This window comes from Asticcacaulis sp. W401b, assembly GCF_046503825.1.
Classification (GTDB): Bacteria; Pseudomonadota; Alphaproteobacteria; order Caulobacterales; family Caulobacteraceae; genus Asticcacaulis.
Map to the genome: position 1 here is coordinate 1 of NZ_JBKFEE010000019.1, position 50,235 is coordinate 50,235.

Sequence of the window (50,235 nt, forward strand, 5' to 3'; positions counted from 1 at the left end):
AAGGCCTGGGCCAATATCCCGGCCAAGAGCAATCGAAAGGACGGTTTTGCCTTCAGTGGCTGGGTCTATAGGCAAAGAAATCTGGTCGAACGCTTCTTCAATAAGCTCAAGCAGTTCCGGGGAATTGCCACGCGATATGACAAAAATCCCCTCAACTTCCTAGGCGCCGTCAAGATCGTAGCCTCTCGCATCTGGATCAGAGCGTTATGAGTCTACGGCCTAGTACGTTCACGCTCATCGGGTCCTCTAAATCCGCACGCTCTAACCAGGTAATGGATGACTTTTGTTTCTTCTTGGTCCGGATACTGTATATAAATAGCGCTTGGCCAGGGCCTGGGGGGGTGACGTCGCTCAGCTTTTTCGTTCGCCCTAGCACGGCTGAAAGTTTACTTCGAGCCTCACTTGCCCGTTTGCGCACAACCGGATCAATACTTGTGATGCCTACAATCATGGGGTTATCTGGAGACATTGCCGCAGCGCTTAAGAGATAACGTTCGGCATTCTCTGGACTCCGAGCAATAACTGTACTCTGGTAAATCTCCTCGTTTCTCCAAAAACGAACAATTTCGCCCCTAGGCTGTCCCGCGGATATGTCAGGCGCTAACACGGCAGCGAGGTCCTTTTGGGGTAGACGGGCCAGCTTGCCCCCCTCTTCCGGAACTAATCGTACAAGACGCCATCCTTTGGCGATCATGCAGTGCTCTACATTGATACTCTTTCGAGCCGCTTCCCAGTTGGTCACCATAGTTTGATTGATGGCTGCGCCGAGTATGCCGGTTCCAGCGGGCCCAGAGAAGGGATCTGGTTCTGGGTTAATACCGCCTGCCCAGTTGTAGATGCAATTCTTCAATTCACCATCGTGCTGAGCCATAGTCGCACCTGGCTTATTAAAGTAGAGATACCCAGATGTCGCTTTTGTTAAATTGAACGGCTTCGATGACACTGGAGCAGGTGATGCAAGAAGGAACGTAGTCGCGAACACAACGCCTATGATTTTCATCCGACACCCCCCTTAGAAACCAGCCTTCATGGCCTACTAGCGCATTGATAACCACTAAGGCTGGCTTTGGGAAGTCGAGATGTGGTGGACGCTCGAGCAATTGGCGATGGTGTTATGCAATGCACGGTTTTTAGGCCCCTTCTCTCTTTACGATAAAGATGAGGAAGGGCGTGCGTTTTGCCTTCAAGAATATTGCATAGGCGCATATTCTGGAAGATGAGATGTATGCGCCCGCTTACAAGGTAGAACATCTGACCTGATGTCATGCGTCCTCCCCCGCAGTAGATGCATAGAGTTATCCCAAACTCCTTGGCGAAGAAGGGAATGAGAGATCAGAATCTCGGTTGACTTGGCGCTACCCCCTCTGTAAAGGGACACAAGCAAGCAAAAAGACGTTTTTTCGGCTTGTCCCCCAATCTTCTAATGTCTTGTATATTAAAGGATAATTTTTTCGCATCAGCGGCAAAATAGGGGACACAAAAGGGACACAAGGGACACAGAAATTAATCCGTATTCGGAATAATTTTTTCCCACAAGTCTTTGATTTACTTGCGTATTTATCAAGTGAGCCCGTAGCTCAGCCGGCTAGAGCATCTGACTTTTAATCAGAGGGTCCTGGGTTCGAGTCCCAGCGGGCTCACCAATTCTTCCAGAATTGGTGAGCTTTTTTTATGTCAGTTTAATTCGCCATCATAAAGAAACCATCATGAATGCGGGCTGAACGCGATTTCAGCCGCGCGCGGACCCTGCCGCCTTATCCACGACGAAACGATTGCAGCACGGCAAAATTACGGCAGTCCCTTACAGGATTGGGGATGACGCCCCGCGGATCAGAGCCGCTTAATTGGCCAGACGCGATTTCAGCAGATAGCGGCCATTTTCGAAACGCTCGAAGATCAGTTCGGCCTGCGGGTGGCGCAGCGGCATACCCGTGTCGTCCGGGCAGAGATTACCCTCGGACGCATAGGCGACGTAGCAGATGTCGCCATTTTCCGCGAGCAGGTGATAAAAGGGCTGATCCTTTTCCGGGCGCACCGCTTCGGGGATGGCCAGAAGCCATTCTTCTGTATCGGAAAACTGTGGATCAATATCGAAGACCACGCCGCGAAAGTCGAACAGGACGTGGCGGACCAGTTCACCGATGCCGAAACGCGCCGCACGATCCCCCTGACCGGCGGCATAGGCACCGGTAACGGAACCAGAGACAGAATCGGTCATCATCAGCGCCTCCCCTCGGTTGCGGTATTGTCCACCCGTCTGGTGTAGCGCGACTCGGAACCTGCGCCTTCCCCCTTCCCCCTTTGGTTGTCGGAAACGCCGTCAATTCATGCGGCGCGTGGGTCGTTGCAGAATTACCCGTCCGCGCCGTGACGAAATTAACACAAAAGCGCTTTGCACGGAGGAAAATGCGTTCTAGGTTGAGGGTAACTTGACGCGGCCAAAGGCCCCTGCGTCCCACATACTGATAAAGCGGGGTATGAGCCACCATGAGTGAGGCTCCCTCAAAAAGCGGTCCGCCCCGCAGGCGGGGACCGCGCCGCGCCCGCAAAGGCAGCGGCCACCGCGCGGCCCAGACCGTTAAGTCGGTGCCGGTCGCCTCGCCCGCGCAAGCCCAGCCGCAAAAAGACAGGCCGCCTCAGCGTCCGGTGACGACGGACGCATCGCCGCTCTATGCGGCGCTTGATCTTGGCACCAATAATTGCCGTCTGATGATCGCCGCCTGGCACAATGGTCAGTTCCGCATCGTTGAGGCTTTTTCGCGCATAGTGCGGCTGGGCGAAGGCCTCAGCCAGACCGGAAACCTGTCGGATCGCGCCATGGAGCGTGCATTGGCAGCGCTTAAGCTGTGCGCCGAAAAGATCGGGCGGCGGCCGGTGGTACGCACGCGCGCCGTCGCCACGCAGGCCTGCCGTATCGCGCAAAACGGTCCCGACTTCATCCGCCGCGTTGAAAAGGAAACCGGTCTCAAACTGACCATTATCACGCCGGAAGAAGAAGCGCGCCTGTCGGTGGTCGGCTGCGCCTCCTTGCTGGAAGGCGACGCCAGGGCCGCCATTGTGATGGATGTCGGCGGCGGTTCGACCGAGATTTCATGGCTGCCGCTGGGCGAAGAGGCAGAAACGACTGGCGCAAACGCCCCGCAGGGTCTGACCGCGCGCGGAAAGCCGCCGCGGCCACAATACTGGATTTCCATTCCCAAAGGCGTGGTGAATCTGGCCGAACGCTTCCCGGAGCCGCCCGACGGCGACAAGCAGGCGTGGTTCGCGCAGATGGTCGAGGACGTGCGTCAATCCCTGATCGACTTCAAGGCGCCTGAGCCTTTGCGCCCCCATTTCGATGCGCAGCAGGCCTATATTGTCGGCACGTCGGGGGCCATTACCTCTCTGGCCGGGATGCACCTGAAGCTTGAGCGTTATGACCGCTCCAAGGTCGATGGCCTGTGGATGACGCATGATCAGTGCCGCGCGGTTATCGACCGTCTGCTGGGGCTGGGGCAAAGGGGGCGCGAGCAGGAGCCCTGTATCGGCAAGGATCGCGCCGATCTGGTGCTGGCCGGAGCCGCCATTCTGGAGGCCGTGCAAAGCCTGTGGCCGTGTGACCGTCTGCGCGTCGCCGATCGCGGTCTGCGCGAAGGCCTGCTGCTGTCGATGGTCAAAAAGCGGCCGCGCCGCCGCCGGGCGCGCCGCGGTAAATCTACCTGATCCCCACGACCTTGTGCGTCTGCACGCTCATGCGCCATTGCGGGTGGGCCAGACAATAGTCGATCACGGCCTGCGTATGGGCAGCGCGCGTCGCCGGGTCCTGATCCAGCGGGTCCTTCGGTTGCAAATAGAAGCGCTCAAAGTCCATGGCGGCAAATTCCGCCGGATCGACGCGGTCCTGCGGCCAGACCAGTTTCAACTCCTGCCCGGAGGTCTGATGCAGGCGGTTTTCGCCCTTGGGCGAGATGCATAGCCAGTCGATCCCTTCGGGGGCGCGCAGCGTGCCGTTTGATTCCACGGCGATGAAATAGCCCGCGGCCTTGACCGCAGCAATGAGCGGCGCATCCAGTTGCAGCAACGGTTCGCCGCCGGTGAAAACGACCGATTTGTGCGCCGGGTCAATCTGACCCCAATGGGCATCCAGCGCTGCCGCCACGGCTTCGGGAGTGTCGAACTTGCCACCGCCCTCGCCGTCCGTGCCGACAAAATCGGTGTCGCAGAAGGTGCAGGCGGCCGTCGCGCGGTCCTGTTCGCGCCCGCTCCACAGGTTGCAGCCAGCAAAGCGCGCAAACACCGCCACGCGGCCCGCCTGCCCGCCCTCGCCCTGAAGAGTCAGGAATATCTCTCTGAAACTATAGACCATCAACCGTTACGCCACTGCTCGAAACCGCGTGCCCTCAGTTCGCACGCCGGGCAGGTGCCGCAGCCATATCCCCATTCATGGCGCTCACCGCGCTCACCCATGTAGCAGGTGTGGGTGTCTTCGAGCACCAGATCGACCAGCGCCTCGCCACCCAGTTGATGCGTCAGCGCCCAGGTTTCGGCCTTGGTCAGGAACATCAGCGGCGTGTCGATGATATAGGGCCGCTCGATGCCAAGATTGAGCACGGTTTGCATAGCTTCCAGCGTATCCTTGCGGCAGTCGGGATAGCCGGAGAAATCGGTTTCGCACATGCCGCCGACCAGATGATCTATCCCCCGACGGTCCGCCACGGCGGCCGCATAGACGAAAAAGACCAGATTGCGTCCCGGCACGAAGGAGTTGGGCAGGCCGCGTTCACCCATGCGGATTTCCTGTTCGCGCGTCAGCGACGATTCCGCCACGCGCCCGAAGCCTTTGAGATCAACGACATGATCGTCGCCCAGTCGCGTGCGCGCCGGTTCAAACACCTCGGGAAAGCGTTGCAGAACGCGGGCGCGCGTCGTCATTTCAATGGCGTGGCGCTGGCCATAGTCGAAGCCGATGGTTTCCACGCGTTCGAAATGGGTCAGGGCCCAGGCGAGGCAGGCGGTCGAATCCTGCCCGCCGGAAAACAGCACCAGAGCCGAACGGTCGGCGGGCACGGTTTCAAGATCGGACGGGGTCATGGGTACTCTCTGGGCAACGGAAACAAAGGTTTCTCCTGTAAAGAAACCGTTTCAACGAATTTGCAAGTGCAAACTATCGCCTGTGAGGCGCGCAATCGTTTTGACGTGAAGGTCAAAATGCGTCACAATGTAACCAAAAAGGCCTTTGCCTCAGATAATAAGACTATTTTGTGGCGTATTTATAGGTGGCAAGTCGCATCAGAACTTTCCAGCAACCCATTGAATAATAAAACATAGAGAGGCGAAGTAATGCCAATTGCGCCTTTTCGTGAAGGTTTCGACCTTCTGGTGGACAATATCCCCTATATGAAGGCGCTGGGCGCCCGCTATGCCGGACGCAGCGAAGACGGCATCCGGCTGCGCCTGCCCTACGCTCAGCCCCTGGTCGGTGATCCGGAAACGGGGGTCATCGCGGGCGGTGCCGTAACGGCACTGCTTGACCACGCCTGCGGCATGGCGGTTTGGGATGAACTGAATGAATACAAACCCATAGCCACCATGGATTTGCGAATCGACTATATGCGCCCGGCCCAGCCCAACCGCGATCTGTTTATCCTCGCCAAATGCTATAAGCTGACCCGCAGCGTCGGCTTCGTGCGCGGCTTCGCCTATGACGACACCCTGAGCGACCCGGTCGCCGCGGCGCAGGCGGCCTTTATCATCTCGCACCCCTGCCTCAAAAACCGCGAGGCCCACGCATGATTGCCGACATGATGATCAGCGGCCCGGAAGAGTTATTCAGTCGCATCCCTTTCGCGCAGTTTCTCAACCTGCGTATGGAGATGGCGGGCAATGAACTGACGACCATCCTGCCGTTCGCGCCGCACCTGATCGGTAACCCGCTGCTGCCGGCCCTGCACGGCGGCACGATCGGGGCGTTTCTAGAACTGACCGCCACGGCGCAGTTGTCGGTGTTTGAAACGTTCGATCAGATCCCCAAACCGGTCAATGTCAGCGTGCAGTATCTGCGCTCCGGCAAGCCCATTGACACCTATGCCCGCGCGCGCATCAACCGCGTCGGCCGTACCATCGCCAATGTTGAGGCCTGGGCGTGGCAGGAACTGCGCGAACAGCCCATCGCCACACTTCAGGCTCACTTTTTGATTTGCTAAATCGGGCTTGCCACAATCTATAGATGTTTCTACTCTTCCCGACCTGTTCTGGTGTTTCGGGGGGGAGCCCGTTGCCGGTAGAAACAAGACGCCCACAGGGGCTACGGCGCGCAATCCGTCAGCGAATCGACGGCGTGTTCCGCGATGACGGGCGTCAGCGTGTGTGGATCGCCGGTCTCTTGAGCTGTCTGCCGCTGCTGGCGCTGTGGGGCAGTGTCCATGGCTATGTCATCAGCGCTTTGATCGCGAACGGCTTTTTTCTGGGTGTGCTGATTACCCTTAGCTGGAAATCCCCACATCCGTGGCCAGTGATCGCGGGGGCTGTCAATGGCTTTCGGTGATGCTGCCCTTGCTGGCCCTGAGTGACGGGAGGATCAGGCCGATGACACTGGTAATGGCGCTGACGGTCTCCACTGTGGGCGTGCTGGGGGTGATACTGTGGGGCGCGCTGGCCACATGGTGCAGGAAATAGGACAATATTCATAAATTAAGTTGATTTTCCTGTAGGCGGATTTATTTTCCTTCCATCTCACGGGAAAGCCGGCATGTCCCTGTCGCACGCGCAAATCTGGAACGCCATAGACCGCCTGGCGCTGAATCTCGGCACGTCGCCGTCGGGACTGGCGCGGCTGGCCGGTCTTGATCCCACGGCGTTTAACAAGTCGAAGCGGCAATCGACCGAAGACCCGCCGCGGCCGCGCTGGCCTTCGACCGAGAGTCTGGCCAAGCTGCTGGAGGCGACGGGCCAGAGCTTTTCCGATTTTGCCGCTTTGACCGAACCGCGTCCGGTGCCGAAGGGTGTGCCTTTGATCGGGTTTGCGCAGGCGGGCAATGACGGCCTGTTTGACGATGCGGGGTTTCCGGTTGGACAGGGCTGGGACGAGATCGGCCTCCCGGCGGGCGAAGGGCTCTATGCACTTGAGATTTCAGGCGATTCCATGCTGCCGCTCTACCGCGACGGCGACCGTATCATCGTCGATCCGCTGCGTCAAAACCTGCGCCGGGGCGACCGGGTGGTGGTGAAGACGGCGGAGGGTGAAGTCATGGCCAAGGAGCTGGTGCGACTGACCGAAAAGCAGGTTGAGCTGCGTTCGCTCAATCCGGACTTTTCCAACCGGGTGCTGGAGCGATCGCAGGTGACGTGGATGGCGCGGATTGTGTGGGCCAGTCAGTGATGGGATGTTTCGGGGTGTGGAGTCCGTGACCCCACATCTTCTTATTCCCATAAAAAACCGCCCCTTGTGGGCGATTTTTATGGGAAGGAAAAGGCTTGGGGCCATAGGCCCCAAACCCCGAAACCCTCCCCGTCACGACGTCCCCGCGTGATCCCCATACTCCCACTCATAGGGCACGCCTGTCTCTCCCAAAACGAACCTTACCAGCGCCGCAAAGCCGGCTTCCGCGCGTACATCGTTCGACAGGATAACCACACAGCGCTTTGATTTTTCAATGCAAACCCACGTATTGGCCGTGATGTCATTATGCCCGCCCTTGTAAAAGCCGGGCCCCTGCGGTCCGTCAAACACCACCACGCCCAGCCCCGCATAGAGGTCGGCCCGCTGCTGATCCGCCGGTAATTCGGGCTGAAAGGGTGGAAACTGCGTGAGCGTCGTGATCTTCAACTGCCGTTTGGTGATGTCCGCCCGCGACGCCGCGCTCAGCCCCTCACCGCGTACAAAGGCCGCCGCAAAACGCGCAAAATCGGCAATCGTCGTATCCATAGATCCGGACACCCGCACCTTTGACCGCTCATCGTGCGGCTCACCCTCCCCCTTGTCGTTCCAGCCATCGGCCAGATTGCCCGCAAAGTCCGGCCGCCAGATCAGGCTGGTACGCACCATCCCCAAGCCTTTGAAGATACGGTCGGTTTCATCCCCCAGACTGAGGCCCAGTCCCGTTTCCATGGCAAATTGCAGCGTCAGCAGACCATCCCCCGAATAGGCGTAACGCGCCCCCGGATCGAAATGGAATGTCAGCTTTTCATCCGGTTCCAGAAAATGGAAGTTGGCAAAGCCGCTCGAATGGGTCAGCACATTACGCGGCGTCAGCTTGCGCCAGCGCTCATCCAGCGCCGACCAGTCGCTATAGCGATTGATGATGTCGGGCGACGCATAGCTCGGCAAAGGCTGAGGCAGCATATCCGCTAGAGGCGTATCCAGCGTCAAACGCCCCTGATCGACCTGCTGCATGACCGAATAGGCGAACACCGCCTTGGTCAGCGAGGCGCCGTACATAACGGTTTGCGTCGTCAGGGGCTCACCCTTGGCGTTGCGCACGCCATAGGCCTGCACATAGCCGACCTTGCCGTCGTCGATGACCGCGATGGCCAGCCCTTTGGCCCCGGTGTCTTTCAGGACCCGGTGCACCTCGGCATCAATAGCTGAGGGACCGGGCAGGCTGTGCGCCCCCGCAAGAGAGGGAAAAACCGCCAACGCCGCACCGATAAGCCACGCACGCATGAACACCTCCCTTTGGTTACAGCAGGGAGATTGACACGCATAAGACAAAAGGAAAGCCTCTTCGTTGCCAAAGAGGCTGCCTTTTATACCAGTTCGCCCTTAATGCCCTGATCAAGCAGGTCCAGCGTGCGTTCGATGCCGAATATGGCCACGAAAGAACCGAAGCGCGGGCCCTGGGATTGCCCCAGCAGCACCTCATAAAGCGCCTGAAACCACGCGCGCAAAGGCTCAAATTCATGTGCCTTTCCGACTTCGAAGACGATATTCTGGATGGCCTCGGCATCGCGCGTTTCGGGGTCGAGCGCCGCCAGACGGTCACGCAGGTCGATCAACGCCGCCTTTTCCTTGGCGTCGGGCAGGCGGAAGGTCTTGGACGGTTTGACGAAGTCCTCGAAATAGTTGAGCGCGTAGCCGGCCAGACGGTCGAGCACCGGCTCACTTTCCGGCGTCGCTCCCGGAATGTAGGCACGCAGGAAGCCCCACAGCGTCTCCTTGTCCGAGGCATTGGCCGCCGAAACGAGGTTGAGCATCAGGCCGAAGGTCACCGGCGGCGACTTCGCACCCGTTTCGCCGCGCAGGACGAACCAGACCGGATTTTCGATCTGCTTGGCCTCTTCCTGCTTGGGGAAGGCGTCGAGCTGCTGGAAGAATTCGTCCGTGGCGCGCGGAATGACGTCGAAATAGAGCTTCTTGGCCGATTTCGGCGACTGGAACATGTAATAGGCCAGCGATTCCGGCGCGCCATAGCGCAGCCAGTCTTCCATGGTCAGGCCGTTGCCCTTCGACTTCGATATCTTCTGGCCCTGCTCATCGAGGAAGAGTTCGTAGTTGAAGCCTTCCGGCGGCGTACCGCCCAGCACCTTGCACACCTGCGACGACACCTTGACCGAGTCGATCAGGTCCTTGCCGGCCATTTCGTAATCGACGCCCAAAGCCGCCCAGCGCATGGCCCAGTCGGGCTTCCACTGCATCTTGACGTGGCCGCCCGTGACCGGCACCTCGAACTTTTCGCCGTTTTCCTCAAAGACGATCGTGCCCTTTGAGACATTGCGCTCCAACGTTGGCACCTGAAGCACGTGGCCGGTGACTGGGGAAATGGGCAGAAACGGCGAATAGGTGGCGCGACGATCCGGCCCCAGGGTCGGCAGCATGATCTTCTGGATGTCGTCGAAACGCTCCAACGCCCTCAGAAGCGTGGCGTCAAACTCACCCGACGTGTAGGCATCCGTGGCCGACTTGAACTCATAATCGAAGCCAAACGAGTCGAGGAAGGCCCGCAGACGCGCATTATTGTGCGCGCCGAACGAATCGTGCGTCCCGAACGGGTCACGCACCACGGTCAGGGGCTTATACAGGTCTTCGCGCAGGATATCCGGGTTGGGGATGCCGTCCGGCACCTTGCGCAGGCCATCCATATCGTCGGAAAACGAGATGAGGCGCGACGCCCAGTAACCACCGGTCAGGGCCGTAAAGGCCTGACGCACCATGGTGGTGCGCGCCACTTCGCCGAAGGTACCGATGTGCGGCAGGCCCGAAGGCCCGTAGCCCGTTTCAAAGATCACCGGACGGTTCAACGCCTCAAAGGTCTTCAGCGCCTCATCGGCCTTGCCCGCCGTAATCAGCTCCTGGGCCCGTATCGAGTCCGCCTGATCCTTCAGACGCACTTTCAGCACGCGCGCAATCAGGGCGCGGGCTTGCTCGAAGGGCCAGGCACGGCCCTGTTGCGCGAGGAGGGTCAGTTCGGAAGACACGTGGAAAAACACCTTTCGGGGCAAATAAAAACAGAGCTGTGGCTTTAAAGCGCGGGATGGCGGGCGTCAAATGAAACCCGTGGAATACGGGATACCCCGCTAATACTTACTATTGCAAAGTTGACATATTTCACGTTTAAGATGCGTATCAGTCCATCGGGGGAAGTTATCATGCCACCTGTTCAACCCTTCGCCGCACGTCATCCCGGATTTCGTCTGGGCGCCGTTCTGACGCCGTTTCTCATCGCTGCTCTTGCCGCCTGTGGCGGTGGTGGCGGAGGAGGCGGTAGTGGTGCCTCTTCCGTGGGCGGGACCGGATCTTCGTCGTCCTCTTCGGCGGCGCCGACGGCCTATGTCGGCGGCAGTGAGATACTGGTCAATACGGCAACCGACAATGATCAAAACGCGATCACTCTGACCACGCTTGATAATGGCAATGTGGTCGCCGGATGGGTGAGCAGTCAGGGCACGATTGGTGGCATCGCACTGGCTGAAATCCGGGCGCAAATCCTCACATCCGACGGCGCGAAATCGGGCAGTGAGATTATTGCCTCGACCGGCACACGACAAAGCTCATCGTCTTACCGTCATGTGCAACCGTCTCTGTCCGCGCTAAATGGCGGCGGATTCGGCTTGCTCTATGTGTCCAACGGACATCTAAACACCACTAACCAGACGGCCATTACGTCAGGACCCATTTTTGCCCGCGAATTCTCCGCCTCCGGCGCCGCGCTTGGGGATGCGGTCGCGCCCCCGCTGACCTACAGCATTCAGAATGGCATTTCCTACGGCAACAATGGCACGCAGGGGCAGCCAAAATTAGTACGTTTGAGCGATGGACGGTTGCTGGCGACGTGGACGGAATTTAATGCCTCAACAGCGGTCGGCGGCGACGGCGATTCCCTGTCGGTCAGGGCGCAACTTTATTCGGCCGATGCCGATGAACTCACACCCGCCTTTATCGTCAACACCTCGACCGCAGGTCAACAAAGCCAGTCATACGCCGCGCCTCTTAGCAATGGCGGGTTCGTCATCACCTGGCTGGACTACAATGGCTCGGCGGGCACAAACGTCGTCAACAAGCTCAGAGCCCAGATTTTTAACGCTGCGGGCCAGAAGGTCGGTGGCGAATTTGTAGTCAAGGAGTCTCCTGGCTTTCTGCAATCACCGGGAAGCGTCAGCGCTCTGGCAAACGGGGCCTTCGTCATCGTGTGGTCGGAAGGCAATTCAGGTAGCACAACGGACGAAGCCTATGGGCAAATTTTTGATGCCTCGGGTAACCGCGTCGGCACAGCGTTTACGCTGGCAACCAACACCACCGGGCGTCAGGTGGCCCCCTATGTGATCACCCTTCCGAACGGACAGTTCATAGCCGCCTGGGGTGATAACAGCGGAACGCTTGGCGACACAGACGGCTGGGCGATCAAGGCACAGGCTTTCGACGCCAGCGGCACGAAGTTCGGCAGCGAACTGCTGGTCAATGTCTATGTGACCGGCAATCAGACGAGTATGGTACTGTCCCCGCTAAAGACCAACGGCTTCATCGCCAGTTGGGTCGATAATTCTGGTGCGTTAGGCGACACCAGCGGCACGGCCATTAAGGCCCGTGTGTTCAAGCTAAATTAAAGCTTATTATCGTCAGCACAAAGGCCCCGGTTCCACCGCGAACCGGGGCCTTTTCGTATGGCACGAAGATGTGAAAAGCGCCCCCTTGACGTTTGGGGCAAGTTAGATGTACGTTTACGTAAACGTCAATTATAACGACCTTATACAGGGGGTCACCATGGACATGCGTACCTACACTATTCGCCAGCTTTCCAAGGAGTTCGGCGTCACCGCCCGCGCCTTGCGCTTCTATGAGGACAAGGGCCTCATCAGCCCGGAACGCAAGGGTCAGACGCGCATCTATTCGGCGCGCGACCGGGCGCGTCTGAAGATCATCCTGCGCGGCAAGCGCATGGGCTTTTCGCTGATCGAAATCCACGAAGTGCTCGATCTGTATAACCGCGAAGACCGCGGCGTGAAGCAGATGCGCGCCACCGTCGCCAAGTATCACGACCAGATTGAGAACCTGAAGCGCCAGCGCGAAGACATTGATCAGGCCATCAAGGACATGGTCGAAGGCTGCGCGTGGATGGAAGGCGAGATCGCCAAGCACGAAGCGGCGCAGGCTGCCCACGCTGAAGATGACCGCAAAAGCGCCTGATAATCATGGCACTGACGCCGATATTTAAGACACCGAAATAAAGCTCACCATAACGCCAAGGAGCACCTCCATGCCGTATAAGGCCCCCGTGCGCGACTATCAGTTCCTGCTCAACGACGTGCTGAACATCGCCCAGTATTCCAACCTGAAAGGGTTTCAGGACGCTTCACCCGATGTCGTTCAGGCCATTCTGGAAGAAGGCGCGAAGTTCACCGAAGAGGTGGTCGCGCCGCTGAACGCGCCAGGCGACAAGGAGGGCTGCGTCCTGCACGCCGACCACAGCGTCACCGCGCCCAAGGGCTATAAGGAAGCCTATCTCCAGATGGTTGAGGCCGGGTGGCCCGCTCTGGGCGGTGATCCCGAATACGGCGGTCAGGGCCTGCCGCACGTCGTGGCTACGGCCTATTCGGAAATGCTTACCGGCGCGTCCTCTGCGTTTGCCATGTATCCCGGCCTGACCGACGGCGCGGTGGCGGCACTCAGTGTCGGCGGCACGGACGAGTTGAAGGCGCTGTATCTTCCCAAGCTGATTGCCGGCGAATGGTCGGGGACGATGAACCTGACCGAGCCACATTGCGGCACGGACCTTGGCCTGCTGCGCAGCAAGGCGGTGCCGGACAGCGACGGCACCTACAAGATTACGGGTCAGAAGATCTGGATTTCGGCGGGTGAGCACGACTTTACGAGCAATATCTGCCACCTCGTTCTGGCGCGCATCGAAGGCGCCCCGGCAGGCGTCAAGGGTATTTCGCTGTTCCTCGTGCCCAAATTCATCCCGGATGCGAACGGAAATCCGGGTGAGCGCAACAGCCTTCACTGCGCCGGTCTTGAGCACAAGATGGGCATTCACGGCAATTCCACCTGCGTCATGATCTATGAAGACGCCAAAGGCTGGCTGCTCGGCAACGCTCACGAAGGGCTGAAGATCATGTTCTACATGATGAACAATGCCCGCCTCGGCGTCGGCCTTCAGGGCCTCGCCATCGGTCACGCCAGCCACGTCGCCGCCGTCGAATTCGCCAAGGATCGCTTGCAAGGGCGGGCCCTCACCGGCCCCAAATCGCCGGGCAAGCCCGCCGACTCTATCCTCGTCCACCCCGATGTGCGCCGTATGCTGCTCGAAAGCCGCGCCCTGCTCGAAGGCGGCCGCGGTTTCCTCACCTGGGTCGCGCTTCAGGCCGATCTGGCCAAACATGCCGAAGACGAGGCGACGCGGGAAAAGGCCAATGATTTCCTCAGCCTGTTGACACCGGTTGTAAAGGCCTATCTCACCGAAAAGGGTCTAAAGGTTACGCAGGACTCGATGCAGGTGCACGGCGGTTCGGGCTTCACCGAACACTTCCCGGCCTCGCAATATATGCGCGATATCCGCATCACGCTCATCTACGAAGGCACCAATGGCGTGCAGGCGCTCGACCTCGTTGGTCGCAAGCTGCCGTCCAAGGGCGGGCGCGCCGTGATGGCCTATTTCGCCGAAATCGACGCCTATGTCGCCGACCACGAAGCGGGCAGCGCCGCGACCTTCGTCAAGGGCCTGAAGGACACCAAGGCGCGTCTGATGGACGGCACCCTGTGGCTGATGCAAAACGGCATGGGCAATCCGGACGCCGCCGCCGCGGGTTCGCTCGACTATCTGTGCCTGTTTGGTCTAACCGCGTTGGCCTATAGCTGGGCTCAACAGGCGGCCGCCGCGCAAGCCGCCATCGACGCGGGCTCGACCGATCCCTTCTATGCCGATAAGCTGAAGGTCGGGCGCGTTTTCCTGGAACGCATCCTGCCCGAAGCCGAAGCGCATCTGCAAAAGATGAAGGCCGGATCGGAGGCCCTGTTCGCATTGGAAGATGATCGTTTTTAAGACGCGGGGTCGCAGACCCCGCACCCCATCACTTAGCGCAAAAGGAAAGGCCGGAGTTCGTACACTCCGGCCTTTCAGTTTATTCCCAGCTAGGGGGTTTGGGGCCTGCGGCCCCAAGGCCTTAAAACCAATGGGTTTTAGAGCTGTTCCAGCACATAGTCCGCCGACGAGACCTTGAACTCGCCCGGCGCTTCGACGAACAGCTTTTCGACCACGCCGTCATTGACGATCATGGCGTAGCGTTGCGAGCGCTTGCCCATGCCGAAGCCTTCGGCGTCGAGGACCAGACCAACCTTTTCGGCAAATTCGCCATTGCCGTCGCCCAGCATCAGCACTTCGTCAGCAATGCCCTGATCCTTGGCCCAGGCCTTCATCACGAATCCATCATTGACGCTGGTACAGGCCACCACGTCGATATTCTTGAATTTGAAGGCTTTCGCCTGATCGCGGAAGCCCGGCAGGTGGCGTGCCGAGCAGGTCGGGGTGAAGGCGCCCGGCACGGCAAACAGCACGGCACGTTTACCGGCAAACACTTCGGAGGTGGTCAGCGGCTTCAGGCCATCTTCGGCCGGGGAAGAGAATTTCACTTCGGGCAGCGTGTCACCGGGTTGAATCGTCATGGGTAAATCTCCGTTGAATGGCCCGCTGCTTATAGGCCTGTGTCAGCCTACAGACCAGAGCGCACGCGCCGTCTTTATACGCTTTTTTCTTGCCAGAGACTGCTTCCATGCCCATCTTTGCGGCATGCGCAAAACCGGCCCTGTCTCCTCAGACCCAACAGCTTCCGTTGAGACCACCTCCCTCCAAGGGCGACTGCTGGTGGCTATGCCGAGCCTGGACGATCCCAATTTCGACCACAGCGTCATCTATATGTGTCAGCACGACGCGGAATCGGCGATGGGGATTGTGCTGACGCAGCCCATAGGTGGCCTGACCTTCCCACGCATGATGGAGGAACTGGGCATCGACATCACCGATAACCGCCACGTCGCCACCCCCATCTATAATGGCGGCCCGGTGCAGAATGAGCGTGGCTTTGTGCTGCACAGCCTCGACTACTTTATTGATGAGGTGACCCTGCCGCTCGATATCGACCCGGAAGCGCTGGAACTTCGCGACGGCATCGGTTTGACCGTGTCGCGCGATATTCTGGTCGATCTGGCGCGCGGGGCCGGTCCGTCGCGGGCCCTGATTGCGCTGGGCTATGCCGGTTGGGGACCGGGCCAGTTAGAAGCCGAAATTCGCGACAATGCGTGGCTGATCGCGCCATCCAACGCGGATATTCTGTTTTCACACGATGCTGCAGGTTTATGGAACAGGGCACTCAAAAGTCTGGGTATTTTGCCGGAGCACCTCAGCCTCAATGCCGGGCGGGCCTGACGACGCTCGATAGGTTCACAGGCCAGACTTTCACAGCCCTGTCATCGACACGCTCTATGGACATTATCACCCTTTCCGGATGAGTGTGCCATGCCCCTGCCCGTCGATACCGCCCGCCGCCGTTTCACCTTCGGAGCCATCGCCGGCACCGGGGCCATTCTGGGCGGTGCCATCGGGCTCAGGCCGTCTCTGGCCGCCACCAAGCCGACGGAGCACAAGATGCCCCTGATCATCGCCCACCGCGGCGCCAGCGGCTATCGCCCCGAACACACGCTCGAAGCCTATAATCTCGCCATCCATATGGGCGCCGACTATATCGAGCCCGACGTGGTGGCGACCAAGGACGGTGTGCTGATCTGCCGTCACGAACCCATGCTGTCCGGTACGACCGACGTGGCGCAACGCCCGGAATTTGCGGCCCGCAAGCGGACCCTTACCGTGGACGGGGTGAGCATCAGCGACTTCTTCGCCAGCGACTTTACTCTGGCCGAAATCAAGACCCTGCGCGCGCGTCAGGCCTTTGCCAACCGCGACCAGAGCTATAATGGCCGCTTCGAGGTGCCGACGCTGGAAGAGGTGATCGGTCTGGTGCGAAATCACTTCAAGACGACGGGCAAGAGCGTGGGTTTGTATATCGAAACCAAGCATCCGACACTGCATCGCGCCGCCGGTCTGGCGCTGGAAGAACGCCTGATTGAGGCCTTGACCAGAGGCGATATGAACAAGGCCGACTCGGCCGTCTTCCTGCAATCCTTCGAGGCAGACAGTCTGAAGCGCCTGAAGGCCCTGTCGCCTCTGCCGCGTGTGCAACTGGTCGATGGCGGGGACGTCAATTTCGCCACGGGTGACGTTGGGCCGTCGGTGCCCTTCGACTGGGCCGCCGCCGGACGCAAAGGCGTCTATACCGACATGCTGACCCCCGAAGGTCTGGCCGAGGTGCGTACCTATGCCGATGTTATTGCGCCGTGGAAGCGTTACCTGCTCAAGGCCGTGGCCACGGGGCCGGTGACAGAAAAGACCAGCGAGGCCGACTGCTTCATCGTCGAAAATCGCGCCCTGATCGACGCCGCGCACAACGCGGGGCTGAAGGTTCACACCTGGACGCTGCGCAATGACCGCCTGCCCGCCGCCTATAAGGGCGATGCGCAGGCCGAGTTCAAGCAACTGTTCGCCTTGGGCATAGACGGCCTGTTTACCGACTTCGCCGATACGGGCGTCGCCGCCCGCAAGGCGTTTTTGGATCATTAATCATAATGATCCAGATTTTTTTGTTTGGCCCCTCGCCGGGCGGTGGCTTTGCCACCTTGGCCGCCGCCTCAATGGCGGCTTGAGCGGAATGATTAGAGCGATGTGCGGAAAAGTGTAAGCGGTTTTCCGCAAAAACATCGCGACAAAACAAAAATTTAGAGCGACATGGCGCTTCCACCTAAAGTCATTTCGCTCTAGAAATCATTCCGCTGGGGTTAAGCCAGAACAGCCTCCAAGCGTGTCTGCGGATCACTTTTCAACGCTGGCCCCAGAATAGCGGTCGCCACACCGGCTTGCAGTGTGCGCTCCCCGACGCGGCGCAGATCGTTCAGCGTCACCGCCTCAAGCCGCGCCACCTGTTCCTTGAGCGTAAAGGCGCGGTCATAGGTCAGGACCTGCCCGCCCAATGTATTGGCGCGTTGCGCGGCGTTTTCGTCGTTCAGATAGAGCGAGGTGGTGTATTGCGCTTTGGCGCGCTCCAACTCGGACTCCAGCGGTTTGTTGATCAGGCCGCGCATGACACTGACGATCAGTTCGCTGAGGTCCGCCGCATCCTTCGGCGCGCAGCCGGCATAGATGCCCAGCATTCCCGTATCGCGGAACTGCGTCGTCCAGGCGTCGATGGAATAGGCCAGACCGCGGTCCTCGCGCGCTTCCTGAAACAGGCGCGAGGCCATGCCACCGCCCAGAATTTCGCCGAACAGCTTGAGCGCAAACAGGTCGTCGTCAAAGCGGTTGACGCCTTCAAAAGCCAGCGTCAGGTGCGTCTGTTCGACCTTGCGCACATGGCGGATGTGGCGCGGCACAAAGCGCGCCGCTGTGTCGGCCTCGCGCGCGGGACGGGCCGGCACGTTCATATGGGCCTCGACCGCGTCCAGTACGCCTACGGCTTCGACGCCGCCCGACACACACAGCACGATATCCGCTGGATTATACAGGCCTTCGATATAGGCACGCAGCGTCTCCGGCCGCGCCGGAGCCAAACTTTGCGGTGTCCCCAAAATGGGGCGCGCCAGACTATGATCGCCGAAGCAGGCCTCTTGCAGCAGGTCGAAGACGTGGTCGTCGGGCGTGTCAAACGCTTCGGAAATTTCCTGCTCGATGACCTTCTTTTCGCGCTCCAGCTCCTCGGCCTCTAGCGCCGGGCGGAACATCAGGTCGCCGACCACCTCGACCGCCAGCGGCAGCAGTTCGGCCATGCCGCGCACCTCAAAGCGGGTGTGCTCATAGCCGGTTGAGGCATTGATGGTGCCCCCGCGATGTTCGATCACCTCGGCCAGTTCGCGCGCGCTGCGCCCGCCTGCCCCCTTGAACACCATATGCTCGCTGAGGTGGGCCCAGCCCGACTGATGCGGCGCTTCGTAGCGCGCCCCGCCGTGGATGATGGCCGTCAGGGCGAAGGTGTGCAGGCCGGGGATGGGGTCGTGAACCACCCGCAGGCCGTTGCTCAGGGTGGCGACTGAGGCGTTACCCACGCCAAGAGGGGTGAAACTCATGATCTGCCTTTACGCATTTCGGCCCTTCGGCGCGAATACAGGAGCGCTATATAGACACCGATCAGCGCCGCCGCCAGCCCATACCAGGTGAGCGCGTATTCCAGATGGCGATTGGACAGGTTGGCCGCCGCATCGACCGGCGTCAGGCCGGGTGCCACGGGCTGGGTCGCGGCTACAAAATAGTCCGATCGTAACGTGACGTTCCAGCGCTTCGACAGGTCGGGCACCGAGCGCGTGTACCAGTCGTCGGCCTTGGGATCGTTCGGAGGCACAAAAGCATTGGGCGTTTCAAAGCGCCGCAGCCGCCCGGTCAGGGTGGTCGTAGCGACCGCACCGGCCAACGGTTTTTGCGCCGTAAAGCCCAGATCGGCGAGGATCACCCCCTGCCCCCCCTCCTGCCCCGTTGTGCAAGTAGTCAGGACGTGGAACCCGGCCACGCCGTCCGACACGCCGTGCATATAGACGAAATCCCGCGAGTCGCTGCGACACTCGAGCGTCACCTGCCGCCAGACGTGATCACCGGGCTGAGACAGGAGGCTGTCGAGCGCCACCGGCGCGATGGCCCGCGTGCGCGCCAGATCGGCCAGCAACTGCTCTTTCCAGTGCAGGCGCTGCATCTGCCAGGTGCCGAGCCCCAGCAGGATCAGCAGGGCCACGACCACGGCCAGGGTCAAACCGACAGGCAGACGCTTCATTTAAAGCGATCCTTGTCACTGACGCGGTTTTTGAGTTGCGATGCCACCATCAGCCCCTTGAGCGGCGGCATAAGCCCCAGACTGAGGAAAAGCGCCATAGGCAGCCAGATGATCATATGCAGCCACAGGGGCCAGTCATGGCTTAAGGCCGTGATCATAAAGCCGAAACAGACGATAAAGCCGGCGATCAGAATGACAAAGACGACGGGACCGTCTCCGGTATCCGCCGCCTGAAAATCCGTGTGACACTGGCTGCATTCCGGCGCGACCTTGAGGAAGCCCTTAAAGAGCTTGCCCTGACCGCAGACGGGGCAGCGGCCCCGCGCCGCCGCGAGGAAATTGACCTCGCGGCTATCGGGACCGGCCATGCTTACGCTCCGAAGATGACGTAGATGAAGGCGAACAGGAACAGCCACACCACGTCAACGAAGTGCCAGTACCAGGCAGCCGCTTCGAAACCGAAGTGCTTTTGCGGCGTGAAGCCACCGCGCATGAGGCGGATCAGACAGATCAGCAGGAAGATGGTGCCGATCAGCACGTGGAAGCCATGGAAGCCCGTGGCCATGAAGAAGGCCGAACCGTAAAGACCGGCATTAGCGGCTTCTTCGTTGAAGAACAGGTGATGGTGGACAATGTGATAGTATTCAAAGGCCTGCACGCTGGTGAAGATGGCACCCAGCACCACAGTCAGGAACAGGCCCCACTTGGCGCCATTGCGGTCGCCTTCCTGAAGCGCGTGGTGCGCCCAGGTGACGGTCGTGCCCGACAGGAGCAGGAGAAGCGTGTTGAGCAGCGGCAATTGCCAGGCCGAAACAGCCTCAACGCCCGCCGGCATCCAGCCATTCGGATCGGTGCTGCCCGTCGAGGCCCACGCCGTGCGGACCTCCTCGATGGCCGAGGCCACACCCGCGCGGTGTTCGTGGAACAGGGCCATTTCGAAGAAGACCCAGAACCACGCCACGAAGAACATCACTTCCGAGGCGATGAACATGATCATGCCATAACGCAGGCCGATCTGCACAACTGGCGTATGGTCACCGGCGCGCGATTCCTTGATCACATCGGCCCACCAGCCCCACATCACGTAAAGCACACCCAGCAGACCGATACCGAAGACCACCGGGGTCTTTTCGATGCCGAACAGGCCCTTCATCCAGATCACCAGACCGATGAACATGACCACGGAGAACAGCGAACCGAGCAGCGGCCACGGGCTGGGGTTGATAATGTGATAATCGTGTTTGACGGCGTCGTTAGACATAGTCGGCAACTCACCTCGATGCGCCGTGTCCCCCTGTATCGGACACTGACGGTTCCGTTATATGATTAGACCTTGAGTCTTAGGGCAAATCGGCTGTGAACACAATCCGGCCACCCTGTTTTTATGGGGCTGTGGCCCCGTAGCAAACAAATTCAACTACGCTTTACAAGAGACTGAAACGCTTTACTTTTTGACCACCTGAGACGGAAAGAAGGTATAGGACAGGGTCACGTCCTTGGTGTTCTTTGCGTCAATGTCTTCCAGCATCTTCGGATCGACATAATAGACGACGGGGAAGGTGCGTTCCTCGCCGGGCTGCAAGGTCTGATCCGTAAAGCAGAAGCACTGCAATTTCATGAAGTAGCCGCCCATCGCTTCGGGCAGCACATTGTAGCTGGCGCGACCGGTGAGCGGCACATCCGCATCGTTGCGCACCGTGAAATAGATCATGTTGGTCTTGCCGAGCAGCGTGTTCTGCACCGGGCGTTCGACCTTGAAACTCCAAGGAATATTGTTGGCATTGGTGTCGAAATAGACGCGAATCTTGCGGTCGAGTACCACTGAGGACTCGGTTTCCACGCGCTGCGTCGTGCCATCAAAGCCCGTCACCTGACAAAACAGGCGATAAAGGGGCACCGAGGCATAGGCCAGACCGAACATACCCAACAGACCGGCCAGACACCACGCGGCAACCTTCTGATTACGGGTCAGCTTTTTCATCCGCCGTGCGCCGCCTGTACGCCTTGCGTCATACGGATGATGGAAACCAGAAACACCAGTACCACAAAGGCCAGGAGGCCCAGCCCGATGGCGATGTTGCGGCGCTTCTGGGCAGCCAGATAGGCCTTCTTGTCATCTTCGGGGGTGGTCAGAACGTCCTTGTCAACCATTGACTCAGGCTCCCATGAAGGCGTGATGGATCAACAGGGCGGCGAAAAGCGCCGTCAAGTACAGGATAGAAAAGGCAAACAGGTTGCGCGCCGCCAGCGCTTCCTTCTTGACGTCGTAAAGCGAATTTTCACCCCCTTCGGGATGATCACCCGCCCGCGACAGGAACAGACGCACGGCCAGAAAGATGAAAAAGGCCCCGCCCAGAACCGACACGACGGCGTAGATCATGCCGCCCATGCTGAACGCGATGGGCAGACAGGCCACCGGGGCCATGATCAGGCTGTAGATCAGGATTTGCAGGCGGGTCGATTTGGCACCCCTGGCCACCGGCATCATCGGGATACCGGCCTTGGCGTAATCTTCGGCGGTGTAGAGGGCCAGCGCCCAGCTATGCGGCGGGGTCCACAGAAAGATGATGGCGAACAGCACCCAGGCCTCCACAGGCGCGTGGCCCGTGGCGGCGGCCCAGCCGATCACCGGTGGAAAGGCCCCGGCCGCGCCCCCGATGACGATATTTTGCGGCGTGCGGCGCTTCAGAACAATCGTATAAAAAACAACATAGTAAAGGATGGTCAGGGCCAGAAGACCGGCAGCCACCGCATTTATGGCCAGCCACATCATGGCCACCGACAAAAAGGCCAGCACGCCGCCAAAGGCCATGGCGTCGGATTTGGTGACGCGGCCCGAAGCCACCGGACGACCGCGGGTGCGGCGCATCAGGGCATCGGTTTCGCCTTCGATGGCCATGTTCAGCGCACCGGCAGCCCCGGCCCCCAAGGCAATACACAGAACCGCGATAAAGGCCAGAAACGGGTCCATCTTTTGCGGCGCGACGACCAGACCGGTCAGGCCGGTGAACACCACCAGCGACATGACGCGCGGTTTCAGCAGTTGAAAATAGTCCGCCGGCAGGCCGCGCAGGGCCTTCTCCCCGTAGGCGGGGTGGCTCGGTTCGGACTTGGGCGTTGTCATATTCACCGGCTTTGGGGTCACGGGCTCAGGGTTCACAGTGGGTACTCGTAAAATAAAGGGGATGACGACCTCCGGCCTTCATCCCCCATACTATAGCCTGCCGCCCGTTGGGGCGAAACGCTTAGTGATGGCCGTCTTCGTCCTTGATCACCGGCAATTCGGAGAACTGGTGATAGGGCGGCGGAGACGACAGGGTCCATTCGAGCGTGGTCGCCCCCTCACCCCACGGATTGGCCTCAGCCTTGCGGCGACGGATGACCGACTCGACGATCATGACCAGGAAGACCAGGACACCGATAGCGGTGATAACATAACCGATCGACGAAATCTGGTTCCAGTAGGTGTAGCCTTCCGGATAATCGACGTAACGGCGCGGCATCCCCTGAAGGCCCAGGAAGTGCTGCGGGAAGAAGACGACATTGACGCCGACGAACATCAGCCAGAAGTGAATCTGACCCAGCAGCTCGTTGTACTTGATGCCGAACATCTTCTCATACCAGTAGTAGAAGCCGCAGAAGATGGCGAACACCGCCCCCAGCGACAGCACGTAGTGGAAGTGCGCCACGACGTAGTAGGTGTCGTGCAGGCTGTAGTCGATACCGGCGTTGGAGAGAACCACGCCCGTAACGCCACCGACGGTGAACAGGAAGATGAAGCCGATGGCCCACAGCATGGGCACTTTAAAGTCCAGCGAGCCGCCCCACATGGTGGCGATCCACGAGAAGATCTTCACACCCGTCGGCACCGCGATGACCATGGTCGCCATCACGAAATAGGCCCGCAGGTTGAAGCCCATGCCAACCGTGTACATGTGGTGGGCCCACACGATGAAGCCGACGAAGCCGATGGCAACCATGGCGTAGGCCATGGCGAGATAGCCGAAGACGGGCTTTTTCGAGAAAGTCGAAACCACGTGGCTGATGATACCGAAGCCCGGCAGGATGAGGATATACACTTCCGGGTGGCCGAAGAACCAGAACAGGTGCTGGTACATGACCGGATCCCCGCCGCCCGCCGGATCGAAGAAGGCGGTGCCGAAGTTACGGTCGGTCAGCAGCATGGTGATGGCACCGGCGAAGACCGGCAGCGACAGCAGCAGCAGGAAGGCGGTGACCAGCACCGACCACGCAAACAGCGGCATACGGTGCAGCGTCATGCCCGGCGCGCGCATGTTAAAGATGGTGGTGATGAAGTTGATCGCCCCCAGGATCGACGACGCGCCCGACAGGTGGAACGAGAAAATGATCAGGTCAAAGGCCGCACCGGGGCTGCCCTTATTGGCCGACATCGGCGGATACATGGTCCAGCCGCCGCCGAAACCGTGCTCCGACGCGCCGCCCGGTCCGCCCGGCACGAAGATCGACACCATCAGCAGGATGAAGGAGGCAACCAGCAGCCAGAAGGAGATGTTGTTGAGACGCGGGAAGGCCATGTCCGGCGCACCGATCATGATCGGCACAAACCAGTTGCCAAAGCCCCCGATCATGGCCGGCATGACCATGAAGAAGATCATCAGAACGGCGTGAGCGGTGACGACCGAGTTATAGCCGTGCTTGCCTTCGAAGACATTGAGCTGATCGAGCAGCGAGCCCGGTACGAAGACCTGAAGGCCGGGTTCATAAAGCTCCCAGCGGATCAGGCCCGACAGCGCGCCGCCCAGAAGACCGGCGAAGATGGCGAAGATCAGGTAGAGCGTGCCGATGTCCTTATGGTTGGTGGACAGGAACCAGCGCGCGAAGAAGCCGGGTTTGTGGTCGTGATCGTCGTGATGATGATCGTGAACGACAGAAGCATTCGATGCCATGACGAGCGTCTCTCTTACCTGAATTATTGAACGGCGGGAGCCGCGGCCGAGGCCGCTGCGTCCGCTTCTGCCGGGGCTGCGGCCGAAGCCGTCGCCGATGCGTCTGCCGAAGCGGCAGCGTTTGCCGCCGCCTGCTGGGCTGCCGCTGCGGCCGCCGCTTCTTCGGCGGCGATCATGGCCTTGGTCTTGCCACCCGCCTTGATGATGTAGGCGTCGAATTCCTTTTCGCTGACCACGCGAATGGCGATCGGCATATAGGCGTGATCGACGCCACACAGTTCCGAGCACTGACCGTAGTAGATGCCGGGCTTTTCGGCCTTGAACCAGGTCGAGTTCAGACGACCGGGAATGGCGTCGGTCTTCAGACCAAAGGCCGGCAGGGCGAAGGAGTGGATGACGTCATAGCCGGTGACCTGCACCTGAACGACCTTGTTGACCGGCACGATCAGCTCATTATCGACGCCAAGCAGGAAGGGCACCTTGGCCGCGTGCGCGGTCTTCAGTTCGCGCGCTTCGGGCAACAGGCGCGATTCGACGCCTTCGACCCCCAGTTCCGGATAATCGTAAGCCCAGTACCACTGATAGCCCGTAGCCTTCACCACGACATCCGGGGTCGGCATGTCGTTATATTTGCGCAGCAGCGAGAAGGAAAAGAAGGCGATGAAGACAAGGATCAGGACCGGGATAACCGTCCACAGAATCTCGATGGCCGTATTGTGCGAGAAGCTGGCCGGCTTCGGATTGGCGCGCTTGTTGTAGCGCAGCACGATCCAGATCAGCAGCGCCAGCACGAACAGCACGATAACCGTGATGATCGGCAGCAAGATGATGTCGTGAAACCAGATGGCGTCGTGTTTCAGCGGGGCGGCGCCCGGCTGAAGACCGAGCGACTTGTCGGTCGGTTGCCCCAGTTTTTCCTGAGCCCAGACGGCTCCGGCCCCCAATGCTCCTGCAAGGGCAGTCATCACGGCGGCGGTCCCTGCCATCAGCCTTCGGATGCGCATTCCTTCAATCCCTAACTGTGGGTGCCCGGCGCGCCTGCCTTCTCGTGAGCAGGAGTTTCCGCGCAGTCCCGTTTAATCCTCGGTATTCGGGCGCGACAATGGGTCCCAATGGGACACATGGTCTCACCCCGTTCTTCCCCATTAATGCCATATTTGCAAAATGCAAAGGCCTAAAAGCAAGGCAACACCACTGTCTGCAAAGACAGTTGCGTTCTGGTACGGCTCAGGGACGAATATGGCTTTTACACAGGCCGCACCTGCGCGCTTTTGTCGCGCCCCCTCACCCCTTCAGGGCCACGCGCGCGAAACTCGGGTTCATAGTCTCTGTTCAAGCGCCGCACGGCGTCCTACATAGGGGGCAGTGTTTCATTTGGTATGTGCTTATGTCCGCCTCCCCCCTTGCCGTCGCCCTGCCCGACTCGCTGCGTGATCTCGACCTTTCCGCCTGTCAGACGATTCTGGAAGAGGCCCTGAACGGGGCCGACGATGGGGAAATCTATTTCGAAACGCGCGAAAGCGAATCACTGGTCTTTGACGACGGGCGGCTGAAACATTCGACCTATGGCGCCGATCAGGGCTTCGGTCTGCGCGTCGTGGCCGGGGAGACGGTCGGCTTTGCCAATGCCGCGGAGCTGTCGGTCGCGGCCGTGCGGCGCGCCGCCGCCGCCGCCGTGCTGGCCAAGCAAGGGCAAGCGGTCAGTCTGAGCCTGTCCACGGCCCCGGCGCGCTCCAACAGCCATCATTATGGTGACCACGATCCCATCGGGTCGATGCCGTTCGCCGACAAGATCGCGCTGCTGGAAGCCATTAATGACTATGCCCGCAGCCGGCACTCGGGTGTGGTGCAGGTCTCGGCCTCGGTCGCCGCCGATCAGCGCCACATCACCATCCTGCGGGCGGGTGGCGAGGTCTATCACGACTACCGCCCGCTGGTGCGCCTGTCGGTCGGGGTATCGGTTGAAAAGGACGGCCACCGCGAAAGCGCGTCGGCGGGTGGCGGCGGACGCATCGCGCTCGACCGGCTCAGCGATCCGGCATACTGGCAGGCGCAGGTCGATGAGGCCCTGCGCCAGGCCCTGATCAGCCTGGAGGCCAAACCGGCCCCGACAGGGGAGATGGATATTGTGCTGGGGCCCGGCTGGCCCGGCGTGCTGCTGCATGAGGCGGTGGGCCACGGCCTTGAGGGCGATTTCAACCGCAAGGGCACCTCGGCCTTTTCCGGCAAGATGGGCCAGCAGGTGGCCGCCAAGGGCGTCACCGTGGTCGATGACGGCACGGTTGCCGATGCGCGCGGCTCGCTCAATATGGACGACGAAGGCACGCCGACCCACGCCACGACGCTGATCGAGGAAGGTATTCTGGTCGGTTACATGCACGACCGGCTCTCGGCGCGTCAGATGGGGGTGGCCCCGACCGGCAATGGCCGGCGTCAGTCCTATGCCCATCCGCCCCTGCCCCGCATGACCAATACCTTCATGAAGGGCGGTCAGGACAGGCTGTCCGACATGATCGCTTCGACCAAACGCGGCCTCTATGCGGTCAATTTCGGCGGCGGTCAGGTCGATATCACCAATGGCAAGTTTGTCTTTCAGTGCACCGAGGCCTATCTGATCGAAGACGGTCAGGTGACGGCCCCGGTCAAGGGCGCATCGCTGATCGGTGACGGCCCGGCGGTTATGCGTCAGGTCGAAATGATCGGCGATGATTTCAAATTCGATCCCGGCGTCGGCACCTGCGGCAAGGCGGGTCAAAGCCTGCCGGTCGGCATCGGCCAGCCCAGCCTGAAGATCGGCGGCCTGACGGTAGGGGGCACGGCGGCATAACCGTGATCCGTCACGGGTATGGTAAAGCCTTGTTATACTTTGCCTATTGCTCACTTTACGCACGGGTGAACTTGTCATTTGGCGCTTAAGGCGGCATATTATCCGCTCAAGGCGCAATATCGCGCCGGTTTTTCTGCAAGCGTGATGGGGTCTTATGCGGCTGTTGTGGCTGACATCGGTGTGTGCGCTGGCTTTATTGCCGGTTCAGGCGACTGCGGCGGACACGCTGAGCACGGCGGCCAGCTATATGGCCTCAGACTTTGTCGGTAAGCCGGTGCAATCGGCCGCCGACGCGCTGAAATACATTCCCAACTTCATCGTCACCGGATCGGGCGGGTCTTCCAATCTGCTGATCGACGGTCAGCGCCCGTCGGACACCAATGACGCCCTGACGCGTCTGCCGCTGAACCAGATTGAGCGCATCGAACGCATCGCCGCCGGCAACGGCAATTATGACATGCAGGGCCATAGCGAGCTGATCAACATCGTGCGCAAGTCGATGTCGAAGCCCGTTATTACCATCCACTCCTCGGCCAACATCTATCCGGACGGCAAGATCAAACCGCAGGTCGGCTTCACGTGGCAGAAGAACCAGAACGGCCGCAATCTCGAAGCCGGTCTGAGCCTCTATCAGAACCATGACGAAGGCACTGGCCATGGCGACAAATACACCACCTATGCCGATGGCACGACGCGGCATCAGGCGCTTGATTCCAAGGGGCAGAGCGAAGGGGCTGAGGTGCGCGCCGCCTGGGGTGGCCCGGCCAGTGGCGGCCGCCTCGATGTCAATGGGGCCATGCGCTACAACCGCTCGGCCTTTGATGCCGTCTATGAAAACGGCGTCACCGAGTACGAGCAGCGCCAGAACGCCAATCTGACGCAGGAAGTGTCCGGGCGTTACGAAAAGGCGCTGAACAAAAGGTTCAAGCTGAACCTCAACCTGTGGGGCAAGCGCAATGTCAGCGACAGCCGCACCGACCATCAGAAGCCGGACGAGGTTTCGACCTACAGCGAGGACAAGGATACCCGCGAAGGGTCGCTGGCGGCGCAGGCCACGTGGCACTATTCCAAGGCCCTGATGCTTCAGGCCGGGGCCGAGAGTCGCTTCAACCGCTTCGACGCCGAAAGCCTGTCTGTCGGTTCGTGGCTGGACGAAAACACAAGTCCGGAAACCGGCCGCACGCGCGGCGAGGAACAGCGCGGATCGCTCTACGTCTCAGGCAACTGGCGGCCGAACGAGACGCTGAGCATCGACAGCGGGCTGGCCGTCGAAAGCATGACCTTCCGCCATCGCGGCACCTATGCGGCCGAGCGCAGCTATGAATACCCCAAGCCGCGCCTCAGCCTGCAATGGAAGCCGGACAAGGTGTTTCAGGTGCGCCTCAGCCGTGCCCGCGAAGTCGGCTATATGGGGTACTGGGACTTTGTGTCGATTGCCGAGTGGCAGTATGAACGCCCCGATCAATTGCTCTATCCGCTCAACCTTGTCCCCTATCGTCAGTGGTCGAACGAATTCAGCGTCGATTATCGCTTCTGGGAAAAGGGCCAGTTGGCGCTCAGCTTTGAACGCAACGACATCGACGATGCCGTCGAGCGCGTGCCCCTCTATACCCAGAAAGGGAATATTGAGGACATCATTGGCAATGTCGGCGATGGCGCCAATCAGCAGATTTCGACGCGCCTCAGCGTGCCGATAGATGACTATCTCGAAAACGGTATGATCCGGCTGAATGCCACCTGGTACGATTCCGAAATCACCGATCCGATAACGGGGCTGAAACGCCGCATCTCCGGGCAGACGCCGCGCACCTTGTCATTGAGCTTCAATCAGGACCGACCGGGTATGTCGTGGGGCTGGTCGGTGGACAGCGGCTGGAACAATACCAGCTGGCGCGCCAGAGAAATCAGTCAGTCCGAAGGCTCGCCGTGGGTCAGCCTCTATGCCGAGTTCAAGCCGTCGCCCAAGCTGTCGGTACGCACGGAATTGCAGAACCTCGGTGCCCGGACTACGCGCTATGACGTGACGCGCTATGAAGGTCTGCGGTCGGGTAGCGCGCTGTCCTATGAGGAATCGACGCAGCGTGACTCCGAACCAAAGCTCTACCTGCGCATCCGGAACGAGCTTTAAGCCCCTCACATTCAAAAGAAAAGCCCCGGAGGTAGGCACCGCCGGGGCTTTTTGTTTATCGTCAGGATCAGTGACCCGTCTTAGGCGTATCGTCCACCGTATCCGACGCCCCGTGCGCCCAGCCCTTGAGGACGAAGGACAACAGGAACAGGACACCGCCGAGGATGATACCCGCCCAGCCGATGGTGTTGAAGGTCTTGAGCGACGCCTGAAGCGCGGCGCTTGGGTCAAGCACCTGACCACCCACCGTCTCGGTCGAGGCGAAGGTCGCCACAAAGGCCGCCAGATACTGCGCGCCAGACGTGCCGAGGAACCAGATGGCCATCATGGTCGAAACCAGCACGGTCGGCGACAGCTTGGTCTGCTGCGACAGGCCGACCGGCGACACGGCCAGCTCCCCCCAGGTGTGGAACATATAGGTCAGGAACAGGCAGAACAGCGGCACGCGGAAGTCCGCGCCGGCCAGCGGGGCCGACCACACCAGCACAAAGAAGCCCATACCGGCCATGACCAGACCGAAGGCGAACTTCTTGACCGGGTCCGGGTCCTTGCCGCGCTTGGCGAGGAAGGTGAAGATACCGGCAAAGATCGGCGCGAAGACCAGAATGAAGAAGGGATTGAAGCTCTGGGTGTTCGAGGCATTGAAGCCCATGTCGATCCACAAGGCCCCTTCGGGCACGCCGCCCATGGCCGTCACCTGCCCCGGTGTGGCCAGAAGCAGCGCCCCCAGACGGATGGGTTCAGCGATCAGGTCCAGCGTGGTGTTGCGCTCAGCAAACAGGCTGAGCGAGGAACCGGCTTGCTCAAACAGGGTCCAGAAGACGACCGACGACAGGGTCAGCACCATGGCCAGCCCCAGACGGAAGTTTTCAACGCGGCTGAACTTGGTGAACATCTGGGTAAAGACATAGCCGAGGATCAGCACCGTCGCCACGCCCAGCGCATAACCGACGATAGTGTTGCGCTGAATGACGAAATAGATCAGCGGCACGGCGGCAAAACCCAGCAGATAGACCAGATTTTCCTTCGAGATGACGCCCGCGACCTTCTGTTTCAGCGCGGCGGGGTTCGGAGCTTCGCCCTTGCCCTCCAGCAGTTTCTTGCCGAAGATAAAGCACAAAAGGCCAATCAGCATACCTACGCCGGCCAGACCGAAACCGGCCCACCAGCCGACGCGCTCGCCCAGATAGCCGCACAGGATGGCGGCCCAGAACGAGCCCATATTGATGCCGAAATAATAGAGCTGGAAGCCCGAATCCCGGCGCGGGTCCTTCTCACGATAGAGCTGCCCGACCAGAGACGAGATATTCGGCTTGAGGAAGCCCACGCCCATGGCGATCAGGGCAATCGACAGGAAGAAGGCGTGTTCGGCCCACGGCGTCTCTGTGGCCTTGCTCTTGGTGAAGCTGCCCTTTTCGAGGATTTCCGGCAAGGGGGCGCCGGCGGGCAGGCCCTTGATCTGATAGCCGCCATCGGGGGTGGCGCCGACCTCATAGCTGGCATTCCCCACTTCCAGACGCGGCGCGTCGCCGGAATTGGTGGTACGCACCTCAAAGCCGTAGGTCTGACCCTGATAGTGCAGGAACTCCTGCGTCGGCTTGCCCTCAAAGGCCATGCCGAAGTGACCGAGCACCAACAGCACCCCGCCAAACACGATGGCCTTGCGCGTACCGATCAGCCGGTCCGCCACCAGACCGCCGATCAGCGGCAACAGATAGACCAGGGTGGTGTAGGAACCGTACTGCGCACTGGCCTTGTCGTCCGGAAACAGGAAGTGGCGCGTCAGATAATAGATGAGCAGCGCCCGCATCCCGTAATAGGAAAAGCGCTCCCACATTTCCGCGAAGAAACAGACGATCAGGCCACGCGGATGGTGGCGCATCTGCACAATGACCGGAATGGCCGTCAGCAGGGTAACGAGAAGCCCTGCGGCGATAACGATATTGATCATGTAAACTTGCCCCGTAAGGCCTGTGCCGGGGCACCATTCGGGCCGCAATCGGACAGCAGACAGTTAATTTGCGGCGATAGGAGCAGCAAATGCACCGGTTGGCAAGCGCACTTCCGTTTCAGGGGAAACGGTATACGGTTTTAATAGGCTTCTTCTGTGTACAATTTGCGAAGGTCGCCCGCCCACGGGCCCTGATATTTTTCGATCAGACGCTCGGCCGGGGTGACGCCGCTCTCCGCGATTTCAAACAGTTCGCTGAGATAGCCGGTTTCATCGACCAGCCCGCCGGACAGACGCTGGCGGCGCTTTAAGCCCTCCCGCGCGATAGTCAGGGTATCGAGCGCCCAGTCCTTCACCGGACGACCGGCGATCTCGCCTTTCAGGCCGGTTTTGGCCGCCATGCCGCGCAGGGTATCGTGGTCTTCGATGCGCCAGCCCTTGACCAGATCCCAGGCGGCTTCCAGCGCCGCCTGATCATAGAGGAGCCCCGCCCACAGGGCCGGCAGGGCGCAGATGCGGGACCACGGGCCACCATCGGCCCCACGCATTTCGAGGTACTTTTTGAGGCGCACTTCAGGGAACAGCGTCGTCAGGTGATCGGCCCAGTCGTCCATCGTCGGGCGCTCTCCCGGCAGGGCGGGCAGCTTACCGTCCATAAAGTCACGGAACGACTGCCCCGAGGCGTCGATATAACCGCCATTGGGCGCGCCCTTGCGTTTGACGAAATACATAGGGACATCAAGGGCGTATTGGGCATATTTTTCATAGCCGAAGCCGTCTTCGAAGACGAAACCCAGCATCCCCGTGCGGTCGGCATCGGTGTCGGTCCACACATTGGCGCGCGCCGACAAAAAGCCGTTGAGCTTGCCTTCCGTGAAAGGCGAATTGGCGAACAGCGCCGTGGCGATAGGTTGCAGGGCCAGAGAGGTGCGGAATTTCAGCACCATATCGTCTTCGGACGAAAAATCGAGATTGGCCTGAATGGTCGAGGTGCGCAGCATCATATCGAGGCCAAGCGTGCCGACCTTCGGCATATAGGCGCGCATGATATTGTAGCGGCCCTTGGGCATGACCGGCGTTTCGGCCCGCGTCCACAGGGGCGAGAAACCGACGCCCAGGAAGCCCAGCCCCAGTTCAGAGGCCACGGCCTTGACCTCCTCAAGGTGCTGACCCGTTTCGCTGCAAATCTCGTGAATGGTCGAAAGCGGCGCGCCCGACAGTTCGAACTGCCCGCCGGGTTCCAGCGACACCGACGCGCCATCACGTTCGAGCGCGATCAGGTGTTCGCCCTCATAGACGCCGCTCCAGCCAAAGCGCATCAGCCCTTTCAGCAGGGCTTCAATGCCGTCTGGACCTGCATATTCGGGACGGCGCAGATCGCTCAGGTGAAAGACGAACTTCTCGTGCTCGGCCCCGATGCGCCAGCGCTCGGACGGTTTTTCGCCCGACGTAAAATAGTCGGTAAGCTGCGAAAACGATTGAATGGGTTCCGAAATCTTGACCACGCGCCCCATCCCTAAAGTAACAGGCTCAATTGCAATTCACGGGTATATGGGCGTAAGGGCCCAGCGGCACAAGCGAATAACTCTAAACTATTTCCAATCACCCTTTACGGCCTGATACAGGGTCAGGGCCGAGATGGCCGCCGTGTCGGCGCGAAGGATGCGCGGCCCCAGATTGACGGCCACGGCGCTCGGCAGGGCACTCAGGGTCTGGCGCTCGACCGCGTCGAACCCGCCTTCCGGGCCGATCAGGATGGACACCGCCCCTTCGCCCAGCCCACTCAGAGCCTCCAGCATGGGCGGGATGGTGCGTTCACCTGCTTCGTGGGTGGAATCCTCGTCGCCATAGATCAGGGTTTCAGTCGCTGATGTCAGATAGGCGTCCAGTTTGACGGGGTTAAGAACCTGCGGCACGTCGAGGCGCTCGGTCTGCTCCGCCGCCTCCTGCGCGATCAGTTGCAGACGCGCGACATTGGTGTGGTCGGCATTGGTGCGGCGCGTGATCAACAGTTGAATCTCACCCGCCCCCAGCTCGGTCGCTTTCTCGATAATCGTCTCCAGCCGGGCGCGTTTCACCAGCGCAATCAACAGCTTCGGGGCATGTCCTGCGGCCGGTTGCGCGCGCGTCTGCACGATCAGTTCGACATGGACGTGCTTTTTGCTCACGCTCTGCAAACGGCCGCGCCATTCGCCATCGCGGCCATTAAAGACGCTGATCTCATCGCCCTCCCCCAGCCGCATCACGGCGGCGACATAGCGCGCCTGATCGGGATTGAGCGGGAAGATCAGCCCTTCGGCAAAGGGCGGCGTGGTTTCGGCAATAAACAGTCGGATCATGAGGCTGTCATACTGCCTCACGCTTCCGCCGCCAAGCGACGAATAGTCTTGTCCTTCGGCATCCCTCAGGGCAGGATGGTTAACGACCGGGGGTTTGGGCATGGATGTCATCGTCAATTTTATCGCCGCCTATATCGACGCCGCGTGGCTCGATTACGTGCTGATTATCGGCGGGCTGGGCCTGCTGTTTGTCGGGGGCGAGAGCCTGATCCGGGGCGCGGTCAGCCTCGCGCTGAACCTGCGCCTGTCGCGTCTTGTGATCGGCCTTACCGTTGTCGGCATGGGCACGTCGGCCCCGGAACTGATGGTGTCGGTGCAGTCGGCGCTCAAAGGCTCGCCTGATCTGGCCGTGGGCAATGTCGTTGGCTCCAACATCGCCAATATTCTTTTGATTATGGGCGTTGGCGCCCTGCTTTCGCCGATGGCTGCGAAGGGGCTCAGCCTGAAACGGGATGCCCTGATCATGTTTGCCGTCACGGCGGGTCTTCTGTGGCTGGGCCTTCAGGGGATCATCACACGCAATCGCGGCTGGATGATGCTGGCCCTGCTCGCCGCCTATCTGATGGGTGTCTATGTCTGGGAAAAGGTCATAGTGGGTAAGGATACGGCCCCGGCGGAGACTTCGACGGAAAGCGCAGGTTCGCCCCTTGTGGCGCTGATCTGGGTGGCCTTGGGGCTGCTGATGCTGGTCAGCGGGGCCGATGCGCTGGTGCGCGGGGCCGAAAACGTCGCCCGCGGTTTTGGTATTTCGGAGGCCGTGATCGGCCTGACTCTGGTGGCGGTCGGCACGTCCCTGCCCGAACTGACCGTGACGATTATCGCCGCCTTCCGCCGTCAGGGTGAGGTCAGCCTCGGCAATCTGATCGGCAGCAACATCTTTAATATACAGGGCATTTTAGGGGTGACGGCCTGCATCGCCCCCTTGCGCATAGCGCCTCAAATGGCACAGATAGACATGCCGGTCGCCTTAGGCGTAGCCGCTCTGGCCCTGCTGATCATCCTGTTCGCTCAAAAGGTAGGGCGGCTGAGCGGCCTTCTGTTCCTCGGCCTCTATGCCGCCTATATGGCGTGGCTATTTGTGGGCCCCCAGAGCCTGCCCTAAACGCGCCGCGATAAAGGCGTCGATGGCGTCGGTATAGGGACCGGGCACGCCGACCATCTTGTTGATTTCGCCGTGGCTCTTGTCTTCCTTCTGCACCGGGGCCGGCTTGCCCAGTTTGCGCAGAGCCCGGCTGAAGGTGTCGGCCTGATCGCAGGGCCGGTCCTTGCGCTGGGTCGAACAGACCATCATCATGGGTACGGCCTGTGGCGTCAGACGCTCCAGCGGTGAGGCTTGCGCCCAGCGCTTCGGATCGCTGCCAAAGGCGTTGGTATAGAGCGGCAGCACGCGCTTTTGCGTCATCGTGGCCCGCAGGTCGAGCGTCGCCGAGTCCAGCACCACCGTCCCGGCCCACAGTCGCCCGCCTCTGGCCGTCACCACCGAGGGATCGGCAGACGTCAGAGCCACCAGTTGCGCCCCGGCGCTGTGCCCCATCAGGATCAGACGCGAGGCATCCCCGCCCCAGGTGGCGGCATTCTTTTGAACATAGACCAGCGCCGCCGCCACGTCCTCGGCCTGCGCATAGGCATCCGCCTGCGGCAACAGGCGATAGTTGACGCTGACGACGATGTAGCCCTGGAGCAGCCAGTGCTTGACCTTGTTCTCGACCACGCCGCTATTGGCCTTGTCACCGGTCCGCCAGCCGCCGCCATGGACCATGACGATCATCGGCGCGTTGCGGGCATTGACCGGACTGTAAACATCCATCGCCTGCAAAGGGTCCGCCCCGTAACTGACGGTCTGCTTTTGGGTTCCGGGCAGGACGGCCTTATACACACGCGCCCCCTCTTCCGCTGACTCACCGTCCTGAAGCCGCTCCATATAGCGCGCTTTCAAACGCTCGCGTAGCGGCCCCTCCGCATGGGCCGGCACAGACGCCAGCATCAGAAGGCTCAGCAGGACAGGGGTCAGGCGCATGGCAAATCTCCGTTATGTCAGCGCTGATACGCCCGGTACGCGCCGGACCCTGCGGCAGTAGCGAAATTTCCGCTTCGTGTTAGGCTGGCAAAAAAAGGAAACACCATGAAGACAATGCCCGCCCTTATTGCCGCCCTCACCTTGTCCGCCTGCGCCACACCACCGCCAGCGTCTGCGCCATCGCTGGACGGGTTTTACGACGCCGTTCACCATTGGCAGAACAAGAACGGCAAGTCCTATGCCCGCTATGTTGACGACGACGTGACGGCCATCGCCGACAATCTGCTCCTGCTGCAACGGGATAATGGCGGCTGGATCGAGAACCGCGACCCGGCGCGCATCCTGTCCGAGGCGGAAAAGACGGCGGCGCTGAAGGAAAAGAGCGACCCGGCATTCAGCTTCGACAACCGCAACATCTATACGCAGGTCGAGTATCTGATGGCGGCCTATGAACGGACACGGAGATCAGACTACCGTACCGCGGCCTTGCGTGGTCTTGACCTGATCCTGTCGCAGCAGATCAAAAGCTGCGGCGGCTGGCCCCACACCGTGCCGGCCAGAAGCAGCTTTCATGACAAGATCACCATGGCCGATGAGGTGACATCGGGCAATCTGCGCCTGCTGCGTCGCATCAGCACAGGCGAATATCCCTTTGACTCTGTGAGCAAAGATTTACGCAGGAAGGCCGCATCGGCGGTGGCCGCTGGCGACGCCTGCCTGCTCAGGCTGCAAATCCGTCAGAACGGGCAGCTCACCGGCTGGGCCGGTCAGTACGATCCCGTGACCTTGCAGCCTGTCAAAGGGCGCAGCTTTGAACTGGTGTCGATTGTCTCTCAGGAAAGCGTGGAAAATACCCGCTATCTGATGTCCATTCCAAACCCCTCGCCTGAGGTGATTGCTGCGGTCGAGGGCGCGGTGGCGTGGATGAAGCGCTCGGCCATAACCGGCAAGCGGCTGGAGACCTTTGCCCTGCCCGCCCCGGTCAAGTACGACTTTCACACGGCAACCACTGATAACCGGCTGGTTGATGATCCCTCGGCGCCGCCTCTGTGGGCGCGATTCTATGATATCAGCGACAATTCGGTGATCCTGGCCAACCGCGACGGCGTGCGGGTCGCTACCTATGCCGACATCCACCCGGAACGGCGCTCAGGCTATGGCTGGTATGGTCAGTGGCCAAAAGAATTGATCACCGAATTGTATCCGATGTGGTCAAAGTGCCATTGCCGTATCGAGATTATCCCACTTATGCCGGAACAGAAGAATACGTGGGAGAAAATCGCCAAGGACATGAAGTCGAGAAACCCAAACTAACGGGTGCAGGGGCCGTGCCCCTGCCTACTTCTTTTCGGCCAGAATATCGTCCAGATAGGCCTTCTTGCCGTCGATGCGCTCAAGGCGCGGATAGCGCAGGCCGCCCTTGTAGTCGAGCGTCACCGTCTTATAGGTCTTGCCGCGTTTGATCAGCAGTTCGACCGGCTTACCGTTTGACTTGGCGGCGTCGGCAATGGCGGTTTTAATCCCATCGGCTTCATAGGCGGTGCCGTTGACGGCGACCACGCTCATACCCTGCCCCAGTCCGGCCTTGAAGGCCGGGCTGTCCCAGAAGACGCTGCCGATATCGCCCGTGGCGGTCAGTGACAGCCCCAGCGAATAGCTCAGGTCCGTTACCTTGGTCTTCTTTTCGCGCGCCTTGAACCAGTCGGTCGGCGTGTCGCTATAGGTCAGCTTGTACCCCCCGCGCTCCAGCCCGTCGAGGAAGGTGCCCTTTGAGGTCTCATTCACGCGCGTCTTGAGGAAGGTGTCCCAGTCATAGGCATAGACGCTGTTGAGCGCCGCCACCACGTCTTTGAACTCATAGGTTTCCGGCGTCCACGAGCCGTCCTTGATGCCAAAGAACAGGCCGGCGAAATCGTCCAGCGACTTCTTGTTGTTGGTCTTTTCACGGATCAGCGTATCGGCGTCGAGCCAGATCAGAAGCCCAACATTGTAATAGTCTTCGTTGCGCTGCTGGCTCAGCCAGTTCTTCGGCTGACGCGCCGACAGAATCGGATCATTGGTGGTATCGAGCACCGGACGCCACTGCGAACCGGAGAAGTTATCGTACTGCGCGGCGATCAGCGCGATGGCCTGCTTGGCCTGCTCCGGCGTGTAGAGGCCCGAGCGCGCCGACAGGACATAGCCCCAGAACTGCGTCTGGCCCTCATAGACCCACAGCAGGCTGTTGCGCATGGGGGTGTGGAAGTCGGGATTATAAAGGTCGGCACCGCGACGGAACTTGCCGTCCCAGGAATGGGTGTATTCGTGCGCCAGCAGGTCGCGCCCGACATAGTTGGTCTTCCACTCGGTGAAATAGGTGGAGTCGTGGCCATTTTCGGACGAGCGGTGATGCTCAAGCCCGATATCGCCCAGTTCTTCCGACAGGTGGACGAGGAAGTCGTAATGGTCGTAGTGCTGCGATTTGAAGACCTTGACCGCCTGCGCCACCATCCTCCTGTGAATGGCAATCTGCTCATCGGTGGCCGCCAGATCGCCGGGCTTGTCGGCAAAGACGTGCATGCGCACCGGCACCTTGGGATCGGCGCTGAGGTCGAAGGTCTTGCTGAACTTACCGGCAAACATCGGCGAGTCGATGAAGTGCTCATAGGGCAGCGGCTTGAAGGTGACGGTGCCGTCGGCATTTTTTGAGGCCACATCGAGCGCCGCCGCATAATCCCAGCCTTCCGGCAGTTTCAGCGTCAGTTCGACCGGCACGCGCGTCACCGCATAGCCTGCCGGATACATGGACAGGTTTTCCCATTGCAGGTTGGCCATAACGTCGGTGACGACCACGCGGCCGGCGGCCGTGGTCATGGGGGTCAGGAAGTCGAACTCAGCCACCACTTCCTTCGCACCGGCGGGCACGTCGATATGAAAGGCCGTCACTTCAACGGGATCGCGCAGCCAGCTCAGGTTCTGACCGCCCGCCGAAAAGCGCACATTGGCGATCTTGTCGGTCTGCGGGCGCGGGGCGTGCTTGCCGGGCAGCCAGCGCGGCATGATCAGGGTGAAGGGACCGGATTTGGCCACCGGAATGACCTGCCGCACGCGCATGACGCGCTGCTGCGTATCGGTGGCATCGACATAGACTTTCAGCGTGCCGGGATAATCGACCTGCGCCGACACCGGCAGGGGCGGCGGCAGAGGCGCCGACACCTGAGCCGAAACCGGAACCGAAAACAGAGCCGCCGCCAAAACCGCCGCGCTGACCATCATGCCTTTTTTCATGGACGCTACCTTTCTCATGTCGCAGCGACATTAAAGAGGCCCGACGCGCCCTGTAAAGTCATAATTGTTTCAAACGAAAGCTTGTCTCAGATGGAGCCGTTTGGGACAAAGAAAGCGGGTACGGGAAACCGGGATGGGAGGGATTGGATATGTGGCCATTTGGCAATAAGACTCTGCTCGATGCCGACACCACGGCATGGCACGTGGACAATTTCGAATGGTTGCTGAAGGTCCTTCGAACTGAAAATGACTTCGCCAAGACAAGGCTGATCCTGCCGCGTCCCGGCTTTTTTGACAGTCACGGCCTAAAAGGGGACGCCCTTGCCCAAAGCCTTTTCAATCAAGTCAAAGCCTACTGCGGCATGGCTGATTGGCCTGTTGAACTCATAAGCGAAGGGGTAGCCCCTAAGCGCAACCGTGATCTGATTCAGGTTCCAGACCGCAATCTTGGCTTTTCAGGCACTTTTGCTACCGATGGCAATGCTGCGGTTATCACCTATGATCCCGCCTTACTTGACACCCCGCACGACTTCATCACCACCATGGCGCACGAACTGGCGCACTACCTGCTTACCACTGTGCCGGATGAACGGGCCTGCGACGACGCGCATGAAGAACATCTGACCGATTTGACGGCGGTGTTTCTGGGATTCGGTGTCTTTCTAGCCAACAGTGCCTTTACGTTTGAGCAATGGCGAGACGAAGGCCTCGGTGCATCACAAGGCTGGAGCTACAAGCGCAGCGGTTACCTGTCGGAGACTGAACTGGTTTTCGCTACGGCCTTGTTTCTGACCCTGAGCGGTAAAGACAGTGCCGAAGCCGAGACCTCTCTCAAACCCCATTTGGCAAAACAATTGCGTCAGGCCATAAAAGAACTCAGCAAGTCCGACCTCAGCGCTCTGCGAGTCCTGACAAGGTCTCAATAAACGCGCCACCCGTCAGGGTTTTGTGCACCGGACATTTGGCAGCGATGTCGTACAGTCTTTGCCGCTGCTCGTCGCTGAGTTGCTCGCCGATAATCGTCACCGACTTGCGGAAGATATCGGCCTTGCCCGACGAGTGACCGGCGACCTTTTCGTGGGTCAGCTCCACCCGCACATCCTGCAAGGGCCAGTTCTTCTGTCTGGCGTACCAGCGCACGGTCATGGCCGTGCATTCGCCCAGCGCCGCCGTCAGATAGTCATAGGGCGACGGGGCAAGGTTCATCCCGCCCTGCGATTCAGGTTCGTCGCCGCTCAGGCGGTGACCGCTGACCTCGATAGCCACGCTGAAATCGGAGATATGGGTCTCTTCGACCCGTGCAGAGATTATATCTGACATCATTCGACCGGCAGCGGGATGAATTCGATCTCGTCGCCCGGCACCTTGGGGAAGCGCCCTTCGCGCCAGTCGGCCTTGGCCTGCTCGATGCGCTCTTTGCGCGACGAGACGAAGTTCCAGTAGATGTGGCGCTCGGTAAAGGGCTCGCCGCCGATCAGGGCCAGTTGCGCCTCGGCGTCGGTCGTGACGCTGACCGTCGCACCGGCGTTGAGAATGACCATGTGCGAGGCTTCGACCGGCGTGCCATTGACCGCCGCGCGGCCCGACACGACGTAGAGCGCGCGCTCAGCCACATGATCCGGCAGGACCAGCGCCTGCCCGGCGCTCAGGCGCGCCTCCAGATACAGCGTCTCGGCATAGGTCTTGACTGGAGACGTCACGCCATAGGCCGTGCCCATCATCACGCGCACCGGCACACCTTCGACCGTCAGTGCCGGAATCTCTTCGGCGTCGTAATGAAAAAAGGCAGCGTCGATCTCTTCATCGGCCTCCGGCAGGGCGTGCCACAATTGCAGCCCGTGCAGTTGCCGCGTGGTGTCAATGCCCTCCAGCGGCTCGCGTTCGGAATGGACGATGCCCCTGCCCGCCACCATCAGATTGATGGCCCCCGGTGTGATGACCTGATCCGATCCCAGCGAGTCGCGGTGGTGGATATGGCCTTCAAACAGATAGGTGACGGTGGCCAGGTTGATATGCGGGTGCGGGCGGACATTGGTGCCCTTGCCCGGCTCAAACACCGCCGGCCCCATGTGATCAAAGAAGATCCACGGCCCGACCATGCGGTGTTTGGCATAGGGCAGGATGCGCTTGACGGTAAAACCGCCCAAGTCCTTTTCGCGCGGCGGAATAAGAAGTGCGATGGCGTCGGTCATGAAGGCTCCCGATGGCTGATTTGCCACAAGGCTTACGCTCTTTCCCTGCATGGGTCATGCAAAATCGTGTGACGCCTACTCCGCCTGAAAATCGACTGTGGCCGCCGTCAGGCCCAATGACACCAGCCTCAGATGCCCGCGGCCGCGCTCCCCTGTGGATTGTACGATCACCTGCGCCCAGCCGTTGAACAGGCGGCGTTGCCACGGGGCTACCGGGGTCGTGACCCGCAGGCTGCCCCAGCGCGAGCCGCCCACCGACTGATCATACAGGGCCTGCACGCCACCGGCCGGCGTCGTCATGACGTAGCTCAGGCTGTTGCGATCCTTGAGTTGTGAGGCGTCAAGCCGGATGATCCACGCGCCGTCCATCGCCTGCGCCGTTACCGCCTGCCCGTTGACATAAAGGTGCTGATCCGGGGCCAGTTGTCCGACAAAGAGCACGGCCTGTTCGCCCGCGCTTATCACCGGGCGGGCAAATTCACCCCTCAACACAAGGCCTTTGGTCAGGGGCGGCTGAGCCTCCGGGGGCAACCACTGCGCCGGATCACGCCAGTTTGTGGTGTCGGCCGTCTCGGCCACAGCGCGTGACGTGTCGGTCAGATCGTCTCCAGCCAGACTGCGCCAGTTCGACAGGCTTACATAGCGATGGCGCTCCGCCGGACGGTCCACTTCGTGAGACCCCGGATCGCCGTTGCCCATGCCGATCAGCCGGATCGGCCCCGATACCTCAAAATCTATGCGGTTATCCGCCGTGGGCACAGGACGCCCCTTTTTGTCGGTCACCTGAACCCAGACCACCGAAATGTCGCTGCCGTCGGCTTTCAGTGCCGTCTTGTCGGGCCGCGCGACCACCGCCGCCGGTGCGGCCGTGGTGCTGACGTTTTGTACGGCGACCTGCCGCCCCTTCTGATAGGCCCTGGCCGTCAGGGTGCCGGGCGCATAGGGTACGCGCCACCTCAGGTGCGAATAGCGCGGCATCGCCTGACGCCCCAGCGACTTGCTATTGAGGAACAGTTCGACCGCGTCGCCATTGCTATAGACGCGGACGTCGATCGGCTGACCTTCGCGCCCGGCCCAGTTCCAGTGCGGCAGGATGTGCACCATCGGCTGATCGGTCCACACGGATTTCAGATAATAGGCCGTGTCCTTAAGCACACCCGTCGTATCCACCATGCCGAATTGCGACGATATGGCCGGCCAGCCAAACGGCGTGGTTTCCCCACGATAATCGAACCCCGTCCACACAAACATGCCCGACATCCACGGGCGCGCCATGACGCGGGTCCAACCTTCTTCGATGCTGAGGCTGCTGCCCGGCCGGCCCTGACGGTCATAGGCATTGAGGTGCACCCTTGCCGGGTCGTCGAAATAGATGCCGCGCGTCGTCAGGGTCGAGCCTTCCTCGGTCATGATGGCCGGCTTTTCCGGATGTTGGGCGTGGAAGCCATCGACGTCGTGCTGAGCGCCATAGTTGAAACCGATGACATCCGCGCCGACCGAGGTGCCCTTGCCCGAACCGCTGGTGGCGACCGTGGTGCGCCGCGTCGGATCGAGCCGCCTGACGAAATCCTGCATTTCAAGCGCCAGCCGCGTGCCGATGTCCTTCCATTCCAGCGCCCACTCCTCATTGCCCACCGACCACAGGATGACGCTGGGGTGGTTGCGGTCGCGACGGATCAGGCGCTCAAGCTGGTGCGTTATTTCCGGGCTGGTCCCCATCATGCGGTGTTCGTCGATGACCAGCATCCCCAGACGGTCAGCTTCATCGAGAAGCTCCGGCGTCGGCGGATGATGCGAGGCGCGGTAGGCATTGACGCCAAAGGATTTGAGCTGTTTCAGCCGCCAGATTTTCAGGCCATCCGGCAGGGCGACGCCAACACCGGCATGGTCCTGATGGTTATTGGTGCCCTGAAGTTTGACGGCCTTGCCATTGAGGAAAAAGCCCTTGTCCGGATCAAAGGTGACGGTACGCACGCCAAATCGGGTGTCGTAGCGGTCCACGACCTGCCCGTCGCGCAACAGGCTTGTGCGCAGGGTATAGAGATACGGGTCTTCCAGAGACCACAGATGCGCCTCAGACAGCGTCAGGGTGGCGGCAAACACCCCGTCCGATACGGCGTTCACCGACCGGTCGGCCTGCGTTGTTTGCGCCACGACCTGCCTGCGGGCGTCCACCACCTCATGACGGATGGCAAAGCCCCGCTCGCTTTTGAAGGCATTCTGCACCGTCAGGTCGATGTCGAGCCGGGCATTCGCTCCCTCAACGGTCGATCGGACGAAGGTGCCCCACTGCGCCACGTGCAACGGATCGGTCTTGGTCAGCCAGACGTGCCGGTAAATGCCCGCCCCTTCGTAATACCAGCCCTCTTCGACCGTCGCGTCGGCGCGCACCGCGATTAGGTTTTCGCCGCCGAAATTGACGTAATCGGTGATGTCGTGACTAAACCCCGAATAGCCGCTGGGTTCGGTGCCAAGGTAGTGCCCGTTGATCCACACCACGCTGTTGCGATAGACGCCATCGAATTCCAGCGAAATCCGACGCCCCTTGTCCGAGGCCGGAATCGTGAGGGTTTTGCGATACCAGCCGACGCTGTTTTCCGGGAAAGGGTGCCCGATGGCCTTGGAGCCGTGGTTGGCACTGCCGCGTTGATCAAACGGCAGTTCGACCGCCCAGTCGTGCGGCAGATCGACCTTGCGCCAGCTGACATCGCTGAAGTCCGGATTGGCCGGACCGTCGCCATAGCCCGCCTTAGCGAAGAAAAAGGGCCGCAGACCATAGCCAAAGTCGCGCTGGGCCTCATCGGCATGGCCGTAGGCAAAACGCCAGTCCTTGTCGATATTGAGGCGCTCACGCGGGGTCTGGGCCACAGCGGGCAGGATCAGCCCGCATATCAGCAGCAGCGCCGCCAGCACCCCCCTGAGAAGCCTGCCCGTGTATGTCTGTTTGCGCATGTCGTCCCCTGCCTGTGTTCTGTGTTTGCTGCGTTATTATATTATAATAAACCTCGCTTCAATACGCCGCTGGAGTCACAGGCAGCCAAGAGGGGCCGCGCAAAGCCTCCACGGCTATTTCTGGTAAAATCTTCGGATCACGACTGGACAAGCGTCCTCAAAACAATATTATTGTCCGACAATAAAAAGGGAGAAGCGCGTGCTGGACAGACGTGACCTGTTGAAATCCGTGAGCCTGCTGGGGGCTGTGTCCTATGGTGTTTCCGCACCTGCAAAGGCTACGGATCGCGCCGCGCCTTCTCCGGCTCCGGCCAGCGGACCGTCGCCCCGCGAAGTGCTTTCGCTGAACAAGGGCTGGCGCTTTTTCGAAGGCGACATTCCCTTCCCCAAGATACTGGGGCACGGCTGGTCCTACGCCAATGCCAAGGCCGGATCGGCCTGGGGCGCGGCGGCGGCCTCCTATGACGACACGGAGTGGACGCATGTCACTCTGCCGCACGACTTTGCCAGTTTCCAAGTGCCGGATGAGCGCGAAAATCTGGCGCAGGGGTATCGCAAGCGCGGCATCGGCTGGTATCGCAACCTGCTGAGGTTCGACGAAAGTGACCGCGGCAAACATATCGAGCTGCAACTGGACGGCATCTCGACCCACGCCACCCTCTGGCTCAATGGCACGCTGATCAATCGCAACTGGTCGGGCTATAATTCCATCTATGTCGATATCACGCCCTATCTGTCCTACGGCGCGGCGCTCAATTCACTGGTGGTGCGCGTCGATGCCGACGCCATGCAGGGCTGGTGGTACGAAGGGGCGGGCATTTACCGCAATACGTGGATCGTCAAGCGTCACCCGCTGCATATTGAGACCGATGGCGTCTTTGCCCACCCCGTAAAGGCCGGCGATCAGTGGCAGATTCCGGTCGAGGTGACACTGAACAACACCACCGACCGGCCGCAATCGGCGGAGATCGTCTCGTCGCTGGTCGATGCGACGGGCCGTGTCGTCAGCACCTGTCGCGTGACCGCGCAAATCCCGCCGATGCAGACCAGTGTCACGACCGGTCGCATGAATGTCGGCAACCCGACCCTCTGGGATATCGACTCCCCTTACCTGTATCAGGTGCGCACACAGCTTATCCAGCAGGGGCGTGTCCTTGACGAGGTGGTGACCCCCGCCGGGTTCCGCACCCAGAGCTTTGATCCGGACAAGGGCTTCTTCCTCAATGGTCGGACGGTCAAGCTGAAGGGCGTGTGCATCCATCAGGACCACGCCGGGGTCGGCGTCGCCGTACCGCCGGGGCTTCTGGAATATCGCCTGCATCGCCTCAAAGAGCTGGGCTGCAACGCCATCCGCTGTTCGCACAATGCGCAGGACAAGGCGTTTTATGCCCTGTGCGATCGCATGGGCTTTCTGGTGATGGACGAAAACCGCGTCTTCAACCCCTCGCCCATCCATATGGCCGAGCTGGAGTGGCTGGTGCGCCGCGATCGCAACCACCCCTCGATCATCCTGTGGTCCGTCTTCAACGAAGAACCGATGCAGGGGACGGAACAGGGCTATCAGATGGTCCGGCGCATGGTGGCCAAGGTCAAGTCGCTCGACACCACCCGCCCGGTGACGGCGGCCATGAATGACGGTCTGTTTACGCCCGTCAATGTGTCTCAGGCCGTCGATGTGGTCGGTTTCAACTATCAGTATCAGAATTACGACGCCTTTCATAAGGCGCACCCGACCCTGCCCATCACCTCGTCCGAAGACTGCTCCGCCTTCATGACGCGCGGGGAATACAAGACGATAAAGGATAAGCACATTATCGCCTCCTATGACGATGACGCCGCCGACTGGGGCACCACGCAGCGCGTCGGCTGGAAAGCCATAGCCGCGCGGCCTTTTGTGGCGGGCACCTTCGTGTGGACCGGTTTCGACTATCACGGCGAGCCGACGCCGCATCAGTGGCCGTCCAACTCGTCCTTCTTCGGCATTATGGACCTGTGCGGCTTCGCCAAGACCGCCTTCTGGATGCGGCAGGCCATGTGGTGCAGCGATCCGGTGCTGCATCTGGCCCCGCACTGGAACTGGGCCGGACAGGAGGGGCAGGACATCCTCGTCATGGCTCTGCACAATATGGACGAGGTGGAACTGTTCCTGAATGGCCGGTCGCTGGGGCGTCAGGCGGGGGACCGTTACGTGATGAACCGCTGGAGCGTCGCCTATGCACCGGGAAAGCTGAGCGCCATTGGCTATCGCGGCGGCAAGGCGGTCAAGCGCTTTGAGGTCGAAACCACGGGCACGCCGGTACAACTGAAACTGACCCCCTTCCGCCCGCTGATGAAGGGGGATGGCATAGATGCCCAGCCCTTCACGGTCGAAGCGCTGGATGCGAAGGGCCGGCACGTGCCGACCGCCCAGCACAGCGTGCGCTTTACGGTCGAAGGCGGCGACATTATCGGGCTTGGCAACGGCAATCCCAATGATATCAGCTCGGAAAAAGGCGACACGCGCGCCCTGTTCAACGGGCTGGCGCAGGTGATCGTCCAGACGCGCGAAGGCCAGTCCGACCCGCTCGTTCTAAAGGCCGTGGCGGAGGGTCTGAAGCCCGCAACGCTCAGGATCGACGTGCAGGCGGCGCAGCCCTGGCCCTATCAGGCCGTGTCCGAAAGCGTGCAGATCACCGAAAACTGGCGGCGCGCCCCCGAACAGGCGGGGCCGCTCAATCCCGATCTGCGCCCAAAGGATAATGACATGAATTCGTGGGGCTGGTTCCGCGCGGGCGTGCCCTTCGCTGCGCTCGACCGCGACACGGAGGTCCTGTGCGCCGTCGAGGTCGAAGCCTATGCCCGGGTGCGAAAGAGCGGCGGTGTCATCGAGTGTCTGGGCCTGCTGGGCCCGGCCACCCTATATATCAACGGTCAGAAGGTGGCTGAAAAAACCAGCGACGACAGCGCGCCCCTGAGCGCCCCCTTCCCCAAGGGGGCCGGGAAACACTGGGTCAGCCTGATTTTCCGGGCCCGTCGCGGACAGCCGTTCGGCTTTACCGATGTGGTGCGTATCCGCGCCTGAGGCCCGCCTGTTCGCCACTGGTGCGGCGGAGCGCGGGAAGAACAATACAAAGGAGGAAATAATGAGGATCGGCAGACGACATTTTCTGATGGCGGGGGCCTGCGCGCTGGCGGCCCCGGCGGTCGCTGTAGCTGCGACGCAGACCGATGAGCAGAGGTCAGCGGCCAAGCTGTCCAATGCCGATCCGGCGCTGGCCCCTGAGCTTTTGTTGCCTGAGAAGGACCTTGCGTGGTGGCGTGACGCCAAGTTCGGCATCTTTGTGCACTGGGGGCTCTATGCCATTCCGGGGCGCGGCGAATGGCACATGTTCAATGACAAGGTGCCGCCGGGCGAATACCGCAAGCTGGCGGAGCAGTTCGATCCGCAGGCCTATGATCCGGACCAGTGGGCCGCCTTGGCCAAACAGGCCGGGGCCCGCTACATGGTGATGACGGCCCGCCACCACGACGGCTTCGCCCTGTGGGACAGCCCGTCCAGCTTCCAGCAATTTGACGCTATGCACGCCAGGGCGCACCGCGATCTGATCCGGCCCTATGTGAACGCCGTGCGGCGCGCCGGGCTGAAGGTCGGGCTCTATTATTCGCCGCTCGACTGGCGCTTTCCCGCCTATTTCCACCCGCGCGAACTGCCGGAAAACGCCCGGTTGCTGAAAATGCAGACCTATGATCAGGTCAGTGAACTGATGAAAAACTACGGCAAGATCGACGTCCTGTGGTGGGACGGCGGCTGGCTGGCGCACAAGGGGACCGATGCCGACGCGGCGTGGTTCTGGGAGCCGGCCAAACTCAATGGCATGGTGCGCAAATACCAGCCCAAGATCCTGATCAATCCGCGTTCGGGCTGGATCGGCGATTTCGACACCGAAGAAGGCCACGGCACTATCTCAGGGCCGATCCGGGCGCGTCCGTGGGAAAAGACCTTCGCCCTCGGCTCGGCCTGGGGCTACACGCCGGATAATTACGCCATGTCGTGGCAAAAGGTCGTCCCCTTCATCGTCAACGCCGCCGTGCGCAATGGCAATGCCCTGATCAATGTCGGACCGGACACGCAAGGGCGTATCCCGCCCGCTCAGGCCGAAACGCTCAGGGGTATCGGCCAATGGATGAGCAAATACGGCTATACGATTCAGGACACCCGCCCCGGACCGCTTCAGCCGCGCGACGGCGTTTTCGGCACAACCTTCCGTAAAAACAAGGTGTTTGTGCATATCTTCTCATGGCCCGAAGACCGCCTGACCCTGAGCGATTTCCCCAAAACCGTGCAGACAGCGGTCAGTGTGACGGGCGGCAAGGTCGTCTGGTCGCAGCAGGACGGCACGCTGACGCTTCGGGTCGTTGAGGGGTCGCGCGGCGACCCGCTCACCGTTATCGAACTGACCTGTGCTTAAATCAAATAAAGCGGCGTCCGGATATTCCGGACGCCGTTCTAAATTTTTGTTTTATCGAGATACTTTATCAAAAACCGCTCACACTTTTGACATACCGCGCCAGAAGTTCCCTGCGCTCTAACCGCGGAAGGTGATTTCAAACGCGTTGGCCATGGGCGAAGCCCCCTGAGGCACCTTGATCACCAGTGCCCCCGCCTCCTGCTGTAACCGGCAGGGTTTGGACGTGCCCAGCAAGCGCACCTGCTTCACCTGACGCGCCTGTTTGGCGTTTTTACCGAGCGCCTGAATGGCGAGGCGGCCTTCGGGTTTGCCCAGCGAAATCGCATACAGGGTCTTGCCGCGCGTCGTGAAGCGAATGTCCTGTGCCGTGTAGGCCGTACCTTCCTGAAACGCCCCTTCGGCGGCCTCGGTCGGGCCTTCGCCGAATTGCGTCCACGGGCGGGTGCCGTGAATGGCCTCGCCATTGACCTTCATCCATGCGCTCAGATCGGCCAGCAGGGTTTGCGATTCCGGCGGCAGGCTGCCGTCGGGATACTGCACCACATTCATCAGCAGATTGCCGTTCTTGCTGACGATGTCGCACAGCATATGGATCACTTCGGTGCTGGTCTTGTACTTGAACCCATCCGAATAGAACCAGTCGCCGTTGGACGTACAGGTCTGCCACGGATAGGGATTGATACCTTTCAGCACGCCGCGTTCGACGTCCTGCACAAACGCCTCTTTGTAGAATTCACCGGAGCCGAAATCCTTGCCATTATAGACGGCTTCGTTGCGGCCGGCGCGCGCCACGCTCTTGTTGTACATGTGCGCGACCAGACTGCGGCCGACCACACCGAAGGGCAGGCCGCCGTCGGAATAGAGCAGGTCCGGTTCATAGCTGTCGATCAGGTCCTGGATACGGTTGTACCATATCTGATGGAAGGCCGGGTCCTTGGTGTACCAGGTGTCCGCCGTGCCGCGATAGGGCTCGTTATGGGCCGGATGATAGAGGTCGGCGTATTGCGGGTCAGCCCCGTCATAGGCGACGCCGTTTTCCGGCCAGGTCTGATTATACAGATGGCTGGGGTGGAACCAGTTGTGGCTGGCGCCCAGATGCTCGGAGACACCGAACCGCAGGCCACGCTTGCGCGCCGCCGCCGCCCATTCGCCGACAATATCGCGTTTGGGCCCCATGGCGACCGCGTTCCATTTGTGGTGCTTCGACTTCCACAGGTCGAAATTGTCGTGATGGACGCCCATGCTGACAAAGTATTTGGCACCGGCGGCCGCATAGAGGTCCATCAAGCCTTCAGGGTCGAACTTTTCGGCCTTCCACAGGGGGATTATGTCCTTATAGCCAAACTTTGACGGCTGGCCGTAGGTCTTGACGTGGTGCGTATTGTGAAAGTGGCCGGGGATATAGAGGTTACGCGCGTACCAGTCCCCGACGCGCGGCACGGCCTGCGGGCCCCAGTGCGACCAGATACCGAACTTGGCATCGCGGAACCAGTCGGGCGCCTGATAGGTCTTCAGCGACTCAGGCGTCGGCTGAAACGGCCCCTTGGCGACGGGCAGATCGTAGCGGACCGGCGGTTTGGGCTGACAGGCATCGCCATCAGCAGCCGCCGTGGCCTTGGAGGCCGCAAAACCAGCCCCGGCAACCGCACCCCACGCCCCCATCAATGGCACACCGCCCAACAGGCTGCGTTTGGTTAGTTTCACCATGATCTTTTCCTTTGTGTCCCTGTTAGCGGTTGCTAAATTTATACAAAACAGACGTTTATAGGCACGATCTAGATCATTATGATTTCTGGCAGAAACATAATGATCTGGATTTTTGTTTAGCCCCTCGCCGGGCGGCGGCTGCGCCGCCTTGGCCGCCGCCTCAATGCCGGCTTGAGCGGAATGATTCCATTAGAAATCATTCCGCTC

42 protein-coding genes, 1 tRNA gene and 1 pseudogene are annotated in these 50,235 nt (G+C 60.6%); 19 read left to right on the plus strand and 25 right to left on the minus strand.

Going from position 1 to position 50,235, the window contains the following annotated elements; genetic code table 11:
• Positions 1-210 (plus strand): annotated as a pseudogene (locus ACK8OE_RS18910) (IS5/IS1182 family transposase); the annotation flags it as partial.
• Here the strand turns inward: ACK8OE_RS18910 and ACK8OE_RS18915 are convergent.
• On the minus strand, positions 197-871 hold the full coding sequence (locus tag ACK8OE_RS18915) for a hypothetical protein (RefSeq protein WP_410273889.1): 675 nt from the start codon (positions 869-871) through the stop codon (positions 197-199). The pseudogene ACK8OE_RS18910 and the gene ACK8OE_RS18915 sit on opposite strands and share 14 nt — an antisense overlap.
• A 695-nt stretch (positions 872-1,566) precedes the next feature.
• Here ACK8OE_RS18915 and ACK8OE_RS18920 point away from each other — a divergent pair.
• Positions 1,567-1,643 (plus strand) — tRNA-Lys (locus tag ACK8OE_RS18920).
• Between the two features lie 197 nt (positions 1,644-1,840).
• On the opposite strand, the gene hspQ is transcribed toward ACK8OE_RS18920, so the two are convergent.
• Positions 1,841-2,221: a heat shock protein HspQ gene (hspQ, locus tag ACK8OE_RS18925; RefSeq protein WP_410273890.1), complete on the minus strand. Its 381-nt coding sequence runs from the start codon at positions 2,219-2,221 to the stop codon at positions 1,841-1,843.
• A gap of 266 nt (positions 2,222-2,487) precedes the next feature.
• Between hspQ and ACK8OE_RS18930 the strand changes: the two genes are divergently transcribed.
• Positions 2,488-3,702 (plus strand): Ppx/GppA phosphatase family protein, encoded by a 1,215-nt coding sequence (locus tag ACK8OE_RS18930; RefSeq protein ID WP_410273891.1) that lies wholly within the window; start codon positions 2,488-2,490, stop codon positions 3,700-3,702.
• Here ACK8OE_RS18930 and queE read toward each other — a convergent pair.
• Both queE and queC read right to left on the minus strand, forming a co-directional pair.
• Positions 3,695-4,345, minus strand: a complete 651-nt coding sequence (gene queE, locus ACK8OE_RS18935) for a 7-carboxy-7-deazaguanine synthase (protein WP_410273892.1) — start codon at positions 4,343-4,345, stop codon at positions 3,695-3,697. The genes ACK8OE_RS18930 and queE overlap by 8 nt on opposite strands.
• The gene (queC, locus tag ACK8OE_RS18940; protein WP_290792842.1) at positions 4,345-5,070 is read right to left on the minus strand and encodes a 7-cyano-7-deazaguanine synthase QueC; all 726 of its coding nucleotides are present in this window, start codon (positions 5,068-5,070) and stop codon (positions 4,345-4,347) included. The genes queE and queC overlap by 1 nt, the downstream gene beginning before the upstream one ends.
• A gap of 249 nt (positions 5,071-5,319) precedes the next feature.
• Between queC and ACK8OE_RS18945 the strand changes: the two genes are divergently transcribed.
• The 4 genes from ACK8OE_RS18945 to ACK8OE_RS18960 all read left to right on the plus strand — a co-directional run bounded on the left by ACK8OE_RS18945 (position 5,320) and on the right by ACK8OE_RS18960 (position 7,357).
• On the plus strand, positions 5,320-5,772 hold the full coding sequence (locus ACK8OE_RS18945) for a PaaI family thioesterase (RefSeq protein WP_290792845.1): 453 nt from the start codon (positions 5,320-5,322) through the stop codon (positions 5,770-5,772).
• On the plus strand, positions 5,769-6,182 hold the full coding sequence (locus ACK8OE_RS18950) for a PaaI family thioesterase (RefSeq protein ID WP_410273893.1): 414 nt from the start codon (positions 5,769-5,771) through the stop codon (positions 6,180-6,182). Before ACK8OE_RS18945 ends, ACK8OE_RS18950 begins: the two co-directional genes overlap by 4 nt.
• A gap of 134 nt (positions 6,183-6,316) precedes the next feature.
• A complete protein-coding gene (locus ACK8OE_RS18955) occupies positions 6,317-6,523 on the plus strand; it encodes a hypothetical protein (protein WP_410273894.1) in 207 nt (68 codons plus the stop codon).
• Positions 6,524-6,727: 204 nt separating this feature from the next.
• Positions 6,728-7,357: a helix-turn-helix transcriptional regulator gene (locus tag ACK8OE_RS18960; protein ID WP_410273895.1), complete on the plus strand. Its 630-nt coding sequence runs from the start codon at positions 6,728-6,730 to the stop codon at positions 7,355-7,357.
• Between the two features lie 132 nt (positions 7,358-7,489).
• Here the strand turns inward: ACK8OE_RS18960 and ACK8OE_RS18965 are convergent, their stop codons facing one another.
• Together ACK8OE_RS18965 and ACK8OE_RS18970 are read right to left on the minus strand one after the other, a co-directional pair.
• On the minus strand, positions 7,490-8,641 hold the full coding sequence (locus ACK8OE_RS18965) for a serine hydrolase domain-containing protein (RefSeq protein WP_410273896.1): 1,152 nt from the start codon (positions 8,639-8,641) through the stop codon (positions 7,490-7,492).
• A gap of 83 nt (positions 8,642-8,724) precedes the next feature.
• The gene (locus ACK8OE_RS18970) at positions 8,725-10,392 is read right to left on the minus strand and encodes a lysine--tRNA ligase (RefSeq protein ID WP_410273897.1); all 1,668 of its coding nucleotides are present in this window, start codon (positions 10,390-10,392) and stop codon (positions 8,725-8,727) included.
• 171 nt (positions 10,393-10,563) lie between these two features.
• On the opposite strand from ACK8OE_RS18970, the gene ACK8OE_RS18975 reads away from it, so the two are divergent.
• From ACK8OE_RS18975 to ACK8OE_RS18985, 3 genes are all read left to right on the plus strand, one after another.
• Positions 10,564-12,018: a hypothetical protein gene (locus tag ACK8OE_RS18975; protein ID WP_410273898.1), complete on the plus strand. Its 1,455-nt coding sequence runs from the start codon at positions 10,564-10,566 to the stop codon at positions 12,016-12,018.
• Between the two features lie 157 nt (positions 12,019-12,175).
• Positions 12,176-12,598, plus strand: a complete 423-nt coding sequence (locus tag ACK8OE_RS18980; RefSeq protein ID WP_232037173.1) for a MerR family transcriptional regulator — start codon at positions 12,176-12,178, stop codon at positions 12,596-12,598.
• 70 nt (positions 12,599-12,668) lie between these two features.
• Positions 12,669-14,453: an acyl-CoA dehydrogenase C-terminal domain-containing protein gene (locus ACK8OE_RS18985; protein WP_410273899.1), complete on the plus strand. Its 1,785-nt coding sequence runs from the start codon at positions 12,669-12,671 to the stop codon at positions 14,451-14,453.
• A gap of 137 nt (positions 14,454-14,590) precedes the next feature.
• On the opposite strand, the gene ACK8OE_RS18990 is transcribed toward ACK8OE_RS18985, so the two are convergent.
• Positions 14,591-15,073, minus strand: coding sequence for a peroxiredoxin (locus tag ACK8OE_RS18990; RefSeq protein WP_410273900.1), 483 nt, complete (start codon positions 15,071-15,073; stop codon positions 14,591-14,593).
• A 205-nt stretch (positions 15,074-15,278) separates the two neighbouring features.
• Here ACK8OE_RS18990 and ACK8OE_RS18995 point away from each other — a divergent pair, with 205 nt between their 5' ends.
• Positions 15,279-15,833 (plus strand): YqgE/AlgH family protein, encoded by a 555-nt coding sequence (locus ACK8OE_RS18995; RefSeq protein WP_290792884.1) that lies wholly within the window; start codon positions 15,279-15,281, stop codon positions 15,831-15,833.
• A 90-nt stretch (positions 15,834-15,923) separates the two neighbouring features.
• Entirely contained in the window at positions 15,924-17,081 is a 1,158-nt protein-coding gene (locus tag ACK8OE_RS19000; protein ID WP_410273901.1) for a glycerophosphodiester phosphodiesterase, read from the plus strand.
• Positions 17,082-17,296: 215 nt separating this feature from the next.
• Here ACK8OE_RS19000 and ACK8OE_RS19005 read toward each other — a convergent pair whose 3' ends face one another.
• From ACK8OE_RS19005 to coxB, 9 genes are all read right to left on the minus strand, one after another.
• Positions 17,297-18,577, minus strand: coding sequence for a M16 family metallopeptidase (locus ACK8OE_RS19005; protein WP_410273902.1), 1,281 nt, complete (start codon positions 18,575-18,577; stop codon positions 17,297-17,299).
• Complete coding sequence (locus tag ACK8OE_RS19010) at positions 18,574-19,272, minus strand: SURF1 family protein (protein WP_410273903.1); 699 nt, start codon at positions 19,270-19,272, stop codon at positions 18,574-18,576. The genes ACK8OE_RS19005 and ACK8OE_RS19010 overlap by 4 nt, the downstream gene beginning before the upstream one ends.
• Positions 19,269-19,640: a DUF983 domain-containing protein gene (locus tag ACK8OE_RS19015; RefSeq protein ID WP_410273904.1), complete on the minus strand. Its 372-nt coding sequence runs from the start codon at positions 19,638-19,640 to the stop codon at positions 19,269-19,271. The genes ACK8OE_RS19010 and ACK8OE_RS19015 overlap by 4 nt, the downstream gene beginning before the upstream one ends.
• A 2-nt stretch (positions 19,641-19,642) precedes the next feature.
• On the minus strand, positions 19,643-20,533 hold the full coding sequence (locus tag ACK8OE_RS19020) for a cytochrome c oxidase subunit 3 (RefSeq protein WP_290792890.1): 891 nt from the start codon (positions 20,531-20,533) through the stop codon (positions 19,643-19,645).
• 183 nt (positions 20,534-20,716) lie between these two features.
• Positions 20,717-21,253 carry a cytochrome c oxidase assembly protein gene (locus tag ACK8OE_RS19025; RefSeq protein WP_290792893.1) on the minus strand — a complete coding sequence of 179 codons (537 nt, stop codon included), beginning with the start codon at positions 21,251-21,253 and terminating at the stop codon, positions 20,717-20,719.
• Positions 21,250-21,423, minus strand: a complete 174-nt coding sequence (locus tag ACK8OE_RS19030; RefSeq protein WP_172961264.1) for a hypothetical protein — start codon at positions 21,421-21,423, stop codon at positions 21,250-21,252. The genes ACK8OE_RS19025 and ACK8OE_RS19030 overlap by 4 nt, the downstream gene beginning before the upstream one ends.
• Before the next feature lie 4 nt (positions 21,424-21,427).
• Positions 21,428-22,396, minus strand: a complete 969-nt coding sequence (cyoE, locus tag ACK8OE_RS19035) for a heme o synthase (RefSeq protein ID WP_126423618.1) — start codon at positions 22,394-22,396, stop codon at positions 21,428-21,430.
• 121 nt (positions 22,397-22,517) lie between these two features.
• A complete protein-coding gene (gene ctaD / locus ACK8OE_RS19040; RefSeq protein WP_290792898.1) occupies positions 22,518-24,200 on the minus strand; it encodes a cytochrome c oxidase subunit I in 1,683 nt (560 codons plus the stop codon).
• A gap of 23 nt (positions 24,201-24,223) precedes the next feature.
• Positions 24,224-25,165 (minus strand): cytochrome c oxidase subunit II, encoded by a 942-nt coding sequence (gene coxB, locus ACK8OE_RS19045; RefSeq protein ID WP_290792907.1) that lies wholly within the window; start codon positions 25,163-25,165, stop codon positions 24,224-24,226.
• 422 nt (positions 25,166-25,587) lie between these two features.
• Between coxB and tldD the strand changes: the two genes are divergently transcribed.
• The gene (gene tldD / locus ACK8OE_RS19050) at positions 25,588-27,027 is read left to right on the plus strand and encodes a metalloprotease TldD (protein WP_410273905.1); all 1,440 of its coding nucleotides are present in this window, start codon (positions 25,588-25,590) and stop codon (positions 27,025-27,027) included.
• 154 nt (positions 27,028-27,181) lie between these two features.
• On the plus strand, positions 27,182-29,155 hold the full coding sequence (locus ACK8OE_RS19055; protein WP_410273906.1) for a TonB-dependent receptor plug domain-containing protein: 1,974 nt from the start codon (positions 27,182-27,184) through the stop codon (positions 29,153-29,155).
• A gap of 67 nt (positions 29,156-29,222) precedes the next feature.
• On the opposite strand, the gene ACK8OE_RS19060 is transcribed toward ACK8OE_RS19055, so the two are convergent.
• The 3 genes from ACK8OE_RS19060 to ACK8OE_RS19070 all read right to left on the minus strand — a co-directional run bounded on the left by ACK8OE_RS19060 (position 29,223) and on the right by ACK8OE_RS19070 (position 33,445).
• A complete protein-coding gene (locus tag ACK8OE_RS19060; RefSeq protein ID WP_290792910.1) occupies positions 29,223-31,106 on the minus strand; it encodes a peptide MFS transporter in 1,884 nt (627 codons plus the stop codon).
• 140 nt (positions 31,107-31,246) lie between these two features.
• Positions 31,247-32,620: a glutamate--cysteine ligase gene (locus tag ACK8OE_RS19065; protein ID WP_410273907.1), complete on the minus strand. Its 1,374-nt coding sequence runs from the start codon at positions 32,618-32,620 to the stop codon at positions 31,247-31,249.
• A gap of 78 nt (positions 32,621-32,698) precedes the next feature.
• Entirely contained in the window at positions 32,699-33,445 is a 747-nt protein-coding gene (locus ACK8OE_RS19070) for a 16S rRNA (uracil(1498)-N(3))-methyltransferase (RefSeq protein ID WP_410273919.1), read from the minus strand.
• A 100-nt stretch (positions 33,446-33,545) separates the two neighbouring features.
• On the opposite strand from ACK8OE_RS19070, the gene ACK8OE_RS19075 reads away from it, so the two are divergent.
• Positions 33,546-34,547, plus strand: a complete 1,002-nt coding sequence (locus ACK8OE_RS19075) for a calcium/sodium antiporter (protein ID WP_410273908.1) — start codon at positions 33,546-33,548, stop codon at positions 34,545-34,547.
• On the opposite strand, the gene ACK8OE_RS19080 is transcribed toward ACK8OE_RS19075, so the two are convergent.
• Positions 34,518-35,462, minus strand: coding sequence for an alpha/beta hydrolase (locus ACK8OE_RS19080; protein WP_410273909.1), 945 nt, complete (start codon positions 35,460-35,462; stop codon positions 34,518-34,520). The genes ACK8OE_RS19075 and ACK8OE_RS19080 overlap by 30 nt on opposite strands.
• A gap of 105 nt (positions 35,463-35,567) precedes the next feature.
• On the opposite strand from ACK8OE_RS19080, the gene pelA reads away from it, so the two are divergent.
• Positions 35,568-36,776 carry a pectate lyase gene (gene pelA / locus ACK8OE_RS19085; protein WP_410273910.1) on the plus strand — a complete coding sequence of 403 codons (1,209 nt, stop codon included), beginning with the start codon at positions 35,568-35,570 and terminating at the stop codon, positions 36,774-36,776.
• Positions 36,777-36,800: 24 nt separating this feature from the next.
• Here pelA and ACK8OE_RS19090 read toward each other — a convergent pair whose 3' ends face one another.
• Positions 36,801-38,729, minus strand: coding sequence for a M61 family metallopeptidase (locus ACK8OE_RS19090; RefSeq protein ID WP_410273911.1), 1,929 nt, complete (start codon positions 38,727-38,729; stop codon positions 36,801-36,803).
• Positions 38,730-38,878: 149 nt separating this feature from the next.
• Here ACK8OE_RS19090 and ACK8OE_RS19095 point away from each other — a divergent pair, with 149 nt between their 5' ends.
• Entirely contained in the window at positions 38,879-39,655 is a 777-nt protein-coding gene (locus ACK8OE_RS19095; RefSeq protein ID WP_410273912.1) for a hypothetical protein, read from the plus strand.
• On the opposite strand, the gene ACK8OE_RS19100 is transcribed toward ACK8OE_RS19095, so the two are convergent.
• The 3 genes from ACK8OE_RS19100 to galA (ACK8OE_RS19110) form a co-directional block, all read right to left on the minus strand.
• A complete protein-coding gene (locus ACK8OE_RS19100; RefSeq protein WP_410273913.1) occupies positions 39,621-40,052 on the minus strand; it encodes an OsmC family protein in 432 nt (143 codons plus the stop codon). The genes ACK8OE_RS19095 and ACK8OE_RS19100 overlap by 35 nt on opposite strands.
• Positions 40,049-40,921 (minus strand): pirin family protein, encoded by an 873-nt coding sequence (locus tag ACK8OE_RS19105; protein ID WP_410273914.1) that lies wholly within the window; start codon positions 40,919-40,921, stop codon positions 40,049-40,051. Before ACK8OE_RS19105 ends, ACK8OE_RS19100 begins: the two co-directional genes overlap by 4 nt.
• 75 nt (positions 40,922-40,996) lie before the next feature.
• Positions 40,997-43,873 (minus strand): beta-galactosidase GalA, encoded by a 2,877-nt coding sequence (gene galA / locus ACK8OE_RS19110; protein WP_410273915.1) that lies wholly within the window; start codon positions 43,871-43,873, stop codon positions 40,997-40,999.
• A gap of 199 nt (positions 43,874-44,072) precedes the next feature.
• Between galA (ACK8OE_RS19110) and galA (ACK8OE_RS19115) the strand changes: the two genes are divergently transcribed.
• Entirely contained in the window at positions 44,073-46,934 is a 2,862-nt protein-coding gene (gene galA / locus ACK8OE_RS19115) for a beta-galactosidase GalA (RefSeq protein WP_410273916.1), read from the plus strand.
• A 61-nt stretch (positions 46,935-46,995) separates the two neighbouring features.
• Positions 46,996-48,321 carry an alpha-L-fucosidase gene (locus tag ACK8OE_RS19120; RefSeq protein WP_410273917.1) on the plus strand — a complete coding sequence of 442 codons (1,326 nt, stop codon included), beginning with the start codon at positions 46,996-46,998 and terminating at the stop codon, positions 48,319-48,321.
• A 117-nt stretch (positions 48,322-48,438) separates the two neighbouring features.
• Here ACK8OE_RS19120 and ACK8OE_RS19125 read toward each other — a convergent pair whose 3' ends face one another.
• A complete protein-coding gene (locus ACK8OE_RS19125) occupies positions 48,439-50,028 on the minus strand; it encodes an alpha-L-fucosidase (protein ID WP_410273918.1) in 1,590 nt (529 codons plus the stop codon).
• Between the last annotated feature and the right edge of the window lie 207 nt (positions 50,029-50,235).

Coding starts and splice junctions, on each gene's coding strand:
- ACK8OE_RS18915 (WP_410273889.1), bottom strand. CDS start 871: ATGGCTCAGCACGATGGTGAATTGAAGAATTGCATCTACAACTGGGCA.
- hspQ (WP_410273890.1), bottom strand. CDS start 2,221: ATGATGACCGATTCTGTCTCTGGTTCCGTTACCGGTGCCTATGCCGCC.
- ACK8OE_RS18930 (WP_410273891.1), top strand. CDS start 2,488: ATGAGTGAGGCTCCCTCAAAAAGCGGTCCGCCCCGCAGGCGGGGACCG.
- queE (WP_410273892.1), bottom strand. CDS start 4,345: ATGGTCTATAGTTTCAGAGAGATATTCCTGACTCTTCAGGGCGAGGGC.
- queC (WP_290792842.1), bottom strand. CDS start 5,070: ATGACCCCGTCCGATCTTGAAACCGTGCCCGCCGACCGTTCGGCTCTG.
- ACK8OE_RS18945 (WP_290792845.1), top strand. CDS start 5,320: ATGCCAATTGCGCCTTTTCGTGAAGGTTTCGACCTTCTGGTGGACAAT.
- ACK8OE_RS18950 (WP_410273893.1), top strand. CDS start 5,769: ATGATTGCCGACATGATGATCAGCGGCCCGGAAGAGTTATTCAGTCGC.
- ACK8OE_RS18960 (WP_410273895.1), top strand. CDS start 6,728: ATGTCCCTGTCGCACGCGCAAATCTGGAACGCCATAGACCGCCTGGCG.
- ACK8OE_RS18965 (WP_410273896.1), bottom strand. CDS start 8,641: ATGCGTGCGTGGCTTATCGGTGCGGCGTTGGCGGTTTTTCCCTCTCTT.
- ACK8OE_RS18975 (WP_410273898.1), top strand. CDS start 10,564: ATGCCACCTGTTCAACCCTTCGCCGCACGTCATCCCGGATTTCGTCTG.
- ACK8OE_RS18980 (WP_232037173.1), top strand. CDS start 12,176: ATGGACATGCGTACCTACACTATTCGCCAGCTTTCCAAGGAGTTCGGC.
- ACK8OE_RS18985 (WP_410273899.1), top strand. CDS start 12,669: ATGCCGTATAAGGCCCCCGTGCGCGACTATCAGTTCCTGCTCAACGAC.
- ACK8OE_RS18990 (WP_410273900.1), bottom strand. CDS start 15,073: ATGACGATTCAACCCGGTGACACGCTGCCCGAAGTGAAATTCTCTTCC.
- ACK8OE_RS18995 (WP_290792884.1), top strand. CDS start 15,279: ATGCCGAGCCTGGACGATCCCAATTTCGACCACAGCGTCATCTATATG.
- ACK8OE_RS19000 (WP_410273901.1), top strand. CDS start 15,924: ATGCCCCTGCCCGTCGATACCGCCCGCCGCCGTTTCACCTTCGGAGCC.
- ACK8OE_RS19005 (WP_410273902.1), bottom strand. CDS start 18,577: ATGAGTTTCACCCCTCTTGGCGTGGGTAACGCCTCAGTCGCCACCCTG.
- ACK8OE_RS19010 (WP_410273903.1), bottom strand. CDS start 19,272: ATGAAGCGTCTGCCTGTCGGTTTGACCCTGGCCGTGGTCGTGGCCCTG.
- ACK8OE_RS19015 (WP_410273904.1), bottom strand. CDS start 19,640: ATGGCCGGTCCCGATAGCCGCGAGGTCAATTTCCTCGCGGCGGCGCGG.
- ACK8OE_RS19020 (WP_290792890.1), bottom strand. CDS start 20,533: ATGTCTAACGACGCCGTCAAACACGATTATCACATTATCAACCCCAGC.
- ACK8OE_RS19025 (WP_290792893.1), bottom strand. CDS start 21,253: ATGAAAAAGCTGACCCGTAATCAGAAGGTTGCCGCGTGGTGTCTGGCC.
- ACK8OE_RS19030 (WP_172961264.1), bottom strand. CDS start 21,423: ATGGTTGACAAGGACGTTCTGACCACCCCCGAAGATGACAAGAAGGCC.
- cyoE (WP_126423618.1), bottom strand. CDS start 22,396: ATGACAACGCCCAAGTCCGAACCGAGCCACCCCGCCTACGGGGAGAAG.
- ctaD (WP_290792898.1), bottom strand. CDS start 24,200: ATGGCATCGAATGCTTCTGTCGTTCACGATCATCATCACGACGATCAC.
- coxB (WP_290792907.1), bottom strand. CDS start 25,165: ATGACTGCCCTTGCAGGAGCATTGGGGGCCGGAGCCGTCTGGGCTCAG.
- tldD (WP_410273905.1), top strand. CDS start 25,588: ATGTCCGCCTCCCCCCTTGCCGTCGCCCTGCCCGACTCGCTGCGTGAT.
- ACK8OE_RS19055 (WP_410273906.1), top strand. CDS start 27,182: ATGCGGCTGTTGTGGCTGACATCGGTGTGTGCGCTGGCTTTATTGCCG.
- ACK8OE_RS19060 (WP_290792910.1), bottom strand. CDS start 31,106: ATGATCAATATCGTTATCGCCGCAGGGCTTCTCGTTACCCTGCTGACG.
- ACK8OE_RS19065 (WP_410273907.1), bottom strand. CDS start 32,620: ATGGGGCGCGTGGTCAAGATTTCGGAACCCATTCAATCGTTTTCGCAG.
- ACK8OE_RS19070 (WP_410273919.1), bottom strand. CDS start 33,445: ATGATCCGACTGTTTATTGCCGAAACCACGCCGCCCTTTGCCGAAGGG.
- ACK8OE_RS19075 (WP_410273908.1), top strand. CDS start 33,546: ATGGATGTCATCGTCAATTTTATCGCCGCCTATATCGACGCCGCGTGG.
- ACK8OE_RS19080 (WP_410273909.1), bottom strand. CDS start 35,462: ATGCGCCTGACCCCTGTCCTGCTGAGCCTTCTGATGCTGGCGTCTGTG.
- pelA (WP_410273910.1), top strand. CDS start 35,568: ATGAAGACAATGCCCGCCCTTATTGCCGCCCTCACCTTGTCCGCCTGC.
- ACK8OE_RS19090 (WP_410273911.1), bottom strand. CDS start 38,729: ATGAAAAAAGGCATGATGGTCAGCGCGGCGGTTTTGGCGGCGGCTCTG.
- ACK8OE_RS19095 (WP_410273912.1), top strand. CDS start 38,879: ATGTGGCCATTTGGCAATAAGACTCTGCTCGATGCCGACACCACGGCA.
- ACK8OE_RS19100 (WP_410273913.1), bottom strand. CDS start 40,052: ATGATGTCAGATATAATCTCTGCACGGGTCGAAGAGACCCATATCTCC.
- ACK8OE_RS19105 (WP_410273914.1), bottom strand. CDS start 40,921: ATGACCGACGCCATCGCACTTCTTATTCCGCCGCGCGAAAAGGACTTG.
- galA (WP_410273915.1), bottom strand. CDS start 43,873: ATGCGCAAACAGACATACACGGGCAGGCTTCTCAGGGGGGTGCTGGCG.
- ACK8OE_RS19120 (WP_410273917.1), top strand. CDS start 46,996: ATGAGGATCGGCAGACGACATTTTCTGATGGCGGGGGCCTGCGCGCTG.
- ACK8OE_RS19125 (WP_410273918.1), bottom strand. CDS start 50,028: ATGGTGAAACTAACCAAACGCAGCCTGTTGGGCGGTGTGCCATTGATG.